Origin of the sequence: Streptomyces sp. NPDC086554, from assembly GCF_040686095.1 — a bacterium.
In the GTDB taxonomy this organism is placed as follows: Bacteria; Actinomycetota; Actinomycetes; order Streptomycetales; family Streptomycetaceae; genus Streptomyces.
In genome coordinates this window covers 1-57,671 of record NZ_JBFBJK010000010.1, presented here as the reverse complement: position 1 = coordinate 57,671, position 57,671 = coordinate 1, and the positions used below count along the sequence as shown (strand labels likewise).

The window sequence follows — 57,671 nt, the reverse complement described above, 5'->3', positions numbered from 1 at the left end:
CCGGTGGCTCGACTGCGGGTGGCTCCGCGGGTGGCTCCGCCGGGGGTTCGTCCTCCGGCGGGGGTGACCTTGCCGAGACCGGCGCCGATGACAATGGTGCGCTGCGGGCCCTGGGTCTGGTTGCCGGCACGGTGATTCTGTTGGGCGGTGCGGTGTTTACGTTCCTGCCCAGGCGGAGGGGCGGCCTGCGCTGACGCGCCTCGGGGCGTGGGGACTTTTGCTGCGGGTCCGTTGTGGCTGGTCGCTCCCCCAAGTTCTCGGCTTCGCTCGAACAGGGGGGACCCCCTTCGCGGCGGAGCCGCACATGTCAGAGCCCCGCGCCCCCGGCGCCCCTTAAGAGTGCTGCCGCAGCCACCGCAGTACGGCCTGCGTGAGCCGCGGATCCTTCAGTAGTACGCCCCCGTGCGCCGCCCCCGGCTCGACGCACACGGTGGCGTCCCTCATCCCCAACTCCTGCTGCGTACCCGCGAGTTCCGTCGAGTGCGCGACCGGCACGAAGTCCTCCGCCGAGTGGACGAGCAGCATCGGGGCATCGTCCGCGCCCGAGGCGTGGGACTTCGCGGCGAGGTCTCCCCACCGGTTCCAGCACCGCTGCCCGCCCCGGTCCGGCGAGCACCCCGCGAGCAGTTGGGCCGACCGCCGAAGGCCGCGCTGTGCGGACGAGGCGGTGGGGCGCCCGCCGTCCGCCCAGGCGAGGTAGGGCGAGGCGACGGGGGAGAGCGCCACGACGCCGCGGACCCGTGTGCCGCCGGCCCCGTACGCCCCGGCACTCAGGGCGAGATGCCCGCCCGCGGACGATCCGAGCACCAGCGGCCGCTCGCCCGACCGCAGCTCCACCCACCGCAGCGCCGCGAGCACGTCGTCGCGCTGCGCGGGCCATGCGGCATCGGTGGCGAGCCGGTAGTCGGTGTCGTAGACGGTGAATCCGCGCGCCGCGAACCACCGCGCCCACCCGCTCCAGTCGGTGTCCCGCACCCAGGAGCCGCCGTGCAGGATCATCAGGGCGGGGCCGCCCCCTTCGCCGTACACGGTGACGTTCTGGCGGGCGTGTTCCCCGTACGAGAAGGTCTGGCCGGGCGGCGCGGTCGGAGCGGAGGCCTCGACGGAGGCACTGGACGACAGCAACGCCGCACAGAGGGCGAGGGTCGGCAACGTACGACGCATGGCCAGATGCTCCACCGCCCTGCGGCCCCGCACTCGCAAAAACGCCAAAGGCCGCCGCACCGGGTGGTGCGGCGGCCCTCAGTTCGAGCGTGGGTCTTTGCGGGTCAGCGCACGTCGCCCATGAGCGCCCTGACCTTGTTGCGGGCCGTGTAGACCGCGAAGCCGGCGAGCACCGCGGCCGCGGCCTCCAGGGCGACCATGCCCCGGCCGTTGAGGTCGACCCCGGCGATGGCGAGCATGCCGGTCACACTGTCACCCGCGGTGACGGCGAGGAAGAAGACGCCCATCATCTGGGAGGCGTACTTCGCGGGCGCCATCTTCGTGGTCAGCGACAGGCCCACCGGGGACAGGCACAGCTCGGCGACCGTGTGCATCAGGAAGATCAGCACCAGCCACCACATGGTGACCTTCGTGTCGCCGGTGGCCATACCCATCGGGACGAGGAACACGAAGAACGAGGCGCCGGCCACCACCAGGGCGAAGGAGAACTTCACGATGGTGCTGGGCTCGCGGTTGCTGCGGGCCATCTTGATCCAGAGGGCGGCGAAGACCGGGGCGAGCAGCATGATGAAGCCCGGGTTCAGCGACTGGAACAGGGTGTTCGGCATCTCCCAGCCGAAGATGTCCCGGGAGGTGCTGGAGTCACCGAAGAGGGACAGCGTCGACGCGCCCTGGTCGAAGATCATCCAGAAGATCGCGGCGGCCACGAAGAACCAGATGAACGCCGTCATCTTGGTCTGCTCTTCGGCGTTGAGGTCCTTGTCCCGCTTGATCTTGACCAGTACCGCGACCGGGATCAGCAGACCGGCCACGGTGATCGGGAGCAGCGCCCAGTTGAGGGTGAGCCGGTAGACGTCGGTGAAGGCCACGACGGCGTAGAACGCCGCGATCACGGCGACGGCGGCCAGCGTCTTGACGATGACGCCGCGCTTCTCTTCGGCGGACAGCGGGTTCGGGACCTTGTTGCTCTCCGCGGACAGGTGGCGGGAGCCGACCATGAACTGGATCGCGCCGAGCGCCATGCCGACCGCGGCCAGGCCGAAGCCCAGGTGCCAGTTGACCTTCTCGCCGAGAATGCCGATGGCGAAGGGCGCGGCAAAGGCACCGAGGTTGATGCCCATGTAGAAGATGGTGAAGCCACCGTCGCGGCGGAGGTCCTTCGGGTCGCTGTAGAGCTGGCCGACCATCGTCGAGATGTTGGCCTTCAGCAGACCCGAGCCGACCGCGACCAGGGCCAGACCGACGAAGAACATCGCCGAGCTCGGCAGGGCCAGGCACACATGACCGGCGACGATCACGAGGCTCGCGATGGCGACGGTCTTGCGGGCGCCCCAGATGCGGTCGCCGATCCAGCCTCCGGGCATGGCCATGAGATAGACCATGGCCACGTAGACGGAGTAGATGGCGGTGGCGGTCGCTGCGGTGTACGCAAGGCCGCCGCCCTGGCTGCCGGTGGCCGCGTCGGCGCCGCCGGAGACCAGGTAGAGCACGAGCAGAGCGCGCATGCCGTAGTAGGAGAAACGCTCCCACATCTCGGTCATGAAGAGTGTGGCCAGTCCGCGGGGGTGGCCGAAGAAGGTCTTCTCAGAGCCAGGGGTGCTGGCCGAGTCCTTCGTCAGGCTGGACGCCATGGGTCGATCCTCGTGGGTTCGGGACGCGCGGCAGGAGCGTGTGCGCGCCCGGTGGGGGGCGGTCGGCACGGCTTGAGCCAACCCGCACATAAAAGAGACCCAAGGCGCGCACAGCGGGCCAAAGGTCCTTGGGTAGTGCATCAGGCGTTGGGTCACCATACGCCATGTCAAGGCGGCATATGGAAGGACTTGAGAGATGGATCACAGGTTACGACGGAACCAACAGCCCTGATTTAAAGGTGATCCTCAGGATCGCACCCCATACCCGCAGGCTGCCACCGTAAGCATGCGATCAGCTGTCGATCACCCCACGGCGGTCGTCCGTCGCGGACTACCATCACCCCATGACCCGTGTACTGCTCGCCGAGGACGACGCGTCCATCTCGGAGCCGCTGGCCCGCGCCCTGCGCAGGGAGGGTTACGAGGTCGAAGTCCGCGAGGACGGCCCGACCGCCCTCGACGCAGGTCTGCAGGGCGCCGTCGACCTCGTCGTACTCGACCTGGGGCTGCCCGGCATGGACGGCCTGGAGGTGGCCCGCCGCCTGCGCGCCGAGGGGCACACGGCGCCGATCCTGATCCTGACCGCCCGGGCCGACGAGGTGGACACCGTGGTGGGCCTGGACGCGGGCGCCGACGACTACGTGACCAAGCCCTTCCGCCTCGCCGAACTGCTCGCCCGGGTCCGGGCCCTGCTCCGGCGCGGTGCCGCCGAGCCGCAGCAGCCGCCGGCCACGCACGGCGTGCGGATCGACGTCGAGTCGCACCGCGCCTGGATGGGCGAGGAGGAGCTCCAGCTCACGGCCAAGGAGTTCGACCTGCTGCGGGTCCTGGTCCGCGACGCGGGCCGGGTGGTCACCCGCGACCAGCTGATGCGCGAGGTCTGGGACACGACGTGGTGGTCGTCCACCAAGACCCTGGACATGCACATTTCCTGGCTGCGCAAGAAGCTGGGCGACGATGCGGCGAACCCCCGGTACATCGCGACGGTGCGCGGGGTCGGCTTCCGCTTCGAGAAGAGCTGAGCTGAGCGCCCCGAAGGGGCGCGGGGAACTGCGCGAGCAACCACAAGGCACCCGCACCCGCCGTAGAACTCCCAGAGGCAGACGCGTCTGCGGGCCGGTGGGGGCTTGTCGCGCCCGCGCGGCGGAGCCGCATGTGTCACAGCCCCGCGCCCCTGACGGGGCCCGACCCGGATCCCTGATCCGCGACACTGGGTAAATGCGCCGCCGTCTGATCAACTCCACCCTCGCCGTCGTCCTCGTAGTGATCGCAGTCTTCGGGGTGAGCCTCGTCGTCGTAGAGACGAGGACCATCAGCAGCAGCGCTCAGGAGCGAGTGACCTCCGAGGCCGTCCGCCTCGCCGGGATCGTCGACAGCAGGCTCATCAGCGACGAGCGGATCACCGCCGGGATCCTGCGTGACGTGGCCGCGGTCGACACCGACCGCTACGCCCTCATCGAGATCCCCGGCCGCGCCCCCATCGAGATCGGCAGCCGCCCCGACGGCGACGTCATCCAGGCCACCGCGGACGGCGAGGAGGGCGAGAAGGTCACCGTCGAGGAGCCCCGCACCGCGGTCACCGAGGAGGTCGGCCGCACGCTCCTGATCATCGGCGCCGTCGCGCTCCTCGCGATCGTCGCCGCCGTACTCCTCGCCGTGCGCCAGGCCAACCGCCTGGCATCCCCGCTCACCGACCTCGCCGAGACCGCCGAGCGCCTCGGCTCGGGCGACCCGAGGCCGCGCCACAAGCGGTACGGGGTGCCGGAGCTCGACCGCGTCGCGGACGTACTGGACGGCAGCGCCGAGCGGATCGCCCGCATGCTGACCGCCGAGCGCCGCCTCGCCGCCGACGCCTCGCACCAGCTGCGTACGCCGCTGACGGCACTCTCCATGCGCCTGGAGGAGATCACCGTCACCGACGACCTGGACACGGTGAAGGAGGAGGCGACGATCGCGCTTGCGCAGGTCGAGCGGCTCACCGACGTGGTGGAGCGGCTGCTCACCAACTCCCGTGACCCGCGCACCGGTTCGGCCGTCTCCTTCGACCTGGACGAGGTCATCAAGCAGCAGCTGGAGGAGTGGCGCCCGGCCTACCGCAGCGCGGGCCGCGCCATCGTCAGCTCCGGCAAGCGGCATCTGCAGGCCGTGGGCACGCCCGGCGCGGTCGCCCAGGTCCTCGCCGCGCTGATCGAGAACTCGCTCATGCACGGCGGCGGCACCGTCGCCCTGCGTACCCGCGTCACCGGCACCCAGACGGTCGTCGAGGTCACGGACAACGGCCCCGGAGTCCCCGCAGACCTCGGCGCGCGGATCTTCGAGCGCACCATCAGCGGCCACAATTCGACGGGTATCGGCCTCGCCGTGGCGCGCGATCTGGCCGAGGCGGACGGCGGCCGCCTGGAGATGCTGCAGACGAAGCCGCCGGTGTTCGGCCTGTTCCTCTCGCGTACGCCGCCGCACAAGCGCGACAGAGAGGACACGGTCCGTTAGGGGGTCCGCTGCACGGTACGCCGGGCCTCGGGCTTCGAGGGCCGTGGCTCCGCGTCTTCCAGGAACGATTCCGCATGGGCGACGGCCTCCCGCGCGGGCAGCGTCTTGAACACCCACGTGCGGTACGACCAGAAGCGGAAGCAGGTGGCGATGCCGATGCCGAGGAACTTGAAGAGGTTGGACTCCAGGCGGCCGTCCCAGCCGAAGCCGTACGTCGCCGCGTAGAGCACGCCGTTCTCGATCACCAGGCCGACGACGCTGAACAGCAGGAAGAGCGTGAGCTCCTTCGTCCTGCCGCTCTTGTCACGGTCCTTGTACGTGAAGTAACGGAAACCGACGTAGTTCACGGCGATCGCGACGATCGTGGCGATCACGCTCGCGCGCACGACCTGCAGGTCGGAGACATGGCGTACGAAGTTGAAGACGCCGAAGTTCACCACCGTCCCGACCGCTCCCACGGCCCCGAACTTGACGACTTCGCGCGCGAGCCGATCCAGCCGCACCCGTAGTGCGCCACGTTCCGTCATGGTGGTCGCCCCAACCCCCGTCGATTCGTATTGGTCGTGTCGACGATGTGGTGATTCGGTCGCGTCAACCAAGCCATGCTAACCAGCGACCCCCGTCCGCCGCGCGCGGACGCCTCCACACTGTGGCGGCTCTGTGACGCGAGAGGCCGTGGGGGGCGCGGAATCCGGCCGTTCTCCGGTGGCCGATACAGGCCGATACCCTGGGGGTGTGACGTTCCCGGTAGTCGGCATGGTCGGCGGCGGTCAGCTCGCCCGCATGACCCACGAGGCGGGCATCCCCCTCGGCCTCAGATTCAAGCTCCTCAGTGACACCCCTCAGGATTCCGCGGCGCAGGTCGTCAGCGATGTCGTCATCGGCGACTATCGCGACCTCGACACGCTGCGTGACTTCGCGAGGGGCTGCGACGTGATCACTTTCGATCACGAACACGTACCCACCGAGCACCTACGGACCCTGGAGGCGGACGGCATCCCTATCCGTCCGGGGCCCGATGCGCTGATGCACGCCCAGGACAAGGGCGTGATGCGCGCGAAGCTCATGGAGATCGGCGTGCCGTGTCCACGCCATCGGATCGTGAAGGATCCCGCCGACGTGGCGGCCTTCGCGGCCGAGGGCGCCCTGGACGGCGGCGACGGCTTCCCTGTGATCCTCAAGACGGTGCGTGGCGGCTATGACGGGAAGGGGGTGTGGTTCGTACGTTCCGCCGAGGACGCCGAAGTCCCCTTCCGGGCCGGTGTGCCCGTCCTCGCCGAGGAGAAGGTCGACTTCGTACGCGAGCTCGCGGCGAACGTCGTGCGCTCGCCGCACGGCCAGGCCGTGGCCTACCCCGTCGTCGAGTCGCAGCAGGTCGACGGCGTCTGCGACACGGTGATCGCCCCGGCGCCCGGCCTCGACGCCGCCCTCGCCCTGCAGGCGGAGGAGCTGGCACTGCGCGTCGCCAAGGACCTCGGCGTGGTCGGCCACCTGGCGGTCGAGCTCTTCGAGACGACAGACGGCCGCATCCTGGTCAACGAACTGGCGATGCGCCCGCACAACTCGGGCCACTGGACGCAGGACGGCGCGATCACCTCCCAGTTCGCCAACCACGTCCGCGCGGTGCTCGACCTGCCCCTCGGCGACCCGCGCCCGCGCGCGAAGTGGACGGTCATGGCCAATGTCCTGGGCGGCGACTACCCGGACATGTACCAGGCGTACCTGCACTGCATGGCGCGCGACCCGCAGCTGAAGATCCACATGTATGGCAAGGACGTGAAGCCCGGACGCAAGGTCGGCCACGTCAACACCTACGGCGACGACCTGGACGACGTGCTGGAGCGCGCCCGTCACGCAGCCGGCTATCTCAGAGGAACCATCACCGAATGAGCACGTCTCCTGTGTCCCCCGTAGTCGGCATCGTCATGGGCTCGGACTCCGACTGGCCCGTCATGGAGGCGGCGGCCAAGGCGCTCGACGAGTTCGAGATCCCCTACGAGGTCGACGTCGTCTCCGCGCACCGCATGCCGCGCGAGATGGTCGCGTACGGCGAGGAAGCGGCCGACCGCGGCCTCAAGGCGATCATCGCGGGCGCGGGCGGCGCGGCACACCTGCCGGGCATGCTGGCCTCGGTGACCCCGCTGCCGGTGATCGGCGTGCCGGTTTCGTTGAAGTACTTGGACGGCATGGACTCCTTGCTCTCCATCGTGCAGATGCCGGCGGGCGTCCCCGTGGCGACGGTCTCGGTCGGCGGCGCGCGCAACGCGGGGCTGCTCGCGGCGCGCATCCTCGCGGCGCACGACCCCGAACTCCTCGCCCGTATGCGGGAGTTCCAGCAGGAGCTGAACGAGCAGGCCACGGAGAAGGGGAAGCGGCTTCGGGCAAAGGTCGAGGGCGCGGGTTCCGGTTTCGGCTTCGCTTCGGGAAAGTGAGGGGCATGACTTCCCCCTCTCTTGCCGAAGCCCATTCCCTCCTCGCCGAGTTCCCGGTGGTCGACGGCCACAACGACCTGCCCTGGGCGCTGCGCGAGAAGGCGGGTTACGACATCGACCGCCTCGACATCGCGTCCGACCAGACGGGCAGTCTGCACACGGACATCGCCCGTCTGCGGGCGGGCGGTGTCGGCGCGCAGTTCTGGTCGGTGTACGTCCGTACGGACATGGCGGGCGACGCGGCGGTCAGCGCGACACTCGAACAGATCGACTGCGTAGCCCAGTTGCTCACCCGCTACCCCTCGGACCTGGCCCGCGCCTTGACGGCGGCGGAAATGGAGAGTGCCCGAGCCGAGGGCCGTATCGCATCCCTGATGGGAGCGGAGGGCGGCCACTCGATCAACAACTCCCTGGCCACGCTGCGGGCGTTGCACACCCTGGGCGTCCGCTACATGACGCTGACCCACAACGACAACATCGCGTGGGCGGACTCGGCGACGGACGAACCGGGCGTGGGAGGCCTCTCGCCCTTCGGCCACGAGGTGGTCAGGGAGATGAACCGCACCGGCATGCTGGTGGACCTCTCCCACGTGGCGGCGACGACGATGCGGGCAGCCCTGGACACGTCGGTGGCGCCGGTGATCTTCTCCCACTCGTCTGCGCGGGCGGTGTGCGACCACCCGCGCAACATCCCGGACGACGTCCTGGAGGGCCTGTCGGCGAACGGCGGCGTGGCCATGGCGACGTTCGTCCCGAAGTTCGTCCTCCAGGCGGCGGTGGACTGGACGGCGGCGGCCGACGAGAACATGCGGGCGCACGGCTTCCACCACCTGGACACGACGCCGGAGGCGATGAAGGTCCACGCGGCCTTCGAGGAGTCGACTCCGCGTCCGCTTGCGACCGTCGCCACGGTCGCCGACCACCTCGACCACATGCGTGAGGCGGCGGGCGTCGACCACATCGGCATCGGCGGCGACTACGACGGCACGGCGTTCACGCCGGACGGCCTCGACGACGTCGCGGGCTATCCGAACCTGATCGCGGAGCTCCTCGACCGCGGCTGGTCGCGGGGCGACCTCGCGAAGCTGACGTGGGGGAACGCGGTGCGGGTCCTTGGCGCCGCGGAGGATGTGGCGCGGGACGTTCAGTCCCGCCGGGGCCCGTCGGTGGCGACGCTGGAGCAGCTGGACGACTGATCCCTTCCATGGACACGCGCCTGGGCCCGCCCCGCAGCTCCGGGTCGGGCCCCGAGGCGCCTTCCCTGCGGGGCAGGGGCTGCGGGCAGGCCCTGGGCCCTGCCCCGGGGTGCCGATTGGCGCCGCCTGGCGCGGCGGCGGTCTGCCTGGGCCTGATGCGGGGCTATCGCGCTGTAGCCCCCGGCCGTGCAGCTGGGGCCCGGCAGCCGACGCACAACGGCCCCGTGCTCCACCTCACTCCTCGTCTGACCGCCCCGTGCTCCACCTCACTCCTCTTCTGACCGCCCCGTGCTGCGCCTCGCCTTTCTCTCCCACCCGCCCGCCCCTGCCCGGGGCTTGGGGCGGGCCTCGGTTCTGCCCCGGGTGCTGACGGGTGCCGCCCGGTGTCGCGGCCCTGCCCGGTCCCTATGCGGGGCTATCGCCCCGGGTTCCCGGCCGTGCAGCTGGCCCGGGAGCCGACGCGTAACGGCCCCGTGCCCCGCCTCGCTCCTCTTCTGAGCGCCCCGTGCTGCGCCTTGCCTTTCTCTCCCACCCGCCCGCCCCCGCCCGGGCTTGGGGCAGCCCTTGGCCCCGCCCCGGGTGCTGATGGGTGCCGCCCGGTGTCGTGGCCCTGCCCAGTCCCTATGCGGGGCTACCGCCCCGAGCGCCTGGCCGTGCGGCCGGGCCTAGCAGTCAACGCATGATCGCACCGTGCTGCGCCTCGCCTTTCTCCCACCCACCCGCCCCCGCCTGGGGCTTGGGGCAGCCTTTGGCTCCGTCCCGCGTGCTGATAGGTGCCGCCTGGTGCGGCGGTCTGCCTGGGCCTGATGCGGGGCTACCGCCCCGGGTTCCCGGCCGTGCGGCCCCTCGGTGGTCGACGCGTGACCGTCCCGTGCTCCGGCTCGCCTTTCTCCCACCCGCCCGCCCCCGCCCGGGGCTTGGGGTAGCCCTTGGCCCGCCCCGCGTGCTGATGGGTGCGGCCTGGCGTGGTGGTCTGCCTCGGCCCCGATGCAGGGCCCCCGGCCGTGCAGCCGGCCCGGTAGGCCACGCATGATCGCCCAGTGCTGTGGCTCACCCGTCTCCCACGCCGGACGTTCCGCCCCGTGGTTCGGGTCAACTGGGGTGCGGTGGTGGTGGGTTGGTCAAGCTGTAGTGGGGGGGGGCTTGTTGGGGCTGTGGCTTTGATTGTTGCCGGGGCCGCCCGGTTGGCCGGAGTTTGGCGGTTCCGGGGCGGGTGTAAAGGGCGCTCCGCTGCGCTGCGCGTCGGCTTCGCCGATTGCGCTTCGCTTCACCCTTGACACCCGTCCCTCCACCGCGAGGAGCGAATTGACCGGGCGGCCCTGGAAGCGGGGCTCACGGGGACCACCCGGCGGGTCATCCGGCTTGTCCGCCGGGTGCGGACTAGTTCGGAGCAGCGCGCCGCATCGCTGGAGGGTGCGCGGCCGGTTCGGGGATGGGTGCCGGTCTCGTCAAGCGTCTGGCGACCGGATCTTCCGGGCTGGCCTTCACGTGTCACGGATGGGGGGGGGTGGGGGACCTACTTTGGGAGAGTTGTGTTCTGGCACAAGGGGGGGCGCACGGGGTGCGCCACGCGCCTTCCCGATTCCCGAACCCCTCCAGCCCGCCCGAGGTCTCAGTCGAGACAGAACTCGTTGCCCTCGATGTCCTGCATCACGAGGCACGACTCGTTGACTCCATCGGCACGCAGTAGTTGTACGCGTACCGCGCCGAGCGGGATCAGTCGTGCGCACTCGGCCTCAAGCGCGGCCAGGCGCTCTTCGCCCACGAGCCCGGTGCCGACCCGCACATCGAGATGCAGCCGATTCTTGACGACCTTGCCCTCGGGGACGCGCTGGAAGAACAGTCGCGGGCCCACACCCGAGGGGTCGATGCAGGCGAACGCCGAACCCTGACTCTCGGGTGGCAGCGAGCGATCGAAAGCGTCCCACGTGGCAAACCCCGCCGGTGGCGGCGGTACGACGTACCCCAACACCTCGCACCAGAAACGAGCGACGCGCTCAGGTTCCGCGCAGTCGAAGGTGATTTGGAGCTGCTTGATCGTCGTCGTCACCGGTCCACCATAGTGGCGCGTGGTTGCCAAGTCGCCTGCCGGGTACGGCAATCGCCCCCGCCCCCTGGTGACAGGGGGCGGGGGCGACTGGGCGTGCCGGTGAGAGCGCAGGCGCTAGGGGAGGTTGCGGGCCATCACGATCCGCTGGACCTGGTTCGTGCCCTCATAAATCTGCGTGATCTTCGCGTCGCGCATCATCCGCTCGACCGGGTAGTCACGGGTGTAGCCGTAGCCGCCGAGCAGCTGGACGGCGTCCGTCGTGACCTCCATGGCGACATCGGAAGCGAAGCACTTGGCCGCCGCGCCCTGGAACGTGAGGTCCGCGTCTCCGCGCTCCGACTTCGCCGCCGCCGCGTACGTCAGCTGACGGGCCGCCTCGATCTTCATGGCCATGTCCGCGAGCATGAACTGGATGCCCTGGAAGTCCGCGATCGGCTTGCCGAACTGCTTGCGCTCCTTGACGTACCCCTTGGCGTAGTCGAGCGCGCCCTGGGCGATGCCGAGTGCCTGGGCCGCGATGGTGATGCGGGTGTGGTCCAGGGTCTTCATCGCCGTGGCGAAGCCCGTGCCCTCCTCGCCGATCATGCGGTCGGCGGGGATGCGAACGTTGTCGAAGTAGACCTCGCGGGTCGGCGAACCCTTGATGCCGAGCTTCTTCTCCGGGGCGCCGAACGAGACACCCTCGTCCGACTTCTCGACGACGAAGGCGGAGATGCCCTTCGAGCGCTTGGTCGGGTCGGTCACGGCCATGACCGTGTAGTACTCGGAGACGCCCGCGTTGGTGATCCAGCGCTTCACGCCGTTGAGGATCCAGTCGTCCCCGTCACGGACCGCCTTCGTCTTCATGCCGGCCGCGTCCGAACCCGCGTCGGGCTCGGAGAGGCAGTACGAGAACATGCCCTCGCCCTTGGCGAGCGGCGTCATGTACTTCTTCTTCAGCTCCTCGGAGCCGGAGAGGATCACGGGGAGGGAGCCCAGCTTGTTCACTGCGGGGATGAGGGAGGACGAGGCGCAGACGCGCGCCACCTCCTCGATCACGATGACCGTGGCGAGCGCGTCGGCACCGGCGCCGCCGAAGCTCTCCGGTACGTGCACCGCGTGCAGGTCGTTCGCGACGAGGGCGTCGAGCGCCTCCTGCGGGAAGCGGGCCTCCTCGTCGACGGCCGCGGCGAACGGGGCGATCTTCGCCTCGGACAGCGAACGGATCGCGTCGCGGAGCATGTCGTGCTCCTCGGACGGGCGGTACAGGTCGAAATCAGCCGATCCGGCCAAGGTCTCTCACGCTCCAAGGACGCTAATTACCGTTAAGTAACCCAAATTTTAGTGGTCGGCTCACGGGACGGATACGTGAGCTTTCTGACAGGGGGCAGTAAAAGGGCGGCAGGCGGGTGGCGAGTGGGTGGCAATGGCGGGAACGTGCCCCGTCGGACGCCCGACTATGCTCGGGCAGCGCACTGACGGCCGTAGACCCCTGGAGCACCGCATGGCCCTCAAGATCACCGTGATCGGCACCGGCTATCTCGGCGCCACGCACGCCGCGGCCATGGCCGAGCTCGGCTTCGAGGTGCTCGGGCTCGATGTCGTGCCCGAGAAGATCGAAATGCTGCAGCGGGGCGAGGTCCCGATGTACGAGCCCGGTCTGGAGGAGCTGCTGCGCAAGCACGTCGCCGGGATCGAGGGATCGAGCGGGCGGCTGCGTTTCACCATGGACTGGGCCGAGGTCGCGGACTTCGGCGACGTCCACTTCGTCTGCGTGAACACTCCGCAGAAGCACGGCGAGTACGCCTGTGACATGAGCTACGTGGACAGCGCCTTCGCGCAGCTCGCCCCGCATCTGACGCGGCCCGCGCTGGTCGTCGGCAAGTCGACCGTGCCGGTCGGCTCCGCGGACCGGCTCGCGCGCGAGCTGTCCGCCGCCGCGCCGGTGGGCGCGGACGCCGAGCTGGCCTGGAACCCGGAGTTCCTGCGGGAGGGCCTCGCCGTGCAGGACACGCTGCACCCGGACCGCATCGTGGTCGGCGTACGCAGCGCGCACGCGGAGAAGCTGCTTCGCGAGGTGTACGCGGGTCCTGTCGGCGAGGGCTCGCCCTTCGTCGTGACGGACTTCCCGACCGCCGAGCTCGTGAAGACCTCCGCCAACTCCTTCCTCGCCACGAAGATCTCCTTCATCAACGCCATGGCCGAGGTGTGCGAGGCCGCGGGCGGGGACGTGGTGAAGCTGGCGGAGGCGCTCGGGTACGACGACCGGATCGGCAAGAAGTTCCTGCGGGCCGGGATCGGCTTCGGCGGCGGCTGCCTGCCGAAGGACATCCGGGCGTTCATGGCGCGGGCAGGGGAGCTGGGCGCGGACCAGGCCCTGACCTTCCTCCGTGAGATCGACTCCATCAACATGCGGCGGCGCGGGCAGATGGTGGAGATGACGCGCGAGGCCTTGGGGGGCGGGTCCTTCCTGGGCAAGCGGGTCGCCGTCCTCGGCGCCACCTTCAAGCCCGACTCGGACGATGTCCGTGACTCGCCCGCACTGAATGTCGCCGGGCAGATCCACCTTCAGGGCGGTCAGGTCACGGTGTACGACCCCAAGGGCATGGCGAACGCCCGTCGTCTCTTCCCGACGCTCGGGTACGCGGAGACCGCGGTGGACGCGGTGCGCGGCGCGGATGTGGTGCTCCACCTGACGGAGTGGCGCGAGTTCCGTGAGCTGGACGCGGAGTCGCTGGGCGAGGTCGCGTCGGCGCGGGTCATCCTGGACGGTCGTAACGCGCTGGACCCGCTGGTGTGGCGCGCGGCCGGCTGGACGTACCGGGCGATGGGTCGCCCGGCGGCCTGAGGATTCCCTGTAAGACGTCGTCGGCCGGGCTGGAATTTTCCAGCCCGGCCGACGAAGTATTCAGCCTGTCCGGCGATTGAGGACGAACTCGGCGAAGCCGGTGATTTACCGAGCCACGCTACCCCGCACCCCTTGGCGGAGCCTTCCGCGCCCTATACGCCCGCATCTTCGCCCGAGCCCCGCACACCCCCATGTCACACCACCGGCTCCGCCCGGCCGGGCTGCGGTCGTAGTACGCCCAGTGGCAGTCCGCCGCCTCGCACGCCTTGAGGCGCCCCCACGTCCCCGCGGCGACCGCCTCCGCGATGGCCGCGGCCACCCGCGATGCGAGGGCGGACGGCTCCGCGGGGGTCAGTGACGCCGAGCCGTCCTCGACCGACACCGTCACCAACAGCGGCGCCTCCGCGAGGAGTTGGGAGAGCGGCGGCACGGACGCATGCGGCCCGTGCCCCGCATGGGCCAGGCACGCCACCCGCAGGGACTCCCGCAGCTCCCGCGCCGCCGCCGTCTCCGCCCCCGCGGCGAGCCCGAAGGGGGCCCGCCCCTCCGCCGTGTCCAGCGCGTCCGCGCCCGACTCCAGGTCCAGTGTGTTCACCAGCGCCTGGACCAGCGTGAGACCGCCGGGAGCGGGTGCTCTGTCATTCATGCTTGCGACGTTACCTCCAGTGCGGGAGTATGGAGTAACCGTTACCTGATGAGAGCCTGTAAGGGTAACTCGGCACTCGAACCGGGAGAGACTCATGCCCCTCGCCAAACTCGGCGTCGTCGTACTCGACTGTCCCGACCCCCTCGCCCTCGCCGGCTTCTACGCCGCCGTCCTCGGCGGCACGCCCAAGGACGACGGCGAAGGCTGGGTGGACCTCGAAGGCCACGACGGGACGCCCCTCGCCTTCCAGGAGGCCCCCGGCCACGTCCCGCCGCAGTGGCCGTCGGCCGACCGCTCGCAGCAGTTCCATCTGGACCTCACCGTGGAAGCCGCGGAGCTGGACGCGGTCGAGAAGCAGGTGCTCGCGCTCGGCGCCACCGTGCTCGACGCGGAGGACCGCACCCGCAGCTTCCGCGTGTACGCCGACCCCGCCGGGCACCCCTTCTGCCTCTGCGCCTGCTGAGAGGGAACGGAACGATGGCTCCCATCGCCCGCATGCGCAGCATCGTGCTCGACTGCCCGGACCCCCGCCAACTCGCCGAGTTCTACGGGCACTTGCTCGACGGAGCCATCACGGACGACGACGCGGACTGGGTCGCTCTCCGCACCCCCGACGGGCTCCGCATCTGCTTCCAGCGGGTGGCCGGTCACCGCCCGCCCGACTGGCCCCGCGCCGAGACCAACTCCCAGCAGTTGCACCTGGACTTCGACGCGGGCCCGACCCTCCAGGACATCGAGCGCGCCCAGGAGCGCGTACTCGCCATCGGCGCGAAGCCGCTCGACGTGAACGACGACGGCGGCGAACGCGACTTCCGTGTCTACGCCGATCCGGCAGGGCATCCCTTCTGCCTCTGCCGGATCAGCGAGAGCGAAGGCGTCAGCCAGAGGTCTGGCGGCGCCGCTCCCGAGCCGCCCGCGCGGTGAAGTCCGCGCTGCGCAGCGCCCGTTGGACGTTGCCCCAGGTCAGCATCGCGAGCTCCGCATCCGGCCAGCCGCGCTCGATGAGCTCGGCGACGAGATACGGATAGCCCGAGACGTCGGCCAGGCCATCGGGGTGCGCGGCCAGCGTGTCGTACATGCCCGAGAGGCCGACGCACTCCGGCCCCGCGAGACGGCGTACGTGATCGAGGTGGTCCGCGACCTCTCGTATCGAGGAACCCGTCTGCTCGGCCGCCAGCGGCACCAGGCACAGGGCCTTGGCCTTGCCGAGCGCGGTCAGCAGACCGTCGGAGAGGTTCCCGGGGGCCTCGCGCAGGGCCAGGGCCCCGGAGCGTACGAAGAGCGCCGGCGCCCGGGAGAGGGTGAGCACCCGGCGCACCGTGGCCTCCGACGCTCCGGAGAGTTCGGGGAGCACCCCGAGCCGGTTCAGCTCGCGGACGACCTCATCGCCGAACGGGCTCAGGCCGTCGGGCCCTGCCCATGACGTGCCGGACAGCGTCAGCGAGCACAGCCCGAGGTCGTGCAGCGCCCGCAGCGTGGCCAGTGAGTCGCCGATCGCCGCGGCGCGCGCCGGGCCGATCAGGGTGGCGATGCGGCCGCAGTAGCGGGCGTCGACCGCCTCGGACGCGGTGCGGGCGAGCCGCAGTCCTTCGGGGTGGTCGTCGACGACGTGCTTGATGAAGTCGAGCTGTTCGAGGGTCACGCCCAGGGCGCGGTCACTGCTGAGGTTCTCCGGGACGTGCGCGGACCAGAACTGCGCCCCGACACCGCCCGCCCGCAGTCGGGGAACATCGGCCTCCACCCCGCTTTCGCCGAGCTCCAGGTCGCACCAGGGCAGTTCGCGCAGTGCCCAGGGCAGTCCGCTGTAGCCGTCGGCGACGGGGTGGGCGGCGAGCAGCGCGTGGGCACGCAGGAGCGGGTCCGGCAGGGGGTCAGGGTCTGACGCGGGCTCGGCTTCCGGTTCTGACGCCGGCTCGGCTTCCAGCTCTGACGCGGGCTCGGCTTCGGGCTCGGCTTCGGGCTCGGATATGGCGGGTTGGGCGGGCTCCGTGAAGAGCTCCGCGGAGGGCTCCGTGAAGGGCTCCGCGGAGGGCTCAGTGAAGGGCTCCGTGGAGGGCTGATCCAGCACTCCGGCCTCGGCGGTGGCGTTGAGTTCGACCTGCAGGTCTGCCATGGCATTGCTCCGGACTTCAGGGTGGCAGTTGAGTCCACCGTGACACGCGGGAGCCGGGGCTTCGCGGCAGGCGAAGCGTTCGGAGTACAAGTCGGAGTGCAAGCAAGTCCGCCGGTACGCGAAGGGGCCCCGCCGATGCACCGGCGGGGCCCCTTCCACGTATACCTGAAAGGCCCGATCGAGGCTCAGTCGCCCGAGACCGTCACCTTCTCGTCGTTGTTCAGCTCCGAGACCATCTGCTTGACCTTGGCCTTGTCCCACAGGAGGTTGCCGCCGGTGGAGCCCGCGAGCGGCATGTTCATCGACTTGCCGTCGCCGCCCGTGACGCCCTTCATCGCCCAGAACATGGACGCCACGTCGAACAGGCCCATGTCCTTGTCGACGACCAGCGTGTCCAGGCCCGCGCCCATCGTGGGGTAGAGCTTGAAGGGGTTCATGACCGTGCCCGGGGTCGCCGCCTGGTTGGCGAGGGCCGCGAGGAACTTCTGCTGGTTCTTCGTACGGTCCAGGTCGCTGCCCGGCAGGGCGTAACGCGTGCGGACGAAGGCCAGGGCCTCCTGGCCGTCGAGGGTCTGCTTGCCCGCCTCGAAGTCGGCGCCGGACTTCGGGTCCTTGAAACCCTTGGGGATGTCCATCTCGACGCCGCCGACCGCGTCCACGATCTTGGCGAAGCCGCCGAAGCCGATCTCGGCGTAGTGGTCGATCCGCAGGCCGGTGTTGAACTCGACGGTGCGGACGAGGAGTTCGGGCCCGTCCTCCGCGTACGCCGCGTTGAGCTTCGTCTGGCGGCCGGTGTTCGGGTAGAGCTTGCCGGACTCGGCACCCTTGAAGGAGGGGATCGTCACGTTCGAGTCGCGCGGCAGCGAGATCATCGTGTTCCCGCCGTCGTCCGCGACGTGCAGGATCATCATCGAGTCCGTGCGCTTGCCCTCGGCCGAGCCGGTGTGGAGCTTCTTCTTGTCCTCGTCGGACATGCCCTCGCGGCTGTCGGAGCCGACGATCAGGTAGTTCGTGCCGTCGCCGCCCTCGGGGCGCTCGATGACCTTGGAGAGGTCGACCTCGCGCTTGAGCTTGGAGTCGGCCCAGAAGTACGTGCCGATGGAGACCGCGAGCAGTACGACGACGAGGGTGAGCGAGCCGATCTTGATGCGCCGGCGCCAGTTCGGGGCGGGGCGGGGCGCGCGGGTTCCGTCGCCGCCGTAGCCGTCGTCACCGCGGCCGTTCCCGTTTCCGTTCGGGGAGCCGTAGACCTGACCGGTGTTGTAGCCGCTGTCGTACCCGTTGTCGTAGGCGTCCTGGCGGGGCGCGCGGGGCTCGAACATGTCGTCGCGGGCGTCGCCGTACCGCTGGCCGTACCCGTCGTCGTACGCGGGCTGCTGCGGAACCCCTCCGGACTGCTGGCCCGGGCGGCCCCCGCCGCCGCGCTGGACATGCCGCATCACGCGGGCGCCGTCGGGCTGCGCGTTCCCGCTGCCACGGCCGTATCCCCGGCCGTTGCCCTGCTCGTCAGGCCAATCGCTCATGTGGCCCAGTGTGCAGTCTGAGGGGGCGCGCCATACAGGGCGGGCGGGATTTCGGTTCAGGGCTGTTGCAGAGCTGATGCAAAGCGGCTCGGGGAGTCCGGGACATACGTCAGACATAGGGTGGAGCCCATGACAGACCTCGCCCCTGGACCGGAATCGGAGATTCCGGGCAAGCCGACTTCGGCGTCCCGCACGACACTCAGCCACATCATGACCCACAACGACACCAACCTCCTCGGAACGGTGCACGGTGGCGTGATCATGAAATTGGTGGACGACGCGGCGGGGGCGGTCGCCGGGCGGCACTCGGGCGGGCCCGCCGTCACCGCGTCCATGGACGAGATGGTCTTCCTCGAGCCGGTCCGGGTCGGTGACCTGGTTCATGTGAAGGCGCAGGTGAACTGGACCGGGCGGTCGTCCATGGAGGTGGGGGTCCGGGTGCTCGCCGAGCGGTGGAACGAGTCGACGCCCGCGCAGCAGGTCGGCTCCGCGTATCTGGTGTTCGCCGCCGTCGACGCGGACGGCAAGCCGCGGACGGTGCCGCCCGTCCTGCCGGAGACCGAGCGGGACCGGCGGCGCTATCAGGAAGCGCAGATCCGGCGTACGCACCGTCTTGCGCGGCGCCGGGCGATCAAGGACCTGCGGCAGTCCCGCGCCGCGGAGGGTCTCGACGACTGAGCGGGGAACGAAGCCGTCCTTACGGGCACACCACCTGGTCGCCCGTGACCGCGCCGAACTCCCCCTGGTAGGAGTCCTCCGCCCGTACCGGCCTGACGCTCTTGAAGTCCTGGCCCGCCAGGACCTTCAGGGTCGCGCCCTGGCCCTTGACCGCGCGCAGTCGGCAGCCCGGCAGCGCCGCCGCGAGCGACTTCGCCGAGCGGTCCCAGCGCGGGTCGTACGCGACGACCGTGCGCGTAAGCGGCTTGCCCGGCGCGTTGCCCGGCACCCGCGTCGTACGGAAGCCGGTGGACCGCAGCGCGCTGTCGACCCGCCTGCCCAGGCCCGGCCTGCCGGTGGCGTTGTCGACCTGCACCCGGATCTGCTGCGGCGACACTCCGACCAAGGCGGCCTTGCGCCGGGGGTTGTGCGCGGCGAGGGGGCGGTCCTCGCGCAGCGCCTTGAAGAGCTTCCTGGACTTCCGCGGGTCCCACTTCAGGGTGGAGCCGATGCCCGGCACGTTCACGCCCTTGCTGCGCAGCGGCACGGTCGTGAACTCCGACGAGGAGGGTGAGAAGCCGCGCATCGCCGAGCCCAGGGCCAGCATCTCGTTCGTACCGAACCCCTTGTCCGCACGGACCGAGCCGAGCAGCGTCCTGCTCACGTCGCGGAACTTGAGGGGATTGAGCAGCACCCCGCTGCTGGTCGCCTTCGAGATCAGCGCGGCGAGGAACCGCTGCTGGCGCTGCATCCTGCCGAGGTCGGATGAGCCGTCGACGTGCCGGGTGCGGACGTACTGCAGGGCCTGGCCGCCGTTCAGCTTGTGCGTGCCGACGGCCAGATTCAGTCCGGTGTACGAGTCCTTCAGCGGGCGCGCCGTGCAGATCTCCACGCCGCCGAGCACGTCCACGGTCTTCATGAAGCTGGTGAAGTCGACCTCCAGATAGTGGTCGATCTTGACCTTGGTCATCTTCTCGACGGTGCGCACGGTGAGATTGGGGCCGCCCTCCGCGTACGCAGCGTTCATCTTGACCGGGTGGGCCTTGTGGCGGTCGCCCGAGATCTGGTCGGTGTGCGCGGGCATCTCCGCGTAGCTGTCGCGGGGCAGGCTCACGACGCTCGCGCGATCCCGGCCCTCGGAGATGTGCACGATCATGATCGTGTCCGTGCAGTGGCAGGGCGCACCGCCGAGCCGGTACTTCTTCTTCTCCGCCTTGGTGATCTTGTCCCGGCCGTCGGTGCCGACGAGCAGCACGTTCATGCCGTTGCCCGCCTGCGGCCGGTTCTTCATGTCCTTGAAGGCGTCCACCCGGTCGATCCCGGTGTCGAGACTGGACACGACCCCGTGCCCGATCCCCGCGGCCGCGAGCACCGTCACGGAGAGCGCCGTCGCCACCCGCATGGCCCAGCGGGGCCGCTTCCCCCGCACGGCCGGGCGGGGCGCCCGCTTCCTGGGTGCGGCCTGACGCGGGGGGCGCGGCCCGCGCGAGGAGGGGCTGGGGGAGCGGCGGGGCGGTGTGGGCACGAGGGGGACACCTCCGCTGACGGGCCGGGGAACGCCAGAACCGTAGGCCCATACGATCTGCGGCCCGGGTAGTGACCCGGCGGCGCGCGCCCGTGTCCCCCATTCGCGGTAACGTGGCGCCGATGAACGCGACGCCCGACGTGCAGCTTCCTGCCGTATCCGTGATCATGCCGGTGCTCAACGAGGAACGGCATCTGCGTGCTGCCGTGACCGCGATCCTTGAGCAGGACTACGACGGGGAGATGGAGGTCGTCGTAGCGCTCGGCCCCTCCACCGACCGTACGGACGAGATCGCCGCCGAACTGGTCGCCGAGACGGCCGGCCACCGCGCGAGGGTCCAGACGGTCCCGAACCCCACCGGGCGCACGCCGGCGGCCCTGAACGCCGCCATCAAAGCATCGAGTCACCCGATCGTGGTGCGCGTCGACGGCCACGGCATCCTGTCGCCCGGCTACATCGCGACGGCCGTCCGCCTCCTTGAGGAGACCGGCGCGCAGAACGTCGGCGGCATCATGCACGCCGAGGGCGAGAACGACTGGGAACACGCGGTCGCCGCCGCCATGACCTCGAAGATCGGCGTGGGCAACGCCGCCTTCCACACCGGCGGCGAGGCCCAGAAGGCCGAAACCGTCTATCTGGGTGTTTTCCGGCGTGAGGCCCTTGAGCAGCAGGGCGGCTACAACGAAGAGTTCATCCGCGCCCAGGACTGGGAGCTGAACTTCCGGATCCGGGAGGCCGGCGGGCTCATCTGGTTCTCGCCCGAGCTGAAGGTGCAGTACCGCCCGCGGCCTTCCGTGCGCGCCCTGGCCAAGCAGTACAAGGACTACGGCCGCTGGCGGCACGTGGTCGCCCGCTACCACGAAGGCTCCATCAACCTGCGCTACCTCGCGCCGCCGACCGCCGTGTGCGCGATCGCGGCGGGCGTCGTCGCCGGTGCGGTGCTCACGCCGTGGGGCTTCGTGATCCCGGGCGGGTATGTCGCGGCGATCGTGGCGGGCTCGCTGCCCGCGGGCAAGGGTCTTCCGCTGAAGGCGCGCCTGCAGATCCCGGTGGCGCTGGCGACGATGCACATGTCGTGGGGCTGGGGCTTCCTCACCAGCCCGCGCTCGCTCGCCAAGAAGGTCATCGCGTCCCGGCGTCCGGCCGTCCTCACCGAAGCGTGAGAACAGCCGGACGGGTCATCGAGGCCGGGCTCACTTCCAGGTGAAGTCCGGGTCGACGTGCATGCACGCCTTCTTGTCCGAGCCGTTGAGCGCGTCGGCCGAATCCGGCGTCTTGTCGTCGTTCTTCCCGGCCGACTTGGGGTAGGTGTTCCCCTCCCGCCAGTCGGCGCCCACGACGAGTACGACACCGGAGACGTCCGTCGACTTCTCCACCGAACTCAGCGGCAGGCCAAGGGACTTGGCGACCCGCTGGGCGTCGCCCTCCAGCTCGGCGCTGGGATACCTGATGACGGTCTTCTCCTCCGCGAGAACCGTCGTCGTGTCGGCCGTCGCCTTGGTGAAGCCCTTGCCGGTGAGCAGCTGCGTCACCGTCGACGCGCGTCCGCTCGCCGGCGGCTCGGTGTCGCTGCGGGTGCCGTTCTGCACCTGTACGGCGATCTGGTCGTCCGGCGCCGCCGGATCGTCCGAGAGCTTCTCCTTCGCGGGCTTTTTCTTCTTGCCCTTGCCGTCCAGTGAGACGTCGTCGCGCACGAGCCGGAAGAGCTGCTCGGCGTCGCCCGGCTTGGGGACGACACGCGCACCGACGTACTCGAACGGCATCGTCGTCATCGTGGTCCGCTCCGGCGAGACCTTCTTGAGCTCGTTGCTGAGGTCGTAGAGCCTCTTGACGCTGCCAAGGTCCTCGTCGACCCTGAGCGCGCTCGTGGCCGTCTCGGCGAGCTTGCGCAGCTTGTTGGGGCTGCTCAGATTGGCGTTCTCGCGCAGCTCGCGCACGAGCGCATTCATGTACATGTGCTGGGCCTTGGCGCGGCTGATGTCGGTGCCGCCGTCGAAGCCGTAGCGGGTGCGCAGCCACTGCAGGGCCTGCTCGCCCTTGATGTACGTGGTGCCTTTTTCGAGCTTCAGACCGGAGCCGTGGCCCTCGTTGTCGCGCGAGTAGATGTTGGCGTCCACGCAGACCGGTACGCCGCCGATGGCGTCGGCCATGGAGACGACGCCCGAGAAGTCGACCTCCATGAAGTGGTCGATGTGGATGTTGGTGAGCTTCTCCCAGGTGGCGACCGTGCAGCCGGGGCCGCCGCGGCCGAGCGTCTGGTTCGTCATCGTCCGCTGCGTCGACGCCTCGTACACCTTGCCGTCGTCCGGATCGGTGCACTTGGGGATGTCGATGAGGGTGTCGCGCGGCATGCTGATGACCGACATGTTGGTGCGGTCGGCCGAGAGATGCAGCAGCATCTGTACGTCGGCCAGCGGGGTGCCCCCGAAGGTCTCCTTGGCGCCGCCGAGCTTCTGGTTCTCCTTGGAGTCCCGCGCGTCCGAGCCGATCAGGAGGATGTTCAGCGGGGTCTGGCCCGCCGCGTTCGGCGTGGGCTCGGGAGCCCGGTCGTCGCCGAGGTTCAGGTCGTCGGTCTCCAGGTTGTTGTTCAGGTGCTGGTAATAGAGATATCCGGCGCCGGCCGTGCCAAGTATCAGTACCGAGAGGACCGTTGCCGACCAGCGCAGTATCCGCCCTCTGCGGCGCGGCGGTTCGCCTCCACTCCCACCGCCGCCCCCACGGCGGTGTTTGTGCCGGCCTGCGTCGTCCGGGGGCTCATCGCCCTCGTGCTGGCTGTCGTCCCAGCCGTGATCACTGGCGTGCGGGGCGCGTTGTCGCGCCCCCTCCCCACGCACGCTGCTTCTCCCCATCGCCTGCCCCTCCCCACCTAGCCCCCCAAGTACGGCCGTCCCGCGTCGTGTTAGACGCAGAACGGCCGCTTCAGGTCACTTGGCACACACAGTTTTGTCGGCTTCGACCTTCTGGATGCCCTCCGGCGCCTTCGACGGTGCACTGATGGGAACCCCGGCGCCCTTGAAGTCGCCGCCGAGCGTCAGCTTGATCGCCGGGAGTCCCTGCGCGTTCTTCTCGCTCTTGCCGGGCTTCATCGCGGAGCCGGGCAGGCCCATGATGTCGGCGAGCCGCCTGGCCTGGTCGGCCTGGTCGGGCGCGTACTCGAGCGTCGTCTTCTTCATGTCGGACGGCGCGTTGCCGAGCTGGCTGGATTTGAGCACGCCCTCACTGTTCTGCAGCCACTCGAGAGTTGTCTGAGCGGCGCCGGCCTTGCCACTGCCGTTGTAGACGTTGACCCGCACCTCGGAGGGGTCCGCCTTGCTGCCCTTGAGGCGGGCGGCGATCGCGGCCTTCTCCTTCTTCTCCTTCTTCTTCACCTCGGTCAGCGACTCGTCCGCGCGCATCATGGCGAACAGCGGGTCGGCCTTGGCCTCGTTCACGACGACCGTGGCCTTGGTGATCTTCTCCGCCGGGTTGTCGACCACGGGCACGGTCGCGAAGCTCAGATTCTTCATGTCGAGCTTGCCCAACTCCATGCCCAGGTCACGGAGTTTCATTATGTCCGCGATCTTGGAGTCGACCGAGAGTGCATCGGTGCCCGCCTCGGCGAGACTTATCATCTTCTTCGGGTTGGTGAGCGTGTCGTTCGACTTGAGCTTGCGCATCAGCGAGCTGAGGAACTGCTGCTGAAGCTCGATCCGGCTCAAGTCGCCGCCCGTGCCCACCGAGTGGCGCGTACGGACGAAGGCGAGCGCGTCCTCACCCTCGATGGTGTGCTTGCCCTTGGACAGCTTCAGATGCGAGTCCGGGTCGTCGATATCCTTCGCGAGACAGACGTCCACGCCGCCGACCGCGCTGGACAGCGTCTTGACCGCGTTGAAGTCGGCCACCATGAAGTGGTCGGGCACTATCCCGGTGATCTTCGTGACCGTACGCATCGTGCAGCTGGGCGTGCGCTCGCTCTGCCCCAGGCTCTCGTTGAAGCGGACGTCCTGACTGCCCGGGATGGTCTTCTTGCTGCCGTCCTCCATCGTGGTCGGGCAGTCCGGAATGTCGGTGATCATGTCGCGCGGGATGCTCAACGCGGTCGCGTTGGTGCGGTCCTTGGAGACGTGCAGCAGGATCGTCGTGTCGGCGTGACCGACGCTCTCCTTGTCACCGTATTTGGTGTTGCCCTTGCCGGTGCGCTTGTCCGTGCCCATCACCAGGATGTTGATGGCCCGGTCCTTGCTGAAGCCGCCGGTTCCCGCGCCGTCGTCGGGGATCGAGGTGATGTTGTCGTTCAGGTGCTGGTACCAGAGGTACGCGCCCGCGCAGCCCGAGACGAGGACGAAGGCGAGCACGCCGCCGGTCCACGTCAGGACCTTCTTGCCCTTGGACTTCTTCGGCTTCTGCTTGCGCCTGCCGCCCGCGGCCTCAGGCTGCGGAGCCCGCCGTCTGCGCTGGCCCGGCACCCCGTGCTGCTCGTCACGGCGCTCGTCGCGTCGGCCATCGCGGCCGCGCGCTCCCGGACGGGGCGCCGACCGTGAAGGTCTGCGCGGTCCGGGCACCGCCGACTGCCCTGCGGAAGGGCTCAGTCGCAGTTCGTAATCGCCGGTGTTCGGGTTGAGCACCCACTGGTCTGCGGGGTCGATGTTCTCCGCCCGCCCACGGCCTTGCGCGTCCACGGTTGTTTGCGTCCTCCGTCGGGGCCACGCGGCGCCTTTCCCCCCTCAAGAAGGCGCTCGGTCAGTCGTCCAGCGGTGCGCGGCCACAAGGGCCCGGCGCACCGGATCGCTCACACTATCCGCCCAGTTCAGCGCTGAACGACGCCGGTGACAAATTCCACTCCCCTACAACTGGGCAATCCGCCCCATTTCTTGATGCGGGGGGTCTTCCCTTTGGGGATGGCTTTACTTACAGGCCGTTCCGGCAGCCGTGTTGCCCCGGAATGTGGGTGCGGGACCCGGCGTATGCGAAGGGTCGTCCGGCTTCTCGTCGCTTGAGTCTTCCGACGAGTCCTCCGAGGAGTCTTCCGACGAGTCCTCGGCGTCCTCGCGCACCGCCTGGGCCGGTTTCTTGCGCGACACCTGAAGGGGCGCGTCGGTGCGAAGGCGCGTGAAGAGTTCGTCGGCCGCGGGCTCGACGAGTTCGTCGCGATTGGCGTCGTAGACATACGAGCGCCGGGGCACCGTGAGGAACTGCACCCGTTCTGTGGGGATGTTGCGCATGCCGCGCACCAGTTCGTACAAACCACGCAAACTCGCAAGTCCCGGGTCCGTCGTCACCGCGGAGGTCGCCGCGTCGAGAACCGGATACAACTTGGCGGGGTTGAGCAGGACGTCATTGCTCCGCACTTTGTTGACGAGCGCCGCGAGGAACTGCTGCTGACGGTCCATCCGGTCGGTGTCGCTGCCGTTGCCGACGCTTTTGCGGGCCCGCACATAGCCCAGCGCCTGCTCGCCGTTGAGGGTCTGCCGGCCCGCGGCCAGCTTCACCTTGGCGTCCTTGTCCTTGATCGGGCCCTTGAGGCAGACCTCCACGCCGTCGACCGCCTCGACCATGTCCTTGAATCCGACGAAATCAATCACCATGTGGTGGTCGATCCGGATCCGGGTCAGTTTCTCGATCGTACGGATCGTGCAGGCCGTCCCGCCGATCTCGTAAGCCCAGTTGAACTGCTGGAACTGGGCCTGCGTCCGCGACCCGTCGGGGCGGCGGCACCTGGGGATGTCCACCATCACGTCGCGCGGGATCGACACCGCGGTCGCGCTCTGCCGGTCGGCCGCCAGGTGCAGCAGGATCGTGGTGTCCGAGCGCTGGGTGCCCCGATCGCGGCCGTACTTCTTGTTGCCGCGGCCCGCCCGGGTGTCGGAGCCGATGAGCAGGATGTTCTGCGCGTCGTGCACCAGCGGGGTCGGGCGCTCCTTCTCGTAGCGCGCGAGCTCGGCGGCGGCGTCGGTGTCCTTGGTGATGTTGCCGTCGAGCTTGTTGTAGACCGCCCAGCCGGCGCCGGCCGTGCCGAGCACGACCGTGGCGGCGCCGATCGCCGTCCAGCGCAGCCACCGCCGCCTGCGCCGTCTGCGCCGGGCGACGCCCGCACCCGTGGGGCTCGAGCCCGCTCCGGGTGCGTACGTGGCCTTCGGCTCAGGCGGGGCGCCGTCCGGGGCCGGGCGATCCGGTCCGGAGGGCATGCCTGCGGTGTCGGTCACGTGTGCGTCCACCCCTCATAGCGACGTCGGTGCATGCTGCGCTCTTACGACCATGGACCGGCGCGGCGCCCGTGGCCTGCGGGCCAGGGGCAGGGGTGGGCCGAACGGGCGACGGGTGACCCGACGGTGTCGGTCACCCGCTCGCCAGGGTGTCGGTCACCCGCTCGTCCTCGGTCCGCTTGGCGAGGCCGCCGTCGGCGAGCTGGTCCAGGTGGCGGCAGAGCACCACGGAGCCGCCGGCCGCGAGCGGGGCGTACAGACCGGAGCTCAGGCCCTCCCAAGTGTCGTACGACAGACCGGAGAGCAGCCGGGAGCCCGGCGCGAGCCCCCGCGCGGCGGCGTCGGCGCGGGCCCGCTCCACCAGCTCGGCACCCGTCAGCTCCCCGGCGCCCGAGACGGCGAGGGCGGGCTCGTCCGGATCCACGGGCGCGTACGGTGCGAAGCGGTCGCCCTGGCTCGGCACCTCGACCGCGTAGTCGGCGAAGCCCGCGGGCGGCTGCGGGAAGCGCCCGCCGAGCGGCCGCAGCGCGAGGGCCACGCGCTCCCCGGAGCAGGCGCGCGCCGCCTCCAGAGAGTCGGGCCCGCTCACGACGAGGTCCGCCTCGGCCGGATCCCCGCCGACATCCGCGACGACTCCCACGGACGAACAGGCGAGCAGCCAGACGGCCGTCTGCCAGTGCGCGGGAAGCAGCAGCGCGAGCCGGTCGCCGGGCTCGGCGGCGAGATCGCCCTGGAGCAGATTGGCGGTCTTGGCCACCCAATTGGCGAAGGTGGCCACGGACAGTTCGACGCGCTCGCCCGTGGCGTCGTCGTAGAAGGTGATCAGCGGGCGGCCCGGGTCCGCGGCGAGCGCGGATCGCAGCAGGTCGGCAGGGGTGCGGTCGGTGGCGTTCACGCGCGCAAGGGTACGCGGGTGGCCGCGCGCCGCCCGGGGCGGCGGGGGAGTGCGGGCCACCGGTTCGGCCGAGTCGAGCCGACGGTCCGTCAGTTCCCCGATGGACAGAAGTATCCGGATATGCCAACTATCAGACGTATGCGTGGATTTCTTGCTTCCTCGATCGGTGTCACGTGCGCGGCCGCCCTGGCCCTTCCCCTCACCCTGCCGTCGTCCGGCGCCCGCGCGGCGACCCCGAACGCGGTATCGGTCCCGGCCGCGGAATCGGCCTCGGGCGCGGTCCCCGGCAGCACCCAGTCCCTCCGGCTCACCCCACTCGACTCCGAACGGGCGCTGCGCGCGGGGCCATCCCGCGAGCAGGGCCTGCTCCGGCGCACGGTCCGTCCCTTCTCCCTCGTCGGCGTCGTCTGGGACGACCCGGACGCCGAACTGCACGGCAGCGTCCAGGTCCGCAGCCGCGCGTCCGGCACCGGCACCTGGTCCGCCTGGCAGGATCTGGAGACCCACAACCACGAGCACGCCGCCGACCCCGACACCGCCGAACGCATCTCGGGCAAGGTCCGCGGCTCCACGGCACCGCTGTGGGTCGGCGACTCGGACGGCGTCGAGATCCGCGTACGGGCGGAGGGTTCCGAACAGCCGGGTTCCGAGGAGTCGCAGCACCGGGCTGCGGCCGCCCCGCCCTCGGAGTCCCCGCTCCCCAAGGGCCTGCGCCTCGAACTCGTCGCCCCCGGCGCCGAACCGCCCCCGCAGGGCTCCCCGGCCGGGGTCCCCCGCGGCACGCCCCTGACCGCCGAGACCGCCGCCGCGTCCGCGGTCAACGCCGACCTCGTCCCGCTCGGCGCCGACGTCATCCCGGCGCTCGGCAAGAAGGAGACGGAGTCCGATCTGATCGCCGCGCACGGCGGCGCGGAGGAAGCGGAAGGTAAGGCCAGGCCCCATATCGGGCCACGGCCGCGCATCATCACGCGCAAGGGCTGGGGCGCGAACGAGAAGCTCCGTGAGAAGGACTTCGCGTACACGAAATCCGTGAAGGCGGCCTTCGTGCACCACAGCGCGTCGGGCAACAACTACCGCTGCTCACAGGCCGGATCCGTCCTGCGCAGTATCTACCGCTACCACGTCAAGAGCAGCGGCTGGCGTGACTTCGGCTACAACTTCGCCGTCGACAAGTGCGGAAACATCTACGAAGGACGTGCCGGAGGTGTGGCAAAGCCGGTCCTCGGGGCCCACACTCTCGGTTTCAACACCAACAGCATGGGCATCGCCGTGCTCGGCTCCTTCGGCAGGTCCACACCGGCGAAGGCCGCCGTGAAGGCCGTCGCCCGGCTGACCGCTTGGAAGCTCGGCCTGTACGGCGCGAACCCGCGCGGAACGACATACCTGAAGTCCGGCGGTGGAAATCTGTACAGGAAAGGCAGGAACGTCCGGCTCCATGTGATCTCCGGGCACCGTGACGGCTTCGCCACGGAATGCCCCGGAAGTCGCCTGTACAAGAAGCTGGGCACCGCCCGGTCCACCTCGGCCCGCTACCAAGGCCGCTGAGGCCGGCGCCCAGCGCGCGTCCGATACCACAGAGCACACCGCACGACCTGCACAGCGCACTGCACGATCTGCAAAGCCATCTGCATACACTGGCCGGCCGCGACTCAAGTTCGGCCGGCCCCAGCAGGAAGCAGAGACGACAGGTGACAGAAGCGATCCTCCTGGTCGGCGGCAAGGGCACCCGGCTGCGTCCGCTCACGGTGCACACTCCCAAACCGATGGTTCCGGCGGCGGGCGTCCCGTTCCTCACCCACCAGCTGGCGCGGGCCCGCGCGGCGGGCGTGGAGCACATCGTCCTGGCGACCTCCTACCTCGCCGAGGTCTTCGAGCCGTACTTCGGCGACGGCTCGGCCCTCGGCCTCCACATCGAGTACGTCACGGAGACCGAACCCCTCGGCACGGGCGGTGCCATCCGCAATGTGGCGTCCCGCCTCCACTCCGGACCGGACGAACCGGTCCTGATCTTCAACGGCGACATCCTCACGGGCCTGGACATCCGTGCCCTCGTGGCGACCCACGAGGATTCGGGCGCGGACGTCTCCCTCCACCTCACGAAGGTCGACGACCCCCGCGCGTACGGCCTGGTCCCCACGGACCCGACGGGCCGCGTGACGGCCTTCCTGGAGAAGCCCCAAACCCCCGAGGAGATCGTCACCGACCAGATCAACGCGGGCGCGTACGTGTTCCGCCGCTCGGTCATCGACACGATCCCCGAGGGCCGCCCGGTCTCGGTCGAACGCGAGACGTTCCCCGACCTGCTGGCCTCCGGCGCCCACCTCCAGGGCATGGTCGACTCCACATACTGGCTGGACCTGGGCACCCCCCAGGCCTTCGTACGCGGCTCGGCGGACCTGGTCCTCGGCCGCGCCCCCTCCCCGGCGGTCCCCGGCCGCTGCGGCGACCGCCTGATCCTGCCGTCGGCCACGGTGGCCCCCGACGCGAAGCTCGCCGGCGGCACCGTCGTCGGCGAGAACGCGGTGATCGGCGCGGGCGCCCGCGTGGACGGCAGCACGGTCCTGTCCGGCGCGATCATCGAACCGAACGCGGTCGTCACGGACTCCCTGATCGGCGCGGGCGCGAAGATCGGCGCCCGCGCGGTCCTGGCGGGTGCGGTGATCGGCGACGGCGCGGACGTCGGCGCCGACAACGAACTCCGGGACGGTGTACGGGTGTGGTGCGGGGCGAGCCTGCCGGCGGGGGCGGTGCGGTTCTCGTCGGATCAGTAGCTGTCTTTCAGCCCGGGCCCGGCGAGGTTTTCAGCCCGTCCGGCGTTTGAGGACGAACTCGGCGAAGCCGGTGATTTCCGGTACGCAGGGCCCCGGCGCCAGCCGGTTTTCGGGAAGGGGCGGGGTAGGGGACAAAAAAGCCCCTACCCTCGTACAGATGTCCTCCCGTTTCGCCCCCCGCCCCACCCGCACCACAGTGCGCGGCGGCGAAACGACGATCCCGTCCGGCGTCCCCCGCCAGGCAACGGCGGCCAGGACCCGCACCTGGACCCCGCCCTACCCCCTGGACCTGGGCCTGACCCTGGGCCCGCTCCGAAGAGGCCCCGCGGACCCCACGTTCCGTACGACACCGGACGGCTCGGCCTGGCGGGCGACCCGCACCCCGGTCGGCCCCGGCACCCTGAGGGTGGCCCTCCGCGCGGGCACGGCGGAGGCGGAGGCCTGGGGCCCGGGCGCCGACTGGCTCCTGGACCGACTCCCGCACCTCCTCGGCGAGTCGGACGCCCCGCAAGACTTCACCCCCCGCCACCGCCTGCTCGCAGCAACAGCGCACCGCCGCCCCGGCCTCCGCCTGACCCGCACGGGCCTGGTCATGGAATCCCTGATCCCGTCGATCCTGGAGCAGAAGGTCACGACGGACGAGGCGTACCGAGCCTGGCGCCTGCTGGTCCGCAAGTACGGCGAACCGGCCCCGGGCCCGACGCCCCCCGAACTCCGCCTGCACGTCATGCCGGACCCGAGGACCTGGACGCTGATCCCGTCCTGGGAGTGGCACAGGGCGGGCGTGGACAACAAGCGCGCGTCGACGATCCTGCGTGCGGCGCGCGTGGCGGCCCGCCTGGAGGAGGCGGCGGCGATGGAACCGCCGCAGGCCCGGGCCCGCCTGGAACTGATCCCGGGCATCGGCCCCTGGACCTCGGCGGAAACGGTCCAGCGCAGCAACGGCGCCCCCGACGCCGTGACGGTCGGCGACCTCCACCTGCCCGGCATCATCGGCTACGCCCTCGCGGGCGACCGCAGAGCGGACGACGAGGCGATGCTGACCCTCCTGGAGCCGTACGCGGGCCAACGCCACAGGGCGGCCCGCCTGATCCTCCTGAGCGGCAGGACACCACCGCGCAGGGAGCCACGCATGCGGGTGGGCAACATCGCCAAGCTCTGAAACGGGGCGAGCGGGGGCGCCCCGTAAGGGGCGCGGGGAACTGCGCGACAAGCCCCCACGAGCCCGCAGTCGAGGAACAGAGGCAAGTCACCGCACCTCGACGAAGTCCCCCACATCCCGCGAAGCCCGAGCCGCAGGCTCACCCGCAGGATGCCCCACAGCAACGGCCCCCATCGGATCCCAAGACCCCGGCAGCCCAAGAACGTCCCGTACAACATCCCGGCAGAACATCGTCGACGAAACCCAAGCCGACCCCAGCCGCTCCCCGGCCAACGCCACAAGAAAGTTCTGCACCCCGGCCCCCGCGGCGACCACGAACATCTCCCGCTCGGCAGCGTCGCGCCTCGCATCCCCATACGTATGCGAGCCGTCCATAACCAAACAAGGCACCACCAGATAGGGCGCCTTGCGCAGCACATCCCCCCGCCGCACCCGCTTCGCGATGGACTCCGAGGACTTCCCGTCCCGCTCCAGATCGGCGATCCACGCCTCCCGCATCGCGTCGAGCAGCCGCGCCCGCGACTCCTCGGACTCGAGCAGCACGAACCGCCACGGCGTCGTGTGATGCGGCGCGGGCGCGGTCACGGCGGCTGCCACGGCCCGCCGCACGGCCCCCGGATCTACCTCCTCGTCGGTGAACTCCCGCACGGTCCGCCGCTGCGTCACCGCTTCCCGCACGGCCTCGGACGTACCGAGCCGGAACATGTCGTCACGCGAGCTCCGCACCATGGCACGGGCCCCCTCACCGCTCTCGCCCACGACGTGCGGAAGGCCGCGGACCACCGCGACCGGCAGCCCGCCGGCCTTCCCCTTGGCCAGATCCCCGGCGGCGGCGAGCTCGTCCGCGGTGGCGACGACGGTCGCGCTCAGCGGATTGCCGTACGCGTCCACACCGCCCCGCAGGTCGTCGAGGACCCGCACGCCCGCCGCCCCGATGGCGACATCGGTGAGCCCGGACCGCCAGGGCCGCCCGAAGGTGTCGGTGACGACGACACCGACGTCCACGCCCAGCGCGTCCCGCACACCGTCGCGCACGGCGCGGGCCGAGGCGTCGGGGTCCTCGGGCAGCAACAGCACGGTCCCGGAAGGGGTGTTGGAGGCGTCGACACCGGCGGCGGCCATCACGAGGCCCTGCCGGTTCTCGACGATGCGCAGGGTCCCGCGCCGCGCGACCACCCGCACCGTCTCGCTGTCGATGGCCGCCTCGCGGTCCGCGGCCTCGACGATCCGCCCCTCGGCCTTGCTCACGATCTTCGAGGTGACCAGGAGTACGTCCCCGTCGGCGAGCCCCGGCTCGGCGGCGACGATGAGTTTGGCGATGTCGTCCCCCTGCCGCACTTCGGGAAGGCCGGGAAGAGCCCAGACACGGAATGAGCTCACGCGCGCACCGCCTCCGCGAGGTCGAGCGCGGCCCGCGCCATCTCGGCGGTCGCGTCGATGTCGGTCATCATCAGCGGAATGGCCCGGCAGCGGATGCCCGCCGACTCGACCCGCTCCACGGAGCCCTCGTCCACGGTGTCGACGAGCCAGCCGTCGAGCAGCCCCGAGCCGTAGTGCTCGGCGACCGCGGCGGCCGTCGTCTCCACGCCCACGGCCGTGAGCACCTTGTCGGCCATGCCCCGCACGGGCGCGTCCCCGACGATGGGGGAGAGCCCGACGACGGGCACGCCCGCCTCCGCGATGGCCTCACGGATCCCGGGAACGGCGAGGATCGTCCCGACACTCACCACGGGGTTGGACGGCGGGAAGAGCACGACGTCGGCCTCGGCGATGGCTTCGAGGACACCGGGCGCGGGCTTGGCCTGGTCCGCGCCGACCGGCACGACGGCGTGCGCGTCAACGGAGGCCCGAAGGCGTACCCAGTACTCCTGGAAGTGCACGGCCTTCTGCTCGCCGTCGACCGTGACGGCGACATGCGTCTCGACGCGGTCGTCGGACATCGGGATCAGCCGCACTCCGGGCTGCCACCGCTCGCACAGCGCTTCGGTGACGGCGCTGAGCGGGAATCCGGCGCCGAGCATCTGCGTCCGCACGATGTGCGTGGCGAAGTCCCGGTCGCCGAGCCCGAACCACTCGGGCCCGACTCCGTAGGCCGCGAGCTCTTCCTTGACCTTGAACGTCTCGTCGGTGCGGCCCCAGCCCTGTTCCTCATTGATGCCGCCGCCCAGCGTGTACATCACGGTGTCGAGGTCGGGGCAGACCTTCAGACCGAACAGGTGAATGTCGTCACCGGTGTTGCCGATGACTGTGACGTCCGCGTCAGGCGCGGCCTTCTTGAGCCCGCGAAGGAAACGGGCGCCGCCGATACCGCCGGCCAGTACCACAATGCGCATGGGGCCAAGCATGTCAGGCGGGTACGACACCGCGTCAGGCGGTCACGACATCTCCGGCCACCGGAGCAGTGGCCGTCTCGCCGCACTGCGCCGCGTGCATCGGCATGTCGGTCAGGCCGGGGTAGTAGATGTGCAGGCTGACGGCGGGTTCCAGGGAGTCGTTCACGACTTCGTGTACGTAGCCGGGCGCGAACACCCGCTGGGCGCCCGCGCCGAGCGCGCGCTGCCCGCGTTCCGTACGCTCCGTCAGCTCGCCGTCGAGAACGGTCAGTACGCCGGATGAGCGGCCGTGGTCGTGCAGCCCGCTGCCCTGTCCCGGCACCCAGGAGAGCAGCCAGACCTCGTAGCCGGGCCCGGTGCGCAGGCGGTGGTACCAGCGGCTGGTCGCGTCGTACTCGACCAGGTGGGCCCACTGCGCGCGGTCGGCCGCGATGGTGCGGGCCAGGCCCACGAACTCGGCCACGGTCGCCGGGTGTTCCCGGGCGGGCTGCAGGAGGTGGGTGACTTCGAGGATGTCGCCGGCGATCTGGAGGTCGCTGTCGCTGTTCATCGTGCGGTGGTTCCTCAACGTGAGTGCTGGGGTGTCGCGGAAGGGAAGCGGTGGAAGCGTCGAAAGCGGTGAAGCTCTGGAAACGGCTCTACGGAGTGGCGCGTTTCGAGCGGTTCAACAGCTGGAAGCGGAAGGCTCAACAGCTGGAACAGGAACAGCGACAGCGCGCGTGGGCAGCACCGAGGAGCCCGCTGCTGCGGGTCGTCGAGAGTGCCAAGTTTGCGAGCATGCCCACCAGAACAGCGGCTCACACCTTCTCTGTCAACTCGCTGTCCGCTATGTGGGATATGTTTCACCTCATCCGGTTGCTCTCCGTGGTGAAAGGTTTGTGCATCCGGCGCACGGGACACATCGCGCTTCAACCGGCGCGTAAACCCCGTCGTGATCCCGTGACCCGAATGTGATCCCCTTCGCTTCGGTGGACCGGTTGCAACGGGACCGATCTCCGCGGCGTCCTTCCCTGGTGGGAGGCGGTCGCGGGGCGCCTCGGGATGGGTCACCGGCAAGTGTCAGGGTTTATGCCGATTTGAACACTTTCCGCATAGCCTTGGTTCCGCAGAGTGAATAAGGGACCCAATAGCAGATCTCGGCTTGACTGGCCCGGATCGGCACACTTGTAATTTCACTCGTGTCGTTCAGCCGAAATCGGTAACGGCAGCACCACGGGGACGCACGTACAGACGAGGGGCGCACATGACCGAGCTGGTTCAGGAACTGCTGGTCGAGGACGCGGACGAGGAACTCGGCTGGCAGGAGCGCGCACTGTGCGCCCAGACCGATCCCGAATCCTTCTTCCCCGAGAAGGGCGGCTCCACGCGCGAGGCCAAGAAGGTCTGCCTCGCCTGTGAGGTCCGCTCCGAATGCCTCGAGTACGCACTCGCCAACGACGAGCGATTCGGCATCTGGGGCGGCCTGTCGGAGCGCGAACGCCGCCGCCTGAAGAAGGCCGCAGTCTGAACGCCGGCAGATTCCGCCCGACCAAACGGCACACACCCCTACGTAAGGAACGGCCCGTCGCCCGTGGGTTATCCACAGGCGGCGGGCCGTTGTGATGCCAGCCGTTAGTGTGGGGCCCCGTCCGAGACGCCCCGGCGCCCCCATGAAGCGCAGGCGTCCACCGCAGTCCATCGAACCGGGGCCCGTACCTCGATGTCCGTGCACAGCCATTCGGCAGCCAGTCACCACGACGCTGCCGCACCTGAGTTCCCGCGGCACGTTGTCACCGCCGTGATCGTCTCCCACGACGGCGCCCGCTGGCTGCCCGACGCCCTCGCCGGGCTGCTCGGCCAGGAGCGTCCGGTGCAGAACGCCGTGGCCGCAGACACCGGCAGCGCGGACGACTCCGCCCGCCTCGTCACCGAGGCACTCGGCCCCGACCGCGTCCTGCATCTGGCCCGGCGCTCCGGCTTCGGCACCGCCGTCGACGAGGCGAACCGCACCGCCGACGTGCTGACCCCGGAAGAGCTGCCCTACCTGAAGCGCCCCAGCGGCTGGGACCCGGTCAGCCGGTCCTGGCGCGACGACGCCTACGACCTGCCGGAACTGCCGCACGGTGAGCCCGAGCAGTGGCTGTGGCTGCTGCACGACGACTGCGCGCCCGAGCCCGGCGCGCTCGCCGAACTGCTCCGCGTCGTGGAGAACGAACGCGAGGTCGGCAAGGACGTCGCGATCGTCGGCCCCAAGCTGCGCGGCTGGTACGACCGCAGACAGCTCCTCGAAGTCGGCGTCTCCATCGCCAACAGCGGCCGCCGCTGGACCGGCATCGACCGCCGCGAACAGGACCAGGGCCAGCACGACCACGTACAGCCCGTCCTTTCGGTGTCCACGGCCGGCATGCTGATCCGGCGCGACGTCTTCGACCAGCTCGGCGGCTTCGACCGCCGTCTTCCGCTGATGCGGGACGACGTCGACCTGTGCTGGCGCGCCCAGGCCGCGGGGCACCGCGTCCTCGTCGCCCCCGACGCCGTCGTACGGCACGCGGAGGCCTCGTCGCGCGAGCGCCGCACCGTCGACTGCGTCGGGCGTACGTCGACGTCGCCGCACCGCGTGGACAAGGCGGGCGCCTCGTACGCGCTGCTGGTCAACGCTCGTACGGCCGTGCTGCCCTGGGTGCTGTTCCGGCTCGTGGTGGGCACGGTGCTTCGCACCGTCGCGTATCTGGTCGGGAAGGTCCCCGGGCAGGCGGTCGACGAGGTCGCGGGTCTCCTGGGGACGCTCCTTCGGCCCGGACGGATCGTCAGCGCCCGTAAGAAGCGCGGCAAGCCGGTGGTCGAAGCGGCCGAGATGCGGCCGCTCTTCCCGCCGCCGGGCGCCACCGTGCGCGCCACCGTCGAACAGGTCGCGGGCAACATCGTCGGCCGCTCCGACCCCGAGGCCGTCACCGGTGCGGGCCGGCACGGCGCCGTCGAGTCCGGTCCCGGCGGGGACGACGCCGACTTCCTGGAGGTCGAGCAGTTCGCACGCCTCAAGCGCATCGCCCGCAAGCCGGGACCGATGCTCTTCGTAGTGCTGCTCTTCGCCTCGCTCATCGCCTGCCGCCAACTCCTCGGCAGCGGAGCGCTCGCGGGCGGCGCACTGCTGCCCGCGCCCGCGGACGCCTCCGGGCTCTGGTCGCGCTATCTGGACGCCTGGCATCCCGTGGGCACCGGCGGCACCCAGCCCGCGCCGCCGTATCTCGCGCTCGTCGCGGGGCTCTCCACGCTGCTGTTCGGGTCCACCGGGCTCGCCGTCACGGTGCTCCTCGTCGGCTCGGTGCCGCTGGCCGGGTTCGCCGCGTACTTCGCGTCCCGGCCGCTGGTCGAGTCGCGCCTGCTTCGCGCCTGGGCCTCGGTCGCCTACGCCTTCCTGCCGGCCGCCACGGGCGCGCTCGCGGGCGGCCGCATCGGCACCGCCGTCCTCGCGATCCTGCTGCCGCTCATGGCGCGCGCGGGCGTCGCCGCCAGCGGCCTCGCCTCCTCGGCGGGCACGCGCGGGAGCTGGCGGGCCACGTGGGCGTACGCACTGCTCCTGACGCTCGCCACCGCCTTCACGCCGATCGTGTGGCCGATCGCCCTGGTGCTCGGCCTCGCACTTCTCGTGGTCCGCCGCGGCGACATCACCGCCTACGGACTGCGCTTCCTCGCCGCGCTCGGCACCCCGCTCCTGATCCTCGCCCCCTGGTCGCTCTCGCTGCTGCCCTTCGGCTTCTTCCGCGAGGCGGGCCTCGAGTTCGGCACGGGCTCCGCGAGCGCGCTCGACCTGCTCGGGGGCAGCCCCGGCGGCCCCGGGACCGTGGACGGGCTGCTGCTCATCGGCATCGTGCTCGCCGCTCTGGCCGCGCTGCTGCGCACCGAGCGGCAGCTGGCGGTCCGCACCGCGTGGGTCGTCGCGCTGGTCGCGCTGGTCTTCGCCGCCCTTTCGAACGGCTCGGCCTGGGCCGGACCGGCGACTCTGGGCTACGGCATCGCGCTCCTTGCCGCCGCCGCGCTCGGCGCCGACGGTGCACGCACGCGTGTCGCCGAGCAGAGCTTCGGCTGGCGCCAGCCGGTCGCCGTCCTGATCGCGTTCGCGGCGGCCGCCGGGCCGCTGCTCGTCGCCGCCGGGTGGATGATCCGCGGCGCCGACGAACCCCTGGAGCGACGTGACCCGGTGCAGGTGCCCGCGTTCGTCGCCGAGGAGAGCGGCACGCAGGACCAGGCCCGCACGCTCGTCATGGACAGCGCGTCGGCGGGCCAGGTCTCGTACTCGCTCGTCCGGGGATCGGGCTCCCGGCTGGGCGACGCCGAACTGGCCGAGGCCGACGGCTCGAACAAGCACCTCGACAAGATCGTCGCCCGCCTCGTTGCGGGCTCCGGAGCCGACCAGGCCGACCAGCTCGGCGGCTTCGCCGTGCGCTACGTCCTCGTACGCGACGGAGCGCCCCGCCAGATGAGCCGCGTCCTGGACGCGACGCCCGGCCTCACCCGGCTCAGCCAGGAGGACGGCAGCGCCCTGTGGCGCGTCGACCGGCAGGTCGCGCGCGCGGCGATCGTGTCCGAGACCGGCGACCCCCTGCCGGTGGCGGCGGGCCCGGTCGAGCTGCACACGAACATCCCGGCCGGCGATGAGGGCCGCACCCTGCGGATCGCCGACGCGGCCGACGAGGGCTGGACGGCGACCCTGGACGGCCGCCCGCTGACCAGGACCACGCTGGACGGCTGGGCGCAGGGCTTCGAACTGCCCGCCACCGGTGGCCGCGTTGACGTCACCTACGAAGGGTCGGCGGGCCACACCGGATGGCTGTGGGCGCAGGGCGCGATGGCCGTCGTCCTGGTGGTGCTCGCGCTGCCGGGCCGCCGCCGTGACGTGGACGACGACCTCCCCGAAGAGCCCGTCATCCCGGCCCAGCCCGTCGACGGCGAGGGGCGCAGGGCGCGCAGGCTGCGGGCCCAGAACGAGCAGGCCGCGGCCGAACAGGCCGCCCAGGAGGGCGCAGTGCCGGAGGGCGCGGGCACGCCTCCCCCTCCGCCGCCTCCTCCTTCGGAGGAGGCCCTCGCCTCCGTTCCGCAGCAGCAGCAGTCGCAGTCGTACGAGGAGTGGGAGGCCCCGGCTCACGCGGGCGCCGACTACGGCACGTACGAGGGCGGCGAGCAGCAGTACCAGGGCGCGCAGTACCCGGCGGGCTCGTACGACCAGTCCGGCTATCAGGCCGACCCCTACCAGGGGAGCCAGTACGACCCGTACGCCTACGGAGGTGCGCAGGGCGGCGCCGAGCAGTACGAGCAGCCGTACGACGCGACGTACGGGCAGCAGCAGCCCCCGATGCCGCCACTGCCCCCGCAGCCGCCGCACAGCCCCGACAGCGAGCGCCCCGACGGGAGCCAGCAGTGAATCGCACCACCCAGTCCCTGATCGCCGCCGTTGTCGCGCTGGCCGCCGTCACCGGATTCGCCGCGGCCACCGTGCCCGACGACTCGGCCGACGAGGGTGGCCGGGCGGCCGCCCGGCTGCCCGTCGAGCGCACCAGCCTGCTCTGCCCGGTGCCCAGTTCGTCGGACCTCGCCGAGACGTCGTACACGGCGTTCACGCCGAAGTCGGAGGGCTCCGAAGAGGCGGGCAAGGCGGAACTGCTGCCCGCCACCCGGGCGTTGACGGAAGCCGCCGTCAAGGGCGACGAGCAGGACAAGAAGAAGGCCGTCAAGCCGTTCCTGACCCCGAAGAAGCCGGGCGAGCCCGTCGCCGCCGAGAAGTCCGGGGCAGAGTCGCCGGCGCTCATCGGCACTGCCCACGGCAGGCTCGCCCCCGGCTGGACCGTCCAGCAGACCACCACGTACGCGGCGGGCAGCGGCCGCGGTGTCCAGGGCGCCAACTGCACCGCTCCCGACACGGACTTCTGGTTCCCCGGCGCGAGCACCGCCAAGGACCGCAGCGACTACGTCCACCTGACCAACCCGGACGACTCGGCGGCCGTCGTCGACATCGAGCTGTACGGCCCGGACGGCCCCATCAAGTCCGAGGTGGGGGAGTCGATCCAGGTCCAGCCGCACGGAAGCGTCCCGGTGCTGCTCTCCACGCTCATCCCCAAGGAGCAGACGAACCTCACGCTGCACGTCACCGCGCGCAGCGGCCGGGTCGCGGCCGCCGTGCAGTCGTCGGACGACAAGCTCGGCGGCGACTGGCTGCCCGCGTCCGCCGACCCCGCGGGCCGTGTGGTCCTGCCCGGCATCCCCAAGGACGCCACTTCGGTACGTCTGGTGGCCTTCGCGCCCGGTACCGACGACGCGGACCTGAAGGTCCAGCTGGCCTCGCCCACCGGCTCGATCAGCCCGGCAGGACACGCCACCCTGCACGTCAAGTCCGGCATGACGACCGCCGTGGACCTCGGTGACGTCACCAAGGGCGAGGCGGGCTCCCTGGTCCTCACGCCGACCGAGGACGCGGTACCGGTGGTGGCGGGCCTACGGGTCGTCCGCGGCAAGGGATCCGACCAGGAGACGGCGTTCATCCCGGGGACGAGCGCGGTGGGGACGCGCGCGACGGTGGCCGACAACCGCTCCAAGGGCTCCACGCTGTCGCTGGTCGCCCCGGGCAAGACGGCCAAGGTGCGGGTCACGGCGTCGGCGGGCACCGAGGGCGGCAGGTCGGCCACGAAGACGTACACGGTCAAGGGCGGCACGACCCTGGGCATCAAGCCCCCCGCCCCGGCCGGGCTCAAGGGCGCGTACGCCCTCACGGTGGAACCCCTGTCGGGCGCCGAGGTCTACGGCTCGCGCATGCTGGAGATCCCGGAGGACGGCGTCCCCGGCTTCACGATCCAGACCCTGCCGGACGACCGGGGCATGGTGTCGGTGCCGAAGTCGGAGCAGGACCTGACGGTGTTGCAGAAGTAGCTTCTCGCGGGTGGTGCGGGGGAGGCGGGTGCGGGGCGGGCCCCTCAGTCCTCCCCGTACCGCGGGTCCACCGACTCGGGCGAGAGCCCGAGCAACTCGGCGACCTGCTCGACCACCACTTCGTGGACGAGCGCGGCCCGCTCTTCCCGCCCCTTGGTGCGGATCTCGACGGGCCGCCGGTAGATGACGACGCGGGCGGGCCGCCCCTCGGCGGCCTCGATCGTGCCTCCCAGCGGCACGGCCTCGTCGCTCCATTCGCCGTCATCCCCGCCCAGGGGCGGCACCTCGAGCACCAGGAAGTCGATGTCGCTCAGCTGCGGCCACCGCCGCTCGAGCCGCTCCACGGAGTCCTGCACGAGGTCGGTGAAGACCTCGGCGCGGCTGGCCGAGAGCGGCACCTGGGGCGGCGCCACGGGGCCGCGCATGCCCCTGCCGTGGCGGTCGCGGCGGCGGGGCCTCGGCTCTGCGGAACGGGGCTGTACGGGGTCGTCCATCACTGACGAAGAGTAGTCCTCGAGATCGCCGTTTCCGCACAGCTTCCGCCCGGCGTCCGCGCCGCTTCCGAACGGCGCACCCCATGTCGCCCGATGACCGTTCCAGCCAGGCTTGAGCCCGATTCCGTATCTCTCCCGGACCGTCGATCTCGCGATGAATGACGGGAAATGAACCAAGTGGTGACCGGATTCAACACCACGCGCCCCGGTGGCCCCAGGCGTCACCGCAGGTCAGCGAGGCGCCTCAAGATCGCGTAGTGTCGGGGATCACAGCGCGACACGGTGGGGTGACCTCGGGGAGAGTCGTCGCGGCCCGCTCAAGAGTGCGGTACCGTCCAACATCGTGAGCCCTGTACGTCGCTGTTCGCGCACCGCTTGCGGCCGTCCTGCCGTCGCGACGCTGACGTACGTCTACGCCGACTCGACCGCGGTCCTCGGCCCCCTCGCCACCTACGCCGAACCCCACTGCTACGACCTGTGTGCCGAGCACTCCGAGCGCCTCACCGCGCCCCGCGGCTGGGAGGTCGTCCGCCTCGCCGACGCCTCGGGTCCGGCCCGCCCCAGCGGTGACGATCTCGAAGCGCTCGCCAACGCGGTGCGCGAGGCCGCGCGGCCGCAGGAGCGCGCCGCGGAGGCCGGTGGTTCGGGCCCGCGCGCGGCGGACCCGATGGAGGTCGCACGCCGCGGCCACCTCCGGGTGCTGCGCTCGCCGGATTCCTGAGCGCGCCTCTCTGTAGGCCCCTCTCCGTAGACAGCCTCTCTGCAGATCGCTGTCTCCGTAGACCCCTCTCGTTTATTGCTGAACAAATTCTCGTGCACGGGCCATTGACGTGCCCATGGCGTCGACACGAGCATTCCCCCATTCGTGAGAGATCGCTTTCCGCATCACGGAAGCCGGGGAGCCGCCCGTGTACGTGCAGCAACTGGAGCCCGTGGCCGACTCGCTCGGTCTGTCCGCCCTCATCGCGACCCTGCCCCTCCTCACCGTCCTCGTCCTGCTCGGCGCCGTCCGCATGAAGGCCCATCACGCGGGCCTCATCGGACTCGGCGTCGCCGCCCTGGTCGCCTGGCTCGCGTACGGCATGCCGCTCGGCCAGACCGCCTCCAGCGCCGCGCAAGGGGCCCTCTTCGGCCTCTTCCCCATCCTGTGGATCGTCGTCAACGCCCTGTGGGTGTACCGGATGACGGTGCGCACCCGGCACTTCGACATCCTGCGCCGCTCCTTCGGACGGCTCTCCGACGATCCCCGCATCCAGGCCCTCGTCATCGCCTTCTGCTTCGGGGCGCTCCTGGAGGCACTCGCCGGCTTCGGGGCGCCCGTCGCGATCTGCGCGGTGATGCTGGTGGCGCTCGGCTTCGACCCCGTGAAGGCCGCCGTCGTCGCCCTCGTGGCCAACACCGCGCCCGTGGCCTTCGGCGCCATGGGCACGCCTGTGGTGACGCTCGCCCAGGTCACCGGGCTCCCGCTGGACACCGTCGCCACCGTCGTCGGCCGCCAGACGCCGCTGCTCGCCCTGGTGGTGCCGCTGCTCCTGGTCGGTCTGGTGGACGGCCGGCGCGGCCTGCGCGAGACCTGGGTGCCCGCCCTGGTGTGCGGAGTCGCCTTCGCCGCCGCGCAGTTCGCCGCGTCCAACTACGTCTCCGCCCAACTGGCCGACATCGGGGCGGCGCTCGCAGGCGCGGGCGCCCTCGTGGCCGTGCCCAGCGCGCGCAAGGCCGCGGCGGAACCCGTACGCGCCGCGGTCCTCACGGGCGTACGCAGCGAGGACCTGGACCAGGACGACCCGCGCCCCGAGATCCTGCGCGCCTACGCCCCGTACGCGCTCATCGTCGCCATCTTCTCCATCGCCCAGATCCCGCCCGTGAAGGACCTGTTGGTGAAGGCGACGCGGACCTTCGACTGGCCCTTCCTGAACGTCGGCAACCCGGACGGCGACCCCGTCGGCGGCAACCTCTTCTCGCTGCCACTGGTGGCGACGGGCGGCACCCTCGTGCTGCTCGCCGGAGTGGGCACGGCGGCCGTCATCGGGGTGCACGCGCGCGTGGCCGTGAAGGAATGGCTGGCGACGGTCCGCGAACTGCGGTTCGCGATCCTCACCGTGACCTCCGTGCTAGCCCTCGCATACGTGATGAACCTGTCCGGGCAGGCCGCCACCATCGGCCACTTCGTCGCGGCGGCGGGCGCGGGACTCGCTTTCCTCTCGCCGGTGCTCGGCTGGTTCGGCGTGGCCGTCTCCGGCTCGGACACCTCGGCCAACGCGCTCTTCGGTGCACTCCAGGTGACGGCCGCTCAGCAGTCCGGGCTCTCGCCCGAGCTGCTCGCTGCCGCCAACAGTTCGGGCGGTGTGCTCGGCAAGATGATCTCCCCGCAGAACCTGACGATCGCGTGCGCGGCGGTCGGGCTCGCGGGCAAGGAAGGCGACCTGCTGCGCAAGGTACTGCCATGGAGCATCGGCCTGTTGCTCGTGATGTGCCTGATCGTGGTGGGACAGAGCACGGCGGTGCTCGGCTGGATGCTGCCGTGACATCGGTGGATGCTGCCGTGAACACCGGCTCGACCCACTCACAGCTGGTTGTCAGCCGTTGCGGGTAGTTTGGGGTGACCGACGGGTGCTTCGTGACCGACGAGCGCTCGCCGCATACTTCCGAGACCGCTGAACTCGCAGAACCTGCAGAGAGGGTTGGCCGTGACTGCTGATCTGTCCCAGATCGTGAAGGCGTACGACGTGCGCGGGGTCGTCCCGGACCAGTGGGACGAGTCACTGGCCGAGCTGTTCGGGGCGGCCTTCGCGAAGGTGACGGGCGCGGACGCGATCGTGACCGGGCACGACATGCGCCCCTCGTCGCCGGGCCTCTCGCGGGCCTTCGCTCGCGGGGCCGCGGGGCTCGGCGTGGACGTCACGGAGATCGGCCTCTGCTCGACGGACCAGCTGTACTACGCGTCGGGGGCGCTGAACCTGCCGGGCGCGATGTTCACAGCCTCGCACAACCCGGCGCAGTACAACGGCATCAAGATGTGCCGCGCGGGTGCCGCCCCGGTCGGCCAGGACACCGGCCTCGCCGACATCCGTGCCCTGGTGGAGGGCTGGACGGAGACCGGCGCCCCGGAGCCCGCGGCCACGCCCGGCACGCTCACCGAGCGGGACACCCTCAGGGACTACGCGGCGCATCTGCGCGGCCTGGTGGACCTGACGTCCATCCGCCCGCTCAAGGTCGTCGTTGACGCGGGCAACGGCATGGGCGGGCACACGGTCCCCACGGTCTTCGAAGGCCTGCCGCTCACGCTCGTACCGATGTACTTCGAGCTGGACGGCACGTTCCCCAACCACGAGGCCAACCCCCTCGACCCGAAGAACATCGTGGACCTGCAGAAGCGGGTGCGCGAGGAGGGTGCCGACCTCGGCATCGCCTTCGACGGCGACGCGGACCGCTGCTTCGTGGTCGACGAGAGCGGCGACCCGGTCTCCCCGTCGGCGATCACCGCCCTGGTCGCCGCGCGTGAACTCGCGCGCAACGGCGGCAAGGGCACCGTCATCCACAACCTCATCACCTCCTGGTCGGTCCCCGAGGTCGTGCGGGAGAACGGCGGCTCGCCGGTCCGTACGCGCGTGGGGCACTCCTTCATCAAGGAGGAGATGGCCAAGACGGGCGCCATCTTCGGCGGCGAGCACTCGGCGCACTACTACTTCCGCGACTTCTGGAACGCGGACACGGGCATGCTCGCCGCGCTCCACGTCCTCGCCGCGCTCGGCGGCCAGGACGGCCCGCTGTCGGCCCTGGTCGCCCAGTACGACCGCTATGCGGGCTCCGGAGAGATCAACTCCACGGTCGACGACCAGACGGCCCGCCTCGCCGCGATCAAGTCGACGTACGAAGGCCAGGAGGGCGTCACGTTCGACGAGCTCGACGGCCTCACGGTGACGGCCACCGACTGGTGGTTCAACGTCCGAGCCTCCAACACGGAGCCGCTCCTCCGCCTGAACGTCGAGGCGCGGGACGAGGCAACGATGACGAAGACGCGGGACGAGGCCCTGGCCATCATCCGCGGCTGACACGCCGCCGCCTTTGTGGGCAGGCGTTCGGGGGCCGCACCTTCCCACCCCCGGCCCGCCGCGTTTGTGCCCACCGGCCGGCAGACGGACAACGACCGTCGTCCCACCGAAGGGGGCCCGGGGCGAAGCCCCGACCGAGCACAAGCCCAGGCCCCCGGCCAGCGCCAGCGGTACGCTGACCAGGCCACATCCCCCACCCCACCCGCACCCGAAGGGACCCACCCCATGCCGCTCGAAGCCGGCCTCCTGGAGATCCTCGCCTGCCCGGCCTGCCACGCCCCCCTCAAGGAGGCGGACACGGAGCTGCTCTGCACGGCGGACGCCAAGGACTGCGGCCTCGCGTACCCGGTCCGCGACGGCATCCCCGTCCTCCTCGTGGACGAGGCCCGCCGCCCGGCGTAACAAACCGCCCGCAGCACCCGCAGGGACCCGAACCCGGCGATCGGAGGCCTGACCCCCCATGCTCGACGAATCGCTGCTAGACGCCCCAGAGGCACTCGCCGTGGCCGACCGCCGCGGCCTGCTCCGCGGCGCCGCGGAGGCGGGCGCCCGCGTCCGCACCGCGGTCCGGCACGCGACCGAGGCCGGACTCACACAGCTCAAGCCCGACGGCCGCCCCCGTTCGATCCTGATCGCGGGCCCCGGAACCGCAGCCACCTGCGTGGCCGACCTGCTCGGCACGCTCGCGGGCGCCGGCTGCCCCGTGATCCGCCTCGCCCCCACGGGCGTAGCCCCCGCCGCGGGCGCCCTGCGCTGGGCGCTGCCCGGCTGGGCGGGCTCCGTGGACCTGCTGCTCATCACCACCCCGGACGGCACGGAACCGGGCCTCTCGCTCCTCGCCGAGCAGGCCTACCGCCGCGGCTGCACGGTCGTTGCCGTGGCCCCCGCCCGCTCCCCGCTGGCGGAGGGCGTCGAGGGCACGCACGGCCTCACCGTCCCGATGGCGACATCCCCGTACGGAGAATTCGAGGCCCCGCACGACGGCGAGCGGGCCTCCGAGTCGTACGAGGCGCGCCGCCTGGAGGACGAGGCCGCGGCCTCCACTCCCGCCACCCTGTGGGCCCTGCTCACCCCCCTCCTGATCCTCCTGGACCGCACGGGCCTGATCACCGCCCCCGTCGAGACCCTGGAGAAGATCGCCGACCGCCTCGACCAGATGGCGGAGCTCTGCGGCCCCGCCATCGCGACGTACAGCAATCCCGCCAAGACCCTCGCCGCCGAGCTCGCCGAGGCCCTCCCGCTGATCTGGACCGAGGGCGGGCTCGCGGGCCCCGCGGGCCGCCGCTTCGCCGCCACGCTCGCCGAGCTCGCAGGACACCCGGCGCTCGCCGCGCAGCTCCCCGAGGCGCTGCCCGCGCACGGCGCCCTGCTCGCGGGCAGCCTCGCCCCGAGCGCCGACGGCGACGACTTCTTCCGCGACCGCGTCGAGGACGCCCCGTCCCTGCGCGCCCGCGTCGTCCTGCTCCGCGACCGCCCGTCGGACGGCCTCACCGCCGCGCCCGCCGCACGCGAGCTCGCCCACGGCCACGACATCGCGATCAGCGAGCTCGAGCCGGAGACCGGCGACGAATTGGAGTCCCTCGCGGAGCTGATCGCCGTCACGGATTTCGCCGCCGTTTACCTGGCGCTCGCCCCGAGGGACCGATCATGACCACAGCCCGGTCATGACCTGAGACCTCGCATCGCGTACGTACGTAAGGGAGAACCCCTCCGTGGACCGCCTCACCAACACCATCCGCCCCTACGCCTGGGGTTCCACCACCGCCATCGCGGAGCTCATCGGCGTCGAGCCGACCGGCGAGCCGCAGGCCGAGATGTGGATGGGCGCCCACCCGGGCGCGCCCTCGCGCACCGGGCGCGGCCCGCTCAACGAGGTGATCGACGAGGACCCGGAGCGCGAGCTCGGCAGGGCGGCGGTCGCCAAGTTCGGCCCGCGCCTGCCCTTCCTCCTCAAGATCCTCGCCGCGGGCGCCCCGCTCTCTCTCCAGGTGCACCCCGACCTGGAGCAGGCGAAGGAGGGCTACGAGGACGAGGAGCGCCGCGGCGTCCCGGTCGACGCCCCGCACCGCAACTACAAGGACGCCAACCACAAGCCCGAACTGATCTGCGCGCTCACGGAGTTCGACGGCCTGTGCGGCTTCCGTGACCCCGTCGAGGCCGCGGATCTGCTTGCCGGTCTGGGCGTCGACTCCCTCAAGCCGTACGTCGATCTGCTGCACGCCAAGCCCGAAGAGGCCGCCCTGCGCGAGGTCCTGACGGCCGTGCTGAGCGCCGACCCCGAGCAGATGGCCGCGACCGTCGCCGAGGTCACCGCCGCGGCCGAGCACCTGGGCGGCACTTACGCCCCGTACGGGGGAATCGCGCACCACTACCCCGGCGACCCGGGCGTCATCGCCGCGATGCTCCTCAATTACGTCCAACTTCAGCCCGGCGAGGCCCTGTTCCTCGGCGCCGGAGTCCCGCACGCCTACCTCGAAGGACTCGGCGTCGAGATCATGGCCAACTCGGACAACGTGCTGCGCTGCGGCCTGACCCCCAAGCACGTCGACGTGCCCGAACTCCTGCGCATCGTCCGCTTCGAGGCGACCGATACCGGCGTCCTGCGCCCGGAGGCCTCGCCCGACGGCGAAGAGGTCTACGACACCCCGATCGACGAGTTCCGCCTCTCCCGCTTCGTGCTGCCCGAAGGCGGCGCGCGGCACGACCTCACCGCAGGCACCCCGCAGATCCTGCTCTGCGTCGCGGGCTCGGTCCGGGTGGACGAGGCCGGACAAGTCGGCCCGGGGGAGTCCGTGTTCGTCCCCGCGGGCGAAAAGGCCGAAGTGTCCGGAGTCGGCACCCTCTTCCGTGCCACTGTGGTGGCCTGACACACCACGAGTCGCCCGTGCTGCAACAATGACCCACCGCAAAGGACGGGCAAAGCCGCGTCCGGACAGCGGTGGACGATGAACGTACGCAGTCGAAGGGACAACGGGCACACATGAGCGCGTCAGGCGGAACAAAGGCGATTGTCGCGGCACTCGCCGCGAACCTCGCGATCGCGGTGGCGAAGTTCGTCGCGTTCCTCTTCAGTGGCTCGTCGTCGATGCTCGCCGAGAGCGTGCACTCGCTGGCGGACTCGGGCAACCAGGGGCTGCTGCTCCTCGGCGGCAAGAAGGCGCAGCGCGAGGCGACGCCGCAGCACCCCTTCGGCTACGGCCGCGAGCGCTACATCTACGCGTTCCTGGTCTCCATCGTGCTCTTCTCGGTCGGCGGCATGTTCGCGATCTACGAGGGCTACGAGAAGATCAAGCACCCGCACGAGATCGAGGCCTGGTACTGGCCGGTCGGCGTCCTGGTGTTCGCGATCATCGCCGAGAGCTTCTCCTTCCGTACGGCCATCAAGGAGTCGAACCACACGCGCGGCAACCTCACCTGGACGCAGTTCGTCCGCCGCGCGAAGGCCCCCGAGCTGCCGGTCGTGCTCCTGGAGGACCTGGGCGCGCTGGTCGGCCTGATCCTGGCCCTCGTCGGCGTCAGCCTCGCGCTCGCGACGGGCGACGGCGTCTGGGACGGCATCGGCACGCTCTGCATCGGCGTCCTGCTCATCCTGATCGCGATCATCCTGGCCGCGGAGACGAAGTCGCTGCTCCTGGGCGAGTCCGCGGGCACGGAAGAGGTCGAGAAGATCGAGAAGGCCCTGGTCGACGGCGACACCGTCACCCGCGTCATCCACATGCGCACGCTGCACCTCGGCCCCGAGGAGCTCCTCGTCGCCGCCAAGATCGCGGTGCAGCACGACGACACGGCCGCCGAGGTGGCCGCCGCGATCAACGCCGCCGAGGAGCGCATCCGCGAGGCGGTCCCGATCGCCCGCGTGATCTACCTGGAGCCGGACATCTACAGCGAGACGGCAGCGGCGAAGGGCACCAACCCGGCGAAGTAGCCGTGCGGTTGCTGGTCTGCTTCTGAGTACGTACGCCGATGGGGCCCCGCACCTTCCAAGGTGCGGGGCCCCATCGACGTACTGCCGCGACTTACCGAACCTCACGCAGCACATCGAGGATCGCCGCATCGTCCGGCGCCGCCTCGAGCCGTGCCCGGAAGCCGGTGTCCATCAGCTTCCGCGAGAGCAGCGCGAGAATCCGCAGATGCTCGTCGCCCGCAGCCGCCTCCGGCACGGAGATCATGAAGATCAGCTTGGCCTTCGTACCGTCGAGGGCGCCCCACTCGATGCCCTCCGACGACCGGGCGAACCCGACGATCGGCGAGGTCACCGCATCGGTCTTGGCGTGCGGGATGGCGATCTCCTCGCCGAGCCCGGTGGTGCCCTGGGCCTCGCGGCGCAGCGCGGTCCGCACGAGCTCATCGATGTCGGCGACCTTGCCGGTGGTGGCGAGGAGCTCCGCCATCTCGCGGATCGCCGACTCCTTGTCCGCCGACGCCAGCTGGACCTTCACGGTCTGCTCGGTGAGATAGCCGGAGAGGACCTCGTCCGTGGCGTCCTTGGGGGCGGCCTTGGGGGCGGTCTGCGCCGACGCGGCCGGGGCCTTCTGCAGGGTCGCTCCGGAGCCACTCGCAGAGACGGCCTCCGCCCCGACGCCCGCGAGAACCGGCTCGGGACCGCCCGGCACGTCCAGGAGCGAGGCCCCGCGCCGCTTGCGCTCGCTGAGGTCGACCAGTGCGACCGTGGTCAGCGCGGTGACGACGGTGCCGATGGCGACCGCGACGAAGAACATCGGTACGCCGCCGACGGCACCCAGGACCGCCACGATCGGCCCGCCGTGCGGCACCGCGTCCTCGACGCCCGCGAGCCCCGCGATCGCACCGGCGACGGCGCCACCGAGCATGTTCGCCGGGATGACCTGCGCGGGCCGCGCGGCGGCGAAGGGGATCGCACCCTCAGAGATCCCGAACAAGCCCATGAACAAGGCGGCGAAGCCGGTCTCCCGCTCCTGCTCGGTATAGAGGCGCTTGCGGATCAGTGTGGCGAGACCCTGCCCGAGCGGCATGACCGGAATCGCCGCGGCACACATGCCCATGACGGTCTGGTTGCCGGTCGCGATGAGCCCGGCACCGAAGAGGAACGCCGTCTTGTTGACCGGACCGCCCATGTCGAACGCGATCATGAGCCCCAGGATCGCGCCGAGCAGAATCGCGCTGGTCCCCGTCATGCCGCTGAGCCAGTCGGTCAGATGCTCGAAGACCCACGAGATGGGTTTGCCGATGACGTAGATGAAGAAAAGACCGATTGCCGTGGTCGCGACGATGGGGATCACGATGATCGGCATGATCGGCTGAGCGAACTTCGGGACCTTGACTTTCTTGATCCACAGCACCAGATAGCCGGCGAGGAAGCCGGTCACGATGGCCCCGATGAAGCCCGCGCCCGCCTTCGAGTCGTACAGCTCACCGGTGTTGGCGATCCAGCCGCCGATCATGCCCGGCACAAGGGCGGGCCGGTCCCCGATCGCGTACGCGATATAGCCGGAGAGGATCGGCACCATCAGCGTGAAGCCGATGACGCCGATGTCGTTGACGTGCTTCCAGAACGAGTCGTCGGGGATGACGAGCCCGCCCTGCGGGTCGGTGTGACCGCCGAGCGAGAGCGAGATGGCGATCAGCAGACCACCGACCACGACGAACGGGATCATGTACGAGACGCCGTTCATCAGCGCCTTGTAGGCGACGCTGCGCTCCTTGCCGCCGCCACCTCCGCTCGTGATCGGATCGGCGGCGCCACCGCCGCCACCGGCCCCGTGCACCGGAGCGCTCTGCACCCGCTCGATCAGCCGCTCGGGGTTGCTGATGCCTTCGGAGACGCCGACGGACAGCACGCGCTTGCCCACGAACCGGCCGCGGTCGACGTCCTTGTCGGCCGCGATGATGATGCCGTCGGCCTCCCTGACATCGTTGTCAGTCAAGACATTCTCGGCCCCGATGGAGCCCTGCGTCTCCACCTTCATGTCGATGCCGAGGCTCTCCGCGGCCTGCGAGAGCTTCTCCGCGGCCATGTACGTGTGAGCGATACCGGTCGGACAGGCGGTCACCGCGAGCAGCTTGAGCTTCTGCCGCTTCCGCTCGCCGTCGCCACCGCCTATGAGGGGATCGGCCGGATGGTTCACGTGGATCTCCTAACGCCTAACGCCTAACGCCTTCGTCAAACAAGATCGCGCAAATGTTCCCGATCTCAAGGCATCGTGCAACACGTGGGCGCAGGTTCCAAAGAGCAAAAGTCCCTTATTGTTCGGGTCTGTCGCCCTTGCTGAGGTGCTTGCAAGGCCCATCCGCAACTCATCCGCAGCTCATCCGTTGGTGATCCGCCGCTCGTCGGCCGCTCGTCCGCCACCCATGTGGCGGCTCATCCGCCGCCTTTCTGCTGGCCGTTCGCCGACCGCTCGCTGGTCGTCATCCAGTCGTCCCCCGCTCCTCGCGTGTCCGAAGGCGGGCTGGGGCTCGCTGGGCCAATCGGTGTAGCTTTGTGACCGAGCCAGACGTCGCTGCTGATGGCGGTCGGGCGGTGCCTGCACGGACCGGCCGAGGGAGAGAGGGCCTCCGACGGACTGCGCTGTGCGCGTTGGTGCACCCCCGTGCCTATCGCCGCAGGTCAGCCATGCCCACCCTCGACCAATCCACGAGGAGCAGCTCTTCATGACGAGCCTCATCAACGGCCAGGACTTCAAGGTCGCCGACCTCTCCCTCGCCGAGTTCGGCCGCAAGGAGATCACTCTCGCCGAGCACGAGATGCCCGGCCTGATGTCGATCCGCAAGGAATTCGCCGCCGCCCAGCCGCTGGCCGGCGCCCGCATCATGGGTTCGCTGCACATGACCGTGCAGACCGCCGTCCTCATCGAGACCCTGGTCGCCCTGGGCGCCGAGGTCCGCTGGGTCTCCTGCAACATCTTCTCCACCCAGGACCACGCGGCCGCGGCCATCGCAGTCGGCCCGAACGGCACCCCGGACGACCCCCAGGGCATCCCGGTCTTCGCCTGGAAGGGCGAGACCCTGGAGGAGTACTGGTGGTGCACGGAGCAGGCGCTGACCTGGCCGAACACCCCCACCGGCGGCCCGAACATGATCCTGGACGACGGCGGCGACGCCACGCTCCTGGTCCACAAGGGCGTCGAGTACGAGAAGGCCGGCAAGGTCCCGTCCGAGGACACCGCCGAGTCGGACGAGCACCGCGTCATCCTGCAGCTGCTCAACCGCACCATCACCGACGGCTCGCAGAAGTGGACCCAGCTCGCCTCGGAGATCCGCGGCGTGACGGAGGAGACCACGACCGGCGTCCACCGCCTGTACGAGATGCACCGAGACGGCACCCTCCTCTTCCCGGCGATCAACGTGAACGACGCCGTGACGAAGTCGAAGTTCGACAACAAGTACGGCTGCCGCCACTCCCTGATCGACGGCATCAACCGCGCCACGGACGTCCTGATCGGCGGCAAGACCGCTCTGGTCTGCGGCTATGGCGACGTCGGCAAGGGCTGCGCCGAGTCCCTGCGCGGCCAGGGCGCTCGCGTGATCGTCACCGAGGTCGACCCGATCTGCGCCCTCCAGGCGGCGATGGACGGCTACCAGGTCGCGACGCTGGACGAGGTCGTCGACAAGGTCGACATCTTCGTCACCACGACCGGCAACAAGGACATCATCATGGCCTCGGACATGGCCAAGATGAAGCACCAGGCGATCGTCGGCAACATCGGCCACTTCGACAACGAGATCGACATGGCCGGCCTCGCCAAGATCCCCGGCATCGTCAAGGACGAGGTCAAGCCGCAGGTCCACACCTGGACGTTCCCCGACGGCAAGGTCCTCATCGTCCTCTCCGAGGGCCGCCTGCTGAACCTGGGCAACGCGACGGGCCACCCGTCCTTCGTGATGTCCAACTCCTTCGCGGACCAGACCCTGGCCCAGATCGAGCTGTTCACCAAGCAGGAGGAGTACCCGACCGACGTCTACGTGCTCCCCAAGCACCTCGACGAGAAGGTCGCCCGCCTCCACCTGGACGCGCTCGGCGTAAAGCTCACGACGCTCCGCCCCGAGCAGGCCGCGTACATCGGCGTAGAGGTCGAAGGCCCCTACAAGCCCGACCACTACCGCTACTGACCGAGCCGGCCCGGGCCTCTGCCCGGCACCCACGCTCATCAGCAGGCCCTCGCCCAAACGGGCGGGGGCCTGCGCCCGTTTGGGCCGCTTGGTCGGGTGGGGTGCGCTGCTGGGCTGGGTGGGCCTGTGGGCGCGCCGCTGGGTCGGGTGGGTCTGCGGTGGGGCCGCTTGGTCGGGTGGGCCTGTGGGCGCCGCCGGTCGGGCTGCTTGGCCACGGGCCGATGCATGCGCCGTCCTGCTGTGGGTCTGGGCCCGTGAAGGTCGGGGGGGGGCGGGCCAGCCGTCACTCGGGCTGCGTGCCCTGGGCGCATGCGCCACCGAACCGGCGGGGCTCGTCGGCCGGCCCGCCTGGTCACGTGGCTGCCCACCCCGGGGGGCCTGTGCCCGGCGCTAGCGAGACGTCGGGGCTGGCTGGCTGGCCCGCCTGGTCACGCAGGTTTCCCCCGGGGGAGCTTGCGCCCGGCGCTAGCGAACCGGCGGGGCTCGCCGACCAGCCCGCCTGGTCACGCGGGTGGCCCCCCGGGAGCCTGGCCCGGCGCTAGCGAGACGTCGGGGGTCGCCAACCAGCCCGCCTGGCCACGCGGCTGCCCACCCCCGGGAGCCTGCGCCCGTGAGACGGCCGGGCCGACCGCATCGCCATCCCACAGCACCCCGGATCCCCGGGAGCTGGCGGGATTCCTCGGGCGGTGGCCGAGGCGGCCTGTCGGCAGGGCGGGCGGACGGCCGCCGCTGCGGGCTCTGCGGCCTTTGCGGGCTCTGCGGGACAGTGGTGGGCAAGGGCAAACCGGTCGGCGCACGAGAGGCCGGATGCCCGTCCTGGAACCGGCCTGCGCCAGGCACGGCCGGAGACTGGTCCGAGGCCCGCCGAGCCAGACCAAGGGTAGGCGGGGCGGAGGCAGGTCAGGGAGCAGCCCGCACTGGGCGGGACCCGCCGCACGACCCGCCACGTTCCGCCCCCGAGCCGCAGGGCAGACGAGCCCGTTGCAGCTCAGCTCTCCCGAGCCGCAGGGCAGACGAGCCCGTTGCAGCTCAGCTCTCCCGAGCCGCAGGGCAGACGAGCCCGTTGCAGCTCAGCTCCCCCCAGCCGCAGGGCAGACCAGCCCGTTGCAGCTCAACTCCCCCCAGCCACAGCGCAGACGAGCCCGTTGCAGCTCAGCCCGCCCCAGCGCCCAAGCCAGCCAGCACCCAGCCCAGCCCCAGCTCAGCCGTTCAAGCTGGGCCCAGCTCGCCCCAGCCCGGCTCGCCCTAGCTGAGCCCCGCCCCAGCCGCCTCAGCCCAGCCCGCATCAGGGCCGCCCCCGCCCCCAGCCCCGCCACTGCCACCATGGTGTCGACAGCCAACAGCACTGCCCCGGCTTGGCCCCGGCCAAGAACTCAGCCCCCGACGAGGACCGAACCCCCATGCCCCGCGGCCACTATTCGCTTCACGACCCGCACGACCACACCCCCCTCGGTGAGGAACACTTCCACTGCGCCCCCGGCCCCTCCGGCTGGCGCTACGTCTCCCAGCGGATCGCCCCGTCAGGCGAGCACACCGGCTCCGTCGACCTCGCCCTCGACGAACTAGGCCGCCCCATCCGCCTCGAACTCCACGCAGGTGACTGGCAGATCCGCGCCGCCGCGATCGACGGCGTCACCTGGGTCCGCACCGACGCCACCGGCGCCCATGCCACCGAGGACAACGCCCCCGCCCACGCCTTCACCGGCACATCCCCCGCTTTCCTCGTCGCGACCACACGCCTCCTGCGCCTCACCCCCGCTTCCCCCGCGACCCGCGTCCGCCTCGTCGCCTTCACCGACCCGGTCCTCGCCCCCCGCACCCTCGACCAGTCCTGGGCCCTGCTGAAAAGCGAAGCACACCCCACTGACAACGGCCCCCTGACCGTGGACGAATACCAGGTCACAGCCCTGGACACCGGCGAACAGCACGCCGTACACATCACCGGCGACGTAGTCCTCTCCGCCCCAGGCATCGAGCTCGAGAACCTCGAAACCCCGCCCTCGACGTTCGCCTGACCTCGCCCTACGCGGGCGGCACGAACCCCGTGCTCGGAGGCGTCCCCTCAGCACCTTCCTGCCCGGCGGGGCGAGGCGCACTGCGAGGCTCGTGCCCAACTACCGGATGGGCCACGGAAGTCGGTTGAGCCGGGTATGCCGGGTAAGACGCGGGAGCCGGGGGAGAGACGGCGACCGGCGGCACGACACTGCCCGGGTACCCCGCAGCGCCCTCCGGCCGGGCATGCCCCGGAGAGGCCGCCGCACCCCCGCCGAACGCCCGCCGGGCATCACGAGCCTGCCGCTCCTGCACCACGGCGGCCAAGTACGCGGCCGGCGGAACCCCCTGCGGAGCCGGCGCCCCCGTCCGCGCCGCGAGATCCCCGGCAAGCCGCTCCGCCATCGCCCACCCCACCTGCGGATCCAACTGCCCCATCCGCGTCAGGTATTGCCGAATGGCGAGCCAGAGCCCCTCGGGCACCCCGGACAGATCGAGCCCGGAGAACCTCCCCGCAAGCCAGGGCGGCGGCGGAGGCACAAAGGCCGCGCGCCCCGCAGGCACCCGCTCCCGCACGACGAGCGTCCCCGCGAACACATCCCCAAGGCGGCGCCCACGCGCCGACACCAGCGAGGCGATACACGCGACGACCCCGAACGTCAGCAGAATCTCGACGACCCCGACAGCACCCCGCACCAACGCGTGCCGAAAGCGAATGGGCCCCCCGTCGTCCCGCACCACCCGAAGCCCGCACGCCATCTTCCCCAGCGACCGCCCATGACTGAGCGTCTCCACGGCAATCGGCCCACCGACCAGGATCAGTACGAAGGTGGCGACAGCGATCGCCGCGGCCGCCGCGTCGTCCAACGAGGATGTAGAGGCGACGATCGCCACGGTCACCCCCAGATAGACCGCCCAGGCCACCACCAGGTCGATCAGTACGGCGAGCGCCCGGCTCGGCAGCTTCGCCGGGCGCAGCTCCAGCGCCACCGCCTCGCCCGTCACAAGCTCACTCACGCCAGCCGCCCTTCCCTGCCCTGCCCTAGGAATGGCCAGTCTGCCAAGCTGAGGCAGCATCGCGCCGCAGTACGAGGAGCAGCCACCTGATGGACCTCGACGTCTTCGTGTCCGCCCACCGAGCCGAGTGGGACCGTCTCGACGCCCTGCTGCGCCGCCAGCGCCGCCTCAACGGAGCCGAGACCGACGAACTCGTCGCCCTCTACCAACGCACCGCCACCCACCTCTCCCTCATCCAGTCCGGCGCCCCGGACCCACAGCTCACCGGCCGCCTCACACACCTGGTGGCACGCGCGCGCAGCGCGGTGACGGGCACCCGACGTGCCTCCTGGCGCGACGCGACCCACTTCCTGACCCACGGTTTCCCGGCAGCGGTCTACCGCAGCCGCCACTGGTGGGTCCCCACGGCACTCCTCTCGACGCTCCTCGCCGCCGTCATCGGCTGGTGGATCGCCACACACCCCGAGGTCCAGTCCTCCATCGCTGCCCCCGGAGAGCTGCGCGAGCTCACCCGCCCCGGCGGCGAGTACGAGACGTACTACTCGAGCCACCCCGCGGCATCCTTCGCCGCCCAGGTCTGGACGAACAACGCCCAGGCAGCGGCGATGTGCCTGGTCCTGGGCGGCTTCCTCTGCTTCCCGGTCATCTGGATCCTCTTCCAGAACATGCTCAACCTGGGCATGGGCATCGGCCTGATGTCTTCCGCGGGCCGCCTGGACACCTTCCTCGGCCTCGTCCTGCCGCACGGCCTCCTGGAACTGACCGCCGTCTTCGTAGCCGCCGGTACCGGCCTGCGCCTCGGCTGGACCCTCATCGACCCGGGCCCTCGAACGCGCCGCACGGCACTGGCAGAGGAAGGCCGAGCAGCCCTGGGCATGGCGGTCGGCCTGGCCCTGGTCCTCTTCGTCTCGGGCGCCATCGAAGGCTTCGTCACCCCTTCCGGCCTGCCGACCTGGGCCCGCATAGCCATCGGAATCGCCGCTGAACTGGCATTCCTTGCGTACGTCTATCTCCTGGGCGGCAGAGCGGCACGGGCCGGTGCCACCGGAGACCTGGACCCCACAGAACGCAGCGCCGCGGTTCCCACTGCCGCCTGATGTGCGTACGACCCCGCTGACCTGCTAGTCTCCTCGACGCCCCAAGAAAACCGTTGACACGGGAGGCCTGGGGAGGTAGATTCAAACAGTTGCCTAGAACTGGACAAGTCCAGCGGCGGCAGTTAACATCTGCCTGCTTCTTGAATTTCATCAAGGCAAGAAGCCACTCCCGATAAATCGGAAAATCCGAGCCGGTCAGTCCGGCGGAAAACTTCTGATAAAGTCGGAACCGCCGGAAAGGGAAACGCGAAGGGCCGAGAGGCCGGAGCGGAAACCTGAAAGGCACCGGGGAAATCGGACACGAAAGAGTCTGATAGAGTCGGAAACGCAAGAACGAAACACCGAAGGGAAGCGCCCGGAGGAAAGCCCGAGAGGGTGAGTACAAAGGAAGCGTCCGTTCCTTGAGAACTCAACAGCGTGCCAAAAGTCAACGCCAG

The 57,671-nt window shown here is 70.6% G+C and carries 46 protein-coding genes (1 of these 46 running past the window's edge); 27 read left to right on the top strand and 19 right to left on the bottom strand.

Features of this window, described 5'->3' with window-relative positions:
• On the top strand, positions 1–194 hold the final stretch of the coding sequence (locus tag AB0O76_RS18105; protein ID WP_365492349.1) for a hypothetical protein. The gene continues 1,132 nt to the left of window position 1, outside the view; 194 of the gene's 1,326 nt are visible here — the last part of the coding sequence; the start codon falls outside the window, past its left edge; the stop codon is at positions 192–194.
• A 139-nt stretch (positions 195–333) separates the two neighbouring features.
• Here AB0O76_RS18105 and AB0O76_RS18100 read toward each other — a convergent pair whose 3' ends face one another.
• On the bottom strand, positions 334–1,164 hold the full coding sequence (locus AB0O76_RS18100; protein ID WP_365491714.1) for an alpha/beta hydrolase: 831 nt from the start codon (positions 1,162–1,164) through the stop codon (positions 334–336).
• A 104-nt stretch (positions 1,165–1,268) separates the two neighbouring features.
• Positions 1,269–2,795 carry an oligopeptide:H+ symporter gene (locus AB0O76_RS18095; protein ID WP_365491711.1) on the bottom strand — a complete coding sequence of 509 codons (1,527 nt, stop codon included), beginning with the start codon at positions 2,793–2,795 and terminating at the stop codon, positions 1,269–1,271.
• Between the two features lie 344 nt (positions 2,796–3,139).
• Here AB0O76_RS18095 and AB0O76_RS18090 point away from each other — a divergent pair, with 344 nt between their 5' ends.
• Both AB0O76_RS18090 and AB0O76_RS18085 read left to right on the top strand, forming a co-directional pair.
• The gene (locus AB0O76_RS18090; RefSeq protein WP_135332029.1) at positions 3,140–3,817 is read left to right on the top strand and encodes a response regulator transcription factor; all 678 of its coding nucleotides are present in this window, start codon (positions 3,140–3,142) and stop codon (positions 3,815–3,817) included.
• Between the two features lie 196 nt (positions 3,818–4,013).
• Complete coding sequence (locus tag AB0O76_RS18085) at positions 4,014–5,285, top strand: ATP-binding protein (protein ID WP_365491708.1); 1,272 nt, start codon at positions 4,014–4,016, stop codon at positions 5,283–5,285.
• On the opposite strand, the gene AB0O76_RS18080 is transcribed toward AB0O76_RS18085, so the two are convergent.
• Positions 5,282–5,812 carry a GtrA family protein gene (locus AB0O76_RS18080; RefSeq protein ID WP_365491705.1) on the bottom strand — a complete coding sequence of 177 codons (531 nt, stop codon included), beginning with the start codon at positions 5,810–5,812 and terminating at the stop codon, positions 5,282–5,284. The two genes, AB0O76_RS18085 and AB0O76_RS18080, sit on opposite strands and share 4 nt — an antisense overlap.
• 148 nt (positions 5,813–5,960) lie before the next feature.
• Between AB0O76_RS18080 and AB0O76_RS18075 the strand changes: the two genes are divergently transcribed.
• The 3 genes from AB0O76_RS18075 to AB0O76_RS18065 are packed head-to-tail and all read left to right on the top strand — an operon-like array spanning position 5,961 to position 8,913.
• A complete protein-coding gene (locus tag AB0O76_RS18075) occupies positions 5,961–7,175 on the top strand; it encodes a 5-(carboxyamino)imidazole ribonucleotide synthase (RefSeq protein ID WP_365492346.1) in 1,215 nt (404 codons plus the stop codon).
• Complete coding sequence (purE, locus tag AB0O76_RS18070; protein WP_365491703.1) at positions 7,172–7,717, top strand: 5-(carboxyamino)imidazole ribonucleotide mutase; 546 nt, start codon at positions 7,172–7,174, stop codon at positions 7,715–7,717. The genes AB0O76_RS18075 and purE overlap by 4 nt, the downstream gene beginning before the upstream one ends.
• A gap of 5 nt (positions 7,718–7,722) precedes the next feature.
• Positions 7,723–8,913, top strand: coding sequence for a dipeptidase (locus AB0O76_RS18065; RefSeq protein ID WP_365491700.1), 1,191 nt, complete (start codon positions 7,723–7,725; stop codon positions 8,911–8,913).
• A 1,612-nt stretch (positions 8,914–10,525) separates the two neighbouring features.
• On the opposite strand, the gene AB0O76_RS18060 is transcribed toward AB0O76_RS18065, so the two are convergent.
• Together AB0O76_RS18060 and AB0O76_RS18055 are read right to left on the bottom strand one after the other, a co-directional pair.
• A complete protein-coding gene (locus tag AB0O76_RS18060; protein WP_365491697.1) occupies positions 10,526–10,963 on the bottom strand; it encodes a VOC family protein in 438 nt (145 codons plus the stop codon).
• Between the two features lie 114 nt (positions 10,964–11,077).
• Positions 11,078–12,235, bottom strand: a complete 1,158-nt coding sequence (locus AB0O76_RS18055; protein ID WP_365491694.1) for an acyl-CoA dehydrogenase — start codon at positions 12,233–12,235, stop codon at positions 11,078–11,080.
• A gap of 211 nt (positions 12,236–12,446) precedes the next feature.
• Here AB0O76_RS18055 and AB0O76_RS18050 point away from each other — a divergent pair, with 211 nt between their 5' ends.
• Positions 12,447–13,790, top strand: a complete 1,344-nt coding sequence (locus AB0O76_RS18050; protein WP_365491691.1) for a UDP-glucose/GDP-mannose dehydrogenase family protein — start codon at positions 12,447–12,449, stop codon at positions 13,788–13,790.
• A 118-nt stretch (positions 13,791–13,908) separates the two neighbouring features.
• Here the strand turns inward: AB0O76_RS18050 and AB0O76_RS18045 are convergent, their stop codons facing one another.
• Positions 13,909–14,436, bottom strand: coding sequence for a CGNR zinc finger domain-containing protein (locus AB0O76_RS18045; protein ID WP_365491688.1), 528 nt, complete (start codon positions 14,434–14,436; stop codon positions 13,909–13,911).
• 94 nt (positions 14,437–14,530) lie between these two features.
• Here AB0O76_RS18045 and AB0O76_RS18040 point away from each other — a divergent pair, with 94 nt between their 5' ends.
• The gene (locus AB0O76_RS18040) at positions 14,531–14,899 is read left to right on the top strand and encodes a VOC family protein (RefSeq protein WP_365491685.1); all 369 of its coding nucleotides are present in this window, start codon (positions 14,531–14,533) and stop codon (positions 14,897–14,899) included.
• Between the two features lie 14 nt (positions 14,900–14,913).
• Entirely contained in the window at positions 14,914–15,360 is a 447-nt protein-coding gene (locus AB0O76_RS18035; protein ID WP_365491682.1) for a VOC family protein, read from the top strand.
• On the opposite strand, the gene AB0O76_RS18030 is transcribed toward AB0O76_RS18035, so the two are convergent.
• Positions 15,314–16,549: a dipeptidase gene (locus AB0O76_RS18030; protein WP_365491679.1), complete on the bottom strand. Its 1,236-nt coding sequence runs from the start codon at positions 16,547–16,549 to the stop codon at positions 15,314–15,316. The two genes, AB0O76_RS18035 and AB0O76_RS18030, sit on opposite strands and share 47 nt — an antisense overlap.
• Before the next feature lie 185 nt (positions 16,550–16,734).
• Positions 16,735–18,072 (bottom strand): LCP family protein, encoded by a 1,338-nt coding sequence (locus AB0O76_RS18025; RefSeq protein WP_365491676.1) that lies wholly within the window; start codon positions 18,070–18,072, stop codon positions 16,735–16,737.
• 129 nt (positions 18,073–18,201) lie between these two features.
• On the opposite strand from AB0O76_RS18025, the gene AB0O76_RS18020 reads away from it, so the two are divergent.
• On the top strand, positions 18,202–18,750 hold the full coding sequence (locus AB0O76_RS18020) for an acyl-CoA thioesterase (RefSeq protein WP_266866227.1): 549 nt from the start codon (positions 18,202–18,204) through the stop codon (positions 18,748–18,750).
• Positions 18,751–18,769: 19 nt separating this feature from the next.
• Here AB0O76_RS18020 and AB0O76_RS18015 read toward each other — a convergent pair whose 3' ends face one another.
• On the bottom strand, positions 18,770–20,131 hold the full coding sequence (locus tag AB0O76_RS18015; RefSeq protein ID WP_365492343.1) for an LCP family protein: 1,362 nt from the start codon (positions 20,129–20,131) through the stop codon (positions 18,770–18,772).
• 245 nt (positions 20,132–20,376) lie between these two features.
• On the opposite strand from AB0O76_RS18015, the gene AB0O76_RS18010 reads away from it, so the two are divergent.
• Positions 20,377–21,417, top strand: a complete 1,041-nt coding sequence (locus AB0O76_RS18010) for a glycosyltransferase family 2 protein (RefSeq protein WP_365491673.1) — start codon at positions 20,377–20,379, stop codon at positions 21,415–21,417.
• Positions 21,418–21,447: 30 nt separating this feature from the next.
• On the opposite strand, the gene AB0O76_RS18005 is transcribed toward AB0O76_RS18010, so the two are convergent.
• The 4 genes from AB0O76_RS18005 to AB0O76_RS17990 form a co-directional block, all read right to left on the bottom strand.
• Positions 21,448–23,103 carry an LCP family protein gene (locus AB0O76_RS18005; RefSeq protein ID WP_365491670.1) on the bottom strand — a complete coding sequence of 552 codons (1,656 nt, stop codon included), beginning with the start codon at positions 23,101–23,103 and terminating at the stop codon, positions 21,448–21,450.
• A 75-nt stretch (positions 23,104–23,178) separates the two neighbouring features.
• Complete coding sequence (locus AB0O76_RS18000) at positions 23,179–24,912, bottom strand: LCP family protein (RefSeq protein WP_365491668.1); 1,734 nt, start codon at positions 24,910–24,912, stop codon at positions 23,179–23,181.
• Between the two features lie 225 nt (positions 24,913–25,137).
• A complete protein-coding gene (locus AB0O76_RS17995) occupies positions 25,138–26,436 on the bottom strand; it encodes an LCP family protein (protein WP_365491665.1) in 1,299 nt (432 codons plus the stop codon).
• Positions 26,437–26,569: 133 nt separating this feature from the next.
• Entirely contained in the window at positions 26,570–27,331 is a 762-nt protein-coding gene (locus AB0O76_RS17990) for a TIGR03089 family protein (RefSeq protein WP_365491662.1), read from the bottom strand.
• Between the two features lie 138 nt (positions 27,332–27,469).
• On the opposite strand from AB0O76_RS17990, the gene AB0O76_RS17985 reads away from it, so the two are divergent.
• The 3 genes from AB0O76_RS17985 (at position 27,470) to AB0O76_RS17975 (ending at position 31,264) form a co-directional block, all read left to right on the top strand.
• Positions 27,470–28,876, top strand: coding sequence for a peptidoglycan recognition protein (locus AB0O76_RS17985; protein WP_365491660.1), 1,407 nt, complete (start codon positions 27,470–27,472; stop codon positions 28,874–28,876).
• Between the two features lie 143 nt (positions 28,877–29,019).
• The gene (locus tag AB0O76_RS17980; RefSeq protein WP_365491657.1) at positions 29,020–30,102 is read left to right on the top strand and encodes an NDP-sugar synthase; all 1,083 of its coding nucleotides are present in this window, start codon (positions 29,020–29,022) and stop codon (positions 30,100–30,102) included.
• A gap of 157 nt (positions 30,103–30,259) precedes the next feature.
• Positions 30,260–31,264, top strand: a complete 1,005-nt coding sequence (locus AB0O76_RS17975; RefSeq protein WP_365491654.1) for a DNA-3-methyladenine glycosylase 2 family protein — start codon at positions 30,260–30,262, stop codon at positions 31,262–31,264.
• A gap of 87 nt (positions 31,265–31,351) precedes the next feature.
• Here the strand turns inward: AB0O76_RS17975 and AB0O76_RS17970 are convergent, their stop codons facing one another.
• Genes AB0O76_RS17970 through AB0O76_RS17960 form a run of 3 tightly spaced genes read right to left on the bottom strand, consistent with a single transcriptional unit; the run spans position 31,352 to position 34,147 of the window.
• A complete protein-coding gene (locus AB0O76_RS17970) occupies positions 31,352–32,644 on the bottom strand; it encodes a coenzyme F420-0:L-glutamate ligase (protein ID WP_365491651.1) in 1,293 nt (430 codons plus the stop codon).
• A complete protein-coding gene (gene cofD / locus AB0O76_RS17965; protein WP_365491648.1) occupies positions 32,641–33,597 on the bottom strand; it encodes a 2-phospho-L-lactate transferase in 957 nt (318 codons plus the stop codon). The genes AB0O76_RS17970 and cofD overlap by 4 nt, the downstream gene beginning before the upstream one ends.
• 34 nt (positions 33,598–33,631) lie before the next feature.
• Positions 33,632–34,147 (bottom strand): cysteine dioxygenase family protein, encoded by a 516-nt coding sequence (locus AB0O76_RS17960; protein WP_365491646.1) that lies wholly within the window; start codon positions 34,145–34,147, stop codon positions 33,632–33,634.
• 693 nt (positions 34,148–34,840) lie between these two features.
• Here AB0O76_RS17960 and AB0O76_RS17955 point away from each other — a divergent pair.
• The 3 genes from AB0O76_RS17955 (at position 34,841) to AB0O76_RS17945 (ending at position 40,494) form a co-directional block, all read left to right on the top strand.
• Positions 34,841–35,104 carry a WhiB family transcriptional regulator gene (locus tag AB0O76_RS17955; protein WP_016642094.1) on the top strand — a complete coding sequence of 88 codons (264 nt, stop codon included), beginning with the start codon at positions 34,841–34,843 and terminating at the stop codon, positions 35,102–35,104.
• A 192-nt stretch (positions 35,105–35,296) separates the two neighbouring features.
• Positions 35,297–38,995, top strand: a complete 3,699-nt coding sequence (locus tag AB0O76_RS17950; protein WP_365491641.1) for a glycosyltransferase family 2 protein — start codon at positions 35,297–35,299, stop codon at positions 38,993–38,995.
• A complete protein-coding gene (locus AB0O76_RS17945; RefSeq protein ID WP_365491639.1) occupies positions 38,992–40,494 on the top strand; it encodes a DUF5719 family protein in 1,503 nt (500 codons plus the stop codon). The genes AB0O76_RS17950 and AB0O76_RS17945 overlap by 4 nt, the downstream gene beginning before the upstream one ends.
• Positions 40,495–40,538: 44 nt before the next feature.
• Here the strand turns inward: AB0O76_RS17945 and AB0O76_RS17940 are convergent, their stop codons facing one another.
• Entirely contained in the window at positions 40,539–40,988 is a 450-nt protein-coding gene (locus tag AB0O76_RS17940; RefSeq protein WP_365491636.1) for a metallopeptidase family protein, read from the bottom strand.
• A 343-nt stretch (positions 40,989–41,331) separates the two neighbouring features.
• On the opposite strand from AB0O76_RS17940, the gene AB0O76_RS17935 reads away from it, so the two are divergent.
• The 7 genes from AB0O76_RS17935 to AB0O76_RS17905 all read left to right on the top strand — a co-directional run bounded on the left by AB0O76_RS17935 (position 41,332) and on the right by AB0O76_RS17905 (position 48,965).
• Positions 41,332–41,709, top strand: coding sequence for a DUF3499 domain-containing protein (locus AB0O76_RS17935; RefSeq protein WP_365491633.1), 378 nt, complete (start codon positions 41,332–41,334; stop codon positions 41,707–41,709).
• Between the two features lie 187 nt (positions 41,710–41,896).
• Complete coding sequence (locus tag AB0O76_RS17930) at positions 41,897–43,513, top strand: L-lactate permease (RefSeq protein WP_365491631.1); 1,617 nt, start codon at positions 41,897–41,899, stop codon at positions 43,511–43,513.
• A 162-nt stretch (positions 43,514–43,675) separates the two neighbouring features.
• Positions 43,676–45,040: a phosphomannomutase/phosphoglucomutase gene (locus AB0O76_RS17925; protein ID WP_365491628.1), complete on the top strand. Its 1,365-nt coding sequence runs from the start codon at positions 43,676–43,678 to the stop codon at positions 45,038–45,040.
• A 225-nt stretch (positions 45,041–45,265) separates the two neighbouring features.
• Positions 45,266–45,442 carry a Trm112 family protein gene (locus tag AB0O76_RS17920; protein ID WP_365491625.1) on the top strand — a complete coding sequence of 59 codons (177 nt, stop codon included), beginning with the start codon at positions 45,266–45,268 and terminating at the stop codon, positions 45,440–45,442.
• 58 nt (positions 45,443–45,500) lie between these two features.
• Positions 45,501–46,691, top strand: coding sequence for an SIS domain-containing protein (locus AB0O76_RS17915; RefSeq protein ID WP_365491622.1), 1,191 nt, complete (start codon positions 45,501–45,503; stop codon positions 46,689–46,691).
• A gap of 61 nt (positions 46,692–46,752) precedes the next feature.
• The gene (gene manA / locus AB0O76_RS17910) at positions 46,753–47,907 is read left to right on the top strand and encodes a mannose-6-phosphate isomerase, class I (protein WP_365491619.1); all 1,155 of its coding nucleotides are present in this window, start codon (positions 46,753–46,755) and stop codon (positions 47,905–47,907) included.
• A 113-nt stretch (positions 47,908–48,020) separates the two neighbouring features.
• Positions 48,021–48,965, top strand: coding sequence for a cation diffusion facilitator family transporter (locus AB0O76_RS17905; RefSeq protein WP_365491616.1), 945 nt, complete (start codon positions 48,021–48,023; stop codon positions 48,963–48,965).
• 91 nt (positions 48,966–49,056) lie between these two features.
• On the opposite strand, the gene AB0O76_RS17900 is transcribed toward AB0O76_RS17905, so the two are convergent.
• Positions 49,057–51,069: a fructose-specific PTS transporter subunit EIIC gene (locus AB0O76_RS17900; RefSeq protein ID WP_365492340.1), complete on the bottom strand. Its 2,013-nt coding sequence runs from the start codon at positions 51,067–51,069 to the stop codon at positions 49,057–49,059.
• Between the two features lie 601 nt (positions 51,070–51,670).
• Here AB0O76_RS17900 and ahcY point away from each other — a divergent pair.
• Positions 51,671–53,128 (top strand): adenosylhomocysteinase, encoded by a 1,458-nt coding sequence (gene ahcY, locus AB0O76_RS17895; RefSeq protein WP_365491613.1) that lies wholly within the window; start codon positions 51,671–51,673, stop codon positions 53,126–53,128.
• Positions 53,129–54,528: 1,400 nt separating this feature from the next.
• A complete protein-coding gene (locus AB0O76_RS17890; protein WP_365491610.1) occupies positions 54,529–55,143 on the top strand; it encodes a hypothetical protein in 615 nt (204 codons plus the stop codon).
• A 7-nt stretch (positions 55,144–55,150) separates the two neighbouring features.
• Here the strand turns inward: AB0O76_RS17890 and AB0O76_RS17885 are convergent, their stop codons facing one another.
• Positions 55,151–56,137, bottom strand: coding sequence for an RDD family protein (locus AB0O76_RS17885; RefSeq protein ID WP_365491607.1), 987 nt, complete (start codon positions 56,135–56,137; stop codon positions 55,151–55,153).
• 89 nt (positions 56,138–56,226) lie between these two features.
• On the opposite strand from AB0O76_RS17885, the gene AB0O76_RS17880 reads away from it, so the two are divergent.
• Positions 56,227–57,234, top strand: coding sequence for a stage II sporulation protein M (locus tag AB0O76_RS17880; RefSeq protein WP_365491604.1), 1,008 nt, complete (start codon positions 56,227–56,229; stop codon positions 57,232–57,234).
• Positions 57,235–57,671: the final 437 nt, after the last annotated feature.

What these genes read in the sequence shown, in the direction of transcription:
- ahcY (WP_365491613.1), top strand. Translation starts at nt 51,671, where the DNA reads ATGACGAGCCTCATCAACGGCCAGGACTTCAAGGTCGCCGACCTCTCC.
- AB0O76_RS18015 (WP_365492343.1), bottom strand. Translation starts at nt 20,131, where the DNA reads ATGCGGGTGGCGACGGCGCTCTCCGTGACGGTGCTCGCGGCCGCGGGG.
- AB0O76_RS18010 (WP_365491673.1), top strand. Translation starts at nt 20,377, where the DNA reads ATGAACGCGACGCCCGACGTGCAGCTTCCTGCCGTATCCGTGATCATG.
- AB0O76_RS17940 (WP_365491636.1), bottom strand. Translation starts at nt 40,988, where the DNA reads ATGGACGACCCCGTACAGCCCCGTTCCGCAGAGCCGAGGCCCCGCCGC.
- AB0O76_RS17880 (WP_365491604.1), top strand. Translation starts at nt 56,227, where the DNA reads ATGGACCTCGACGTCTTCGTGTCCGCCCACCGAGCCGAGTGGGACCGT.
- AB0O76_RS18065 (WP_365491700.1), top strand. Translation starts at nt 7,723, where the DNA reads ATGACTTCCCCCTCTCTTGCCGAAGCCCATTCCCTCCTCGCCGAGTTC.
- AB0O76_RS18085 (WP_365491708.1), top strand. Translation starts at nt 4,014, where the DNA reads ATGCGCCGCCGTCTGATCAACTCCACCCTCGCCGTCGTCCTCGTAGTG.
- AB0O76_RS17905 (WP_365491616.1), top strand. Translation starts at nt 48,021, where the DNA reads ATGAGCGCGTCAGGCGGAACAAAGGCGATTGTCGCGGCACTCGCCGCG.
- AB0O76_RS18005 (WP_365491670.1), bottom strand. Translation starts at nt 23,103, where the DNA reads ATGGGGAGAAGCAGCGTGCGTGGGGAGGGGGCGCGACAACGCGCCCCG.
- AB0O76_RS18030 (WP_365491679.1), bottom strand. Translation starts at nt 16,549, where the DNA reads ATGGCAGACCTGCAGGTCGAACTCAACGCCACCGCCGAGGCCGGAGTG.
- AB0O76_RS17950 (WP_365491641.1), top strand. Translation starts at nt 35,297, where the DNA reads ATGTCCGTGCACAGCCATTCGGCAGCCAGTCACCACGACGCTGCCGCA.
- AB0O76_RS18020 (WP_266866227.1), top strand. Translation starts at nt 18,202, where the DNA reads ATGACAGACCTCGCCCCTGGACCGGAATCGGAGATTCCGGGCAAGCCG.
- AB0O76_RS18050 (WP_365491691.1), top strand. Translation starts at nt 12,447, where the DNA reads ATGGCCCTCAAGATCACCGTGATCGGCACCGGCTATCTCGGCGCCACG.
- AB0O76_RS18080 (WP_365491705.1), bottom strand. Translation starts at nt 5,812, where the DNA reads ATGACGGAACGTGGCGCACTACGGGTGCGGCTGGATCGGCTCGCGCGC.
- AB0O76_RS17960 (WP_365491646.1), bottom strand. Translation starts at nt 34,147, where the DNA reads ATGAACAGCGACAGCGACCTCCAGATCGCCGGCGACATCCTCGAAGTC.
- AB0O76_RS17915 (WP_365491622.1), top strand. Translation starts at nt 45,501, where the DNA reads ATGCTCGACGAATCGCTGCTAGACGCCCCAGAGGCACTCGCCGTGGCC.
- AB0O76_RS18095 (WP_365491711.1), bottom strand. Translation starts at nt 2,795, where the DNA reads ATGGCGTCCAGCCTGACGAAGGACTCGGCCAGCACCCCTGGCTCTGAG.
- AB0O76_RS18090 (WP_135332029.1), top strand. Translation starts at nt 3,140, where the DNA reads ATGACCCGTGTACTGCTCGCCGAGGACGACGCGTCCATCTCGGAGCCG.
- AB0O76_RS18035 (WP_365491682.1), top strand. Translation starts at nt 14,914, where the DNA reads ATGGCTCCCATCGCCCGCATGCGCAGCATCGTGCTCGACTGCCCGGAC.
- cofD (WP_365491648.1), bottom strand. Translation starts at nt 33,597, where the DNA reads ATGCGCATTGTGGTACTGGCCGGCGGTATCGGCGGCGCCCGTTTCCTT.
- AB0O76_RS18025 (WP_365491676.1), bottom strand. Translation starts at nt 18,072, where the DNA reads ATGAGCGATTGGCCTGACGAGCAGGGCAACGGCCGGGGATACGGCCGT.
- AB0O76_RS17985 (WP_365491660.1), top strand. Translation starts at nt 27,470, where the DNA reads ATGCGTGGATTTCTTGCTTCCTCGATCGGTGTCACGTGCGCGGCCGCC.
- AB0O76_RS17955 (WP_016642094.1), top strand. Translation starts at nt 34,841, where the DNA reads ATGACCGAGCTGGTTCAGGAACTGCTGGTCGAGGACGCGGACGAGGAA.
- AB0O76_RS18045 (WP_365491688.1), bottom strand. Translation starts at nt 14,436, where the DNA reads ATGAATGACAGAGCACCCGCTCCCGGCGGTCTCACGCTGGTCCAGGCG.
- AB0O76_RS18100 (WP_365491714.1), bottom strand. Translation starts at nt 1,164, where the DNA reads ATGCGTCGTACGTTGCCGACCCTCGCCCTCTGTGCGGCGTTGCTGTCG.
- purE (WP_365491703.1), top strand. Translation starts at nt 7,172, where the DNA reads ATGAGCACGTCTCCTGTGTCCCCCGTAGTCGGCATCGTCATGGGCTCG.
- AB0O76_RS17975 (WP_365491654.1), top strand. Translation starts at nt 30,260, where the DNA reads ATGTCCTCCCGTTTCGCCCCCCGCCCCACCCGCACCACAGTGCGCGGC.
- AB0O76_RS18040 (WP_365491685.1), top strand. Translation starts at nt 14,531, where the DNA reads ATGCCCCTCGCCAAACTCGGCGTCGTCGTACTCGACTGTCCCGACCCC.
- AB0O76_RS17920 (WP_365491625.1), top strand. Translation starts at nt 45,266, where the DNA reads ATGCCGCTCGAAGCCGGCCTCCTGGAGATCCTCGCCTGCCCGGCCTGC.
- AB0O76_RS17890 (WP_365491610.1), top strand. Translation starts at nt 54,529, where the DNA reads ATGCCCCGCGGCCACTATTCGCTTCACGACCCGCACGACCACACCCCC.